Here is a 57,671-nt window from a genome sequence, read left to right as displayed (position 1 = left end):
TTTACTGGAGGGTTTTGCGGTCACCTTAAAGGTCGCTACTCTATCGATAGTATTTAGTTTCATTATTGGTGAACTAATCGGCACGCTTAGGTATGCGCGAATTCCGGTTGTTTCTCCTTTCTTAGCGCTGGTTGTTGAGACAATCCGGAACTTGCCCTTGCTGTTGATTATTTTCTTTACCTATTTTGCCTTGCCCGAAATCGGGATTGAAATGGAAATAACGACGGCGGCGATTGTAGCTTTGACTGTGTTTGAATCGGCAATGATTTCAGAAATTATTCGCGGCGGGTTAAACTCGATTGAAAAAGGACAAATCGAGGCAGGACGGTCGTCTGGATTGACCAACACTCAGACCTTACGCTATATCATCGTCCCACAGGCGCTAAGAAGAATGGTTCCTCCAATCGTCAGTCAATTTATTTCACTGCTCAAGGATACCTCGTTAGCCGTCGTGATTGCCTTGCCGGATTTATTGCACAATGGACAAATTATCTACGCACAAAAAGGATCGTATGTGGTCCCTGTTTTTATCCTGATCGCGTTTCTGTACTTTATCGTTAATTTTACTCTGTCACTTGTTGCCCGAAGGTTAGAAATAAAGCAAACATAAGAAATCCGGCTCAGAGTGGGGCCGGATTTCTTATGTTTGGATTTGTGGAATGAAATTAATAGCAATTTCTCATAAATAAGTAGGTGATATACAGGAAAAATCATATTTTTGTGTAAAATTACACCTCCAAATTTAGATATTTATAGGCCTTAGCATTACAATGGGCGAATTTTTACAGTCTATGAGCGAATTTCGGTATTCAATGGGCGAATTTCGGACCTCAATGAGCGATTTTTGCAATTCAATGAGCGAATGATAAAAAACACATTTATCCAGCGAAAAGAATTAAGTTATCTTATTTCAGACTATTTAGGTTTACCGAACAATTCAATTTGATTAAGAAATGGTAACAATAAATGCCGTTCTTTTTACTTTTGTTAAAGAAGATTAACAATTCCTTTAAAAGTCATTAAATACACGTTCAATCGACAGATTTTTTGAAAATATCTTTTATAATTGCCTTTATGGAAAGGAGTTGGCACCTTCGTATGAAAAAAGACCAACGAAAACCAATCAATAATAAAAGGCAATTTTTAATCAATGAACTAATTAAATTCGGGATCTATAAAAAAAATAATAAGCATCTCTACGAATGGTCGATGAGTGAATTAGAGACGGAGTACATATTTAATGAGACGAATATTTTGAAATCAAGTACCCACACAGGTTCCAAAGTTTGACAATGTAAATACCGTTAAATAAGATTATAGATATGTAATAGTTTTAGGGAGAGAGACATCTGGGATCGGATCATCAATCTACAATAGCTTTTTACATAAAAATGAACCATACTTTGGAGGTCCATCATGAAAATCGTTACCATTGTTGGGAGTATTAGAAAAGAATCGTACAACATGCACTTAGCTAAAACCATGAAAGAACGTTACAAGGATAAAATGGATATCGAAATTGTCGACATCCGTTCGCTCCCATTCTATGACCAAGACGAGGAAAACAATCCAACGCAAGTGGTGAAGGAATTTAAGGAGGCAATTTCTAGTGCTGATGGAGTTCTCATTATTACGCCGGAATACAATTGGTCCATTCCTGGTGTGTTAAAGAATGCGCTTGATTGGGCTTCTCGGGTAGACAAGGTTTTTATTGGCAAACCAGTAATGCCTCTAGGTGTGACGCTTGGCATGCTCGGAACCGTTCGTGCACAAATGCATTTACGTGAAATTCTCGCAGCGCCTGGTATGCAGGCTAAGATTCTTCCGCCAGGTGGAAATGAAGTTTTAATTGGTTTTGCAAATCAGAAATTTGATGAACAAACAGGGAAGTTAGTGGATGAAGGAACACTTAGTTTCTTAGATAGTAAGGTTGATGCGTTTATTGAATTTGTCAAATCAGTTTAAATATTTGAAAAGGTGGTAAGTGAAAATGGAATCAACTAATCAACCCAAAATTACAATACAAGCAACCGTTCATGCACCAGTTGAAAAAGTATGGAAATATTGGACTGAGCCTGCCCATATAAAAAAATGGAACAGTGCTTCTGAGGACTGGCACACGCCCATTGCTGAAAATGATTTAAGAGTGGGCGGAAAATTCCTTTCCCGAATGGAAGCGAAAGATGGCAGTTTTGGTTTTGATTTTGGCGGAATTTATGATGAAGTGGTATTACATGAGCTTATTTCTTATACACTTGGTGATGGTCGAAAAGTTCACATCGCCTTTAAGGGTGATGAAAAGGCAACCGAAATCATTGAAACATTTGATGCGGAGACCACCAATCCAATCGAAATGCAACAACAAGGCTGGCAAGCAATTTTAGATAATTTTAAAAAATATGCAGAGCAAATATAGAATTTGGTTGATTTAAGAGGGCTTCCGATGGGAAGTTCTTTTTTTTACGTAATGCCGAGTGTACTATCCAAGCCCTCAAGGGTAGTTCAGATATGATTAGGAAATGTTCATTTCGCCTTGTTTAATAAGGGTTTACTGATTACTGTCACGATTGACCGTCTAAAATTACCTTTACATCGCCATTAATATCGATATTTAATTTTTCTTCTTTTATGGTCTCACAAATCTGTATAAGCTCTTCAAATTGATTCTTATATATTTCAACCTCCTCGAGAGCCGTTGGGTGTAGGGTTACTTCAATACGCTCTTCACTTAAGGGAATGCGAATGGTTTCCATTTCTGTTTCGATAGCATCCCCGGGATTGAATACCCTTTTCTCAATGATGAGCTCTTCACGTGTGACAGGAACCAAAATTTGCTTTTCCTCCGTATAAGTTTTCTTATATATCGTAACATCTGCCGTCTCAACCCATTTCTTGGTAACCTGCAATTCTTCCTTGTGTAGTTGGAGTGTTACTTCACTTTGATCGTGTTTTGTTAAATTCTGATTTTCAACCAACTTCATCTTCCTCCATAGAAATGGTGAAACACCTTTTCATTACATAGCAATGAAAAGGTGTTTTTGTTATTTTATAGGGAATTATTAAATATAATTGTGGAAACGCTCTAGTCCATACTTTGCTGAACGGTTGCTTGCACCTTTTGTTCTTAGCTGTTATTTATATCATTAAAGCTGGAGCCATCGGAAACAATATTAACACTTCCTGTTGTATCTACATGAGCCTCTTCGTGTCTAAGGGTTTCTTGTACCTGCTGAGTATCCTCAACTTGACGTTTCGAAGTTGAAATCTCCTCGGTCGCAACCGTATATTTGTTTACCTCAACTTGCTCTTGGGAAACGGGAATGGTGATACTTTCCTGAGAGATGGCAGACCCATCACTTCGCTCGTTATTCAAGGGAGTTCTTTTTATCACAACTTCCTCATGCATTACAGGAACATCAACCGTTTTTTGTTCCTCAACCACATCTTTAGAAATCACTACTTGACCAGCGCTGACATTATTTTTCGTAATGTCTAATTCCTCTTTATGAAGTTGCAGTGCTCCGTCATTTTGATTATCTTGTTGGGTATTAGAAGTGGTTTCGGTACCTAGGGTACTTGAACTGTTTTGGCTATCTTTATTTTGTATGTCTTGTGAATTGTCATCACCGAATAATCCTAAAAAGTCTCCCATAATAATCCCCCTTGAAAGTTATTTATTGTGGAACCTTTATATAATGTGCGTGTAATGGATATCTATACTTTCAAACATTGGAAAAAATTTATAAAACCTGGGTTATAAATATCGTGACATAGAAGAGACTTATGTTTTGCATGAATCCTAATATTTTTACAAAAGATACTAAAAAAGGAGGTGAATATTTGTGAGAGTGTTACAAAAGATTGCCTTATTTCTAGTGATTGTAGGAGCTATAAACTGGGGATTAATTGGTTTTTTTAATTTTGATTTGGTAGCAGCCATATTTGGGGGACAGGATTCCTTTTTGTCAAGAGTCATTTATAGTCTGGTTGGGATAAGTGGGTTGATTTGTTTACCCCTTTTGTTTGCGTCAAAGCAAAGCGAAAACTATAACACCCAACGACAAGGAACTGGAAATCTTAACTATGCCACTGAATTTGGTGAGGAAACAGATGCATCAGACATTAGGAAAAGAAATAGTGAGGAATAATCAGGAAGATTCCCTTCTTGATTATTTTCCATAATTAAACCATAACACCATTTGATAAATTTTAGGATTGTGCAAATAGTTATTATTGCTTTATAACAATCACCAATAAGAGTTTTTTTAAATGGTAAATTAAAACACTTGGAGAAGATTCCAAGTGTTTTTCTACATAAATGGAAGCTTCAGGTATGATATATTTGTATATACAGGTTAGTTTTGGAAGGCAGGTTATAAAATGAAAACGGAAAAAGACAAAATGTTGGAGGGAGAAATGTATGATCCCGCTGACCCCGTGTTATCAAGCGAACGTGAGGAAGCAAGGCGCAAGGTTCGGATATATAATCAAACGTTGGAAACGGAAGGAGAAAAACGGAAAAAATTATTAATGGAGCTACTCGGTTCAACCGGAGAAAACGTATATATGGAACCCAATATTCGTGTTGATTATGGTTATAACATCCATGCGGGAGAAAACTTTTATGCAAACTTCGACTGCACCATTTTAGATGTTTGCGAGGTACGCTTTGGAGATAATTGCATGCTTGCACCAGGCGTGCAAATCTATACAGCCACCCACCCAATTAATCCAACGGAGCGTAATTCAGGGAAGGAATATGCCAAACCCATTACGTTTGGAAACAATGTTTGGATTGGAGGAAGAGCCGTCATAAATCCAGGAGTTACGATAGGGGACAATGTGGTAATCGCATCAGGTGCAGTAGTCACTAAAGATGTACCAGATAATGTTGTAGTAGGCGGTAATCCCGCTAAAATAATTAAACAAATTGAAATTTAAAGCATCTTCCGATCGTATTATGGAGGCGTCGGCACTTAAAAAAACGCCCATTTACATTATTCCATGTATGTTTATTATGAACTACCCTCTAAGTGTTTATATTCACTAACAATAAGGGGCAGTTATCCATTTTAAAAAGGCATTGTTAAATAATATTGTTGATATTTAAAAATAAATCAAGGACCACAAATAAGGTCCTTGATTTTATTCTTATTGAAGAGTAGTAACCCGATAAGTACATTTCTTCACTCTACTAATAAAACTATTTTCACAATTAATACTTTTTTAAAGCAATTACTGCATTATGCCCACCAAACCCAAATGAATTGGAGATCCCTATTTTGAGATTTGTTTGTCGGGCTACGTTTGGTACATAATCTAAATCACATAATGGATCGGGGTGTTCTAAGTTGATAGTAGGCGGAATGATGCCCTCTTGGAGACTTTTTGCTAATGCAATAGCCTCAACCCCGCCAGCTGCTCCTAATAAATGTCCTGTCATCGATTTATTAGCCGTAACTGGTATCCTGTATGCTTGTTCACCGAACAATTTTTTAATAGCATTTGTTTCAGATATGTCACCTACCTCTGTACTTGTTGCATGAGCACTAATGACATCTACATCATCAGTAGAAATGGACGCATCTTTTAAAGCCATTTTCATTGCAAGATAGGCTCCTTTACCTTCTGGATGCGGAGAAACCATGTGATATGCATCAGAACTAGCACCATATCCAATTACTTCCGCATAAATTCGTGCATTTCTTTGTAAAGCATGTGTTAAAGATTCAAGTATTAAAATTCCTGCACCTTCAGACATGACAAAACCATCTCTATTCGCATCAAAAGGACGACTAGCAGCACTTGGTTCATCATTTCTCGAAGACAACGCTTTTGCATTTCCGAAACTGGCTAGAGACAATTCTGTTATGGCTGCCTCAACCCCTCCAGCAAATGCTACATCAGCTATACCATACCGAATAATTCTGAAAGCCTCTCCAATAGCTGTATTTCCAATTGCACAAGCGGAAACAGGGGCCATAGAAGGTCCCAATGCCCCCCATTTGATACTTATTTGTGCTGAAGCTGCATTTGCAATCATCGAAGGCACCATTGTTGGACTTACCCTTTGTGGTCCTCTTTCTCGAAGTACATCAAAATTTTGCATCAAAGTCTCAATTCCACCTATACCCGAACCAATGTATACACTAAGACGCTCTAAGTCTATTTCCTTAATGTTCAAATTGGAATCGTTCCATGCTTGTTCAGCCGCACCTAGAGCAAATTGACAAAATCTATCCATACGCCTTGCATCCTTCTGACCAAGTATATCCTCAGCATTGAAATCATTAACTAATCCAGCAATTTTGGTTTTATGTTTACTTACGTCAAACCTATTAATGTTAGAAATTCCAGACCTGCCTTCGGTTAAATTCCTCCAAAATGTTTCAATGTTGTTACCCAAGGGTGACACGACTCCCATCCCTGTAATTACAACTCGTTCCATATTTCTTCCCCCTCGTTATTAGATTATCTATATTTTGGCACCATGTTTATCCTATTACAAGTTGTTGTTTATCATAGTATAATTAGTAATATGATTATCGTTTTAAGACAGGAGTAATTTATCATGAATAGTAAAACAAGATTAGAAGCTTTATCAAAATTTTTAAAGTCAAAACGTGCAAATTTACAACCTCAATTAGTAGGATTACCAACGGGAACTAGGCGGAGAACGCCAGGTCTAAGGAGGGAGGAAGTCGCCCAATTAGCGGGAGTGAGCACTACCTGGTACACATGGCTAGAACAAGGGCGAGATATTAAGGTCTCATCTTCAGTACTAGATTCTATAGCATCTGCTCTACAGTTAAATAATGATGAACGAAAGTATCTATACGATTTAGCATTAGAAGTAAATACCAATGTGTATAAACATGAAGTTTTACAAACAAAACTTTCCCCTTCTTTAGAAAAAATTTTAACAGAATTAAAATACTGTCCCACTCTGATCACAGACCGACATTTCCAAATTGTTGGTTGGAATCCTGCTGCAGCTTATGTCTTTTTGGATTTCGAACAAATTCCTATTGAACAGAGAAACTTGATCCGCTTAGTGTTTACGAGGAAAGAGTTGAGGGCTTTAGCTGTCAATTGGGAGCATTTTGTGAAAGGATTTCTTTCCATCTTTAGGGTTTATTATGGGCAAAATATGGGGGACGAATGGTACACTCAATTTCTTGAAGAAATGTCCAATCTGAATCCAGATTTTCAAACTTTATGGCAAGAAAATCAAGTAAATATGGCTCCCGAAGTGTTGATTGAATTTAGACATTCCAAAGCTGGTAAAATGATTTTTAATTTAACTTCTTTACAAGTTCATGGTAATACAGATTTTTGGTGTAGCATTTATACACCTGTCGAGGGTTCCTCTACTGAAGAAAAATTGAAGAGAAGGATGAATCAAAGTGAAAAAAGTTAATTCTTATGTTTCTGCTCATTTTTCAATTTAACCGGAATTTCTCCGTCTATTTCTCAAGCACTGCGAAATCAACTTATACAAAAGATGCCTGCCCCAAAATAGGGGACAGGCAGCGAAATTTTTTAATACACTTTATCACCGTTAAAAATGGAATTCTTCACGACAACATAATCGACTGTACGGATGTCTTTTAACTTATTACCACCAGCATAGGAAATAGACGACTGTAGGTCTTGTTCCATTTCAATCAAGGTATCGATTAAACGACCCTTGTGTTCAACGTACATTTTTTTACCCTCAACATTTTTTCGTTCGCCTTTTTGGAATTCTGAAGCCGAACCGAAGTATTCCTTCACACACTTTCCGTCCTTCTCAATCGTTTCCCCAGGGGATTCTTCATGTCCAGCAAACAATGAACCGATCATGACCATGGATGCCCCAAACCTTACCGACTTCGCGATATCCCCATGGGTACGAATGCCGCCGTCCGCAATAATTGGTTTACTAGCCGCCTTGGCACACCATCTTAGTGCGGCTAATTGCCAGCCGCCTGTTCCAAATCCAGTCTTAATTTTCGTAATACATACTTTTCCAGGTCCAATCCCAACTTTCGTAGCATCTGCACCGGCATGCTCTAATTCTCTGACAGCTTCCGGAGTTCCGACATTTCCAGCGATGACAAAGCTATTTGGCAGCTGTTTTTTAATATGCTTAATCATTTCAATCACGGAATTGGAATGACCATGGGCGATATCGATGGTAATAAATTCAGGGGTTAGCTTTTCCTCTGCCAGCTGGTTGATGAAATCGTATTCTCCTTCTTTGACACCGACACTAATAGATGCAATCAGTCCACGTGCCTGCATGTCCTTTACGAAATCAAGCCGCTTTTCAGGCTGGAAACGGTGCATGATATAGAAATAACCATTTTCCGCAAAGAAAATTGCCAGCTTTTCGTCAATAATCGTCTGCATATTAGCAGGGACGACTGGCAATTTGAATATATATCCACCAAATGTGACACTCGTATCACACTCAGAACGACTGTTAACGATCGATTTAGCAGGAATCAGTTGAATATCTTCATAATCAAATACAGTATCCATAAAAAACACTCCCAAACACGAATATTCTAGTAGAATTAAATAATATTGTTCGTACATTAGTTAATTTACAGTATATTAGTTATTTTGTCAAAACATTTCATTATTATGTGACGTAAAAAACCATCACTACTAAACCGTTCAGGATGTGCAGGCTTTTATAGGTAGGAATATTTCAAGCCAACGGTAAATATTTATATAAAAAAACATTGTCCCAGCGGTGCTTCTAGAAGGGAGCAAATACTTTGAATCGAAATCGAAATCGAAATGTACAGTTAACCATTGTAGTGCTTGTTTGCTTACTGGTCATTCTTATAGTTCATGCGATTCTCAATATTAGAGTTTACTTTGTATACAGTACAGGTATTGGTCCTATTTTCTTAATTGGATTAATCATCTTCCTCATTGCTTTACTATATTTTAAAGGATGAAAAAATGAGTTATGCAGAAAAGGCATGACTCATTTTTTTGTCGGCACGGATACATTTGACCGTTTGCCTTGATTTTTCGTAAATGTTGCTCTTGCTCAGCAATCAAATTTAAGAAATGTACATTTGAAAACTTGAAAATAACAATATTGACACAATATTCAATCCGCAATAAAAAGTAGGGACGTATAATAAAAGTAGGAAGGAAAGTTCTGACAGGGAGATGAGAATCATGGTAACGAATTATTCACGTGTTGTTGTTGCATATGATCATTCTGAGTTAAGCAAAAAAGCTTTGAAGATGGCAATGGATTTAGCAAAACAAGATCAACAAATAGAATTATTTGTCGTCATGGTTATGCAACCAGATAAGCCAATACCTTATGCCTATGGATTCGGGGTTGTTGAATTACTTGAGGAACAACTAGAGAGAGCAAATACCTTACGTAATGAAATAGAACAAGAGTTAGAATCACTTCCAAATAAAACAAAAGCACTTCTTTTGAAAGGCAACGCAGGAATGATGATCGTTGATTTCGTCAAAAAGAATGATGCAGATTTAGTTGTCATGGGAAGCAGAGGATTAAGCGGACTCAAGGAACTATTCTTAGGAAGCGTCAGTCATTATGTGGTTCAAAAGGCCCCATGCCAAGTTTTAATTGTAAAATAATTAAATATAAATAGGAAGGGAGCAAAAGTTATCTTTTGCTCCCACTTTTATTTCACTAACAATTAGCGTACCGTTTTTCTTAATTACAAAGACGGTTTAACCGTTTGAAGTATTTTTTCTATCAAGCTCTCAGCATCGTCTGCCTCGATGGTGGTTAATTGAATCCGGCAAAACGGCCGGACTCTGCATTCTAAACACCTGTGAAAGCAGTCTACAATACGAACATCTACATCCTTTTGATAATGGAGGCGAAGTTGGTCAATGACTTTGTCAGCATCGGTTACTTTAATATTTCGCTCACAAAACTTAGCCACTCTCATTCTACATTTTCCTCGTTAATAGAATACTATTATTCCTCATCATAATGAAAAAATTGAATATCCAAAGTACGAAGGTAGGTTTGCAGACCTGCATCTTGGATTGGGATAATAAATGCAGGTTCCCCTGATTCATTGTGATGAGAATGCCACAGCCCTGGCGGGGTAACGAAGGCTTTTCCTGTTACCCAGTCAATCCGAATGGGATCAATGATTTGTTTCGTAACAGGGTCCACTTTATCACCGACTAATGTGTAGGTCCCTGGTGTAGCGTAGGCAACAAAGTCAAGGGCAACTGATTTATGACTATGTGGCGCTTGGTTTGAGCCTACAGGAACAATCCCAAACATTGCCCATAAAACATGTGTAATCGTTAAAGTTTGTTCGAAATTTTGATTGTTTAATAGAATGGAGATACGGTTTTTTAAATGTGCATCGGGTGCATTAGCGACCTCATCTAATTTTGCTTTCGCCTGTTCGGCCGTATAAAGTGTCGGCTTAAAACGTGCATCCGTGGCCTTAGCTCCCAAGTAGTTAAGAAGTGGAGTGTCTAAAATGTAGTAGATGGTTGAATCTTCTGTCGCTGAATGACGACTGACTGAGCCGGCTGGAAGCGTTAAAAAGTCACCTTTTTTCCAACGGATGGTTTGACCATTTATTTCGGTAGTGCCATCCCCCGAAATAATATAATACAATTCACTGGTTGCATTTGGTTGCGTATGAATCGAATTTCCTGCCTTAATTCGGATAAAGTTTGCAAGGAGGGAGGGGCTCGTTGCTGGATATTGGGTTTTCAGCTCATTAGATAAATCCAGCGGTATAATACGAGTTTCTCCTGAATTATATAGTTCAGGTGCAAATTCTTTAGGCGGGATTGGACTAATAATCCCACTGCCAATTGGATCAGCAGCCGTGCTATACTCGTAAAAAAGCGCATCCTCGGTCCAGTTTTCGCTTACCGTTCCAACATAAAATTCCCCTGGTTGAACATTTTTTGACATATGTAAACCTCCTCTTAATAAAAAAATTTTTATCATTTATATTGTAATACCTTTTTAGGGGAAATGGTAAATTTTGTTTCCATTTTTTCCGTAATTTTAGATTCCCCGTGTGGTTCACCAATTCACGAGGTCAGTTGCTCTACCATTTTTTTTGTGCTAAAACCTGATGGAGTAGAAGAAGGTATTTATTGACTATAAGTAGAATTAATCTAACAACCTTTTAAAAATGAAAAAGTTTAGGAATCAGTTGCTGCAAATGCATTTAAGAAGGGAGTAAGGAAATGAAAGCGTTAACTTTAAATGACCTTTTGCATATTAGACAAGAAAATGACCTCCTGTTTGCAAACAAGGAAAGGTCTGTTCTCGTTTCTACAAGTGCATTTGGTGCGATGCAGCGTGATTTAATCGAAAATATTGGGATTAATCGGATGAAAACCTTTTTCTTCAAATATGGGTTTCACCTCGGAGAAGAAGATGCTCAAGAGGTTCAAAAAATAGATTCATTAAGTATGCTTGAAAAATTTGGATATGGTCCTATTATTCATGCCTTAAAAGGACATACGAAATCAAGAATTACTGAAAAAGAATTTGAAGTGGAAAATAATCAAATTAAATCATTTCGACTGAAGGGAATTTGGGAAAATTCATTTGAAGCCGAACAACATATTCAAAATTTTGGTATAACAATAGGGACTGTTTGTTATACCTTAACTGGTTATGCAACTGGATATGTGACCGCTCTGCTTGGCGAGGAAGTATTTTTTAAAGAACTGCAATGTGAGGGGGAAGGGGCACCTTGTTGTATTTGGGAGGGGCGCCTTGTCTCTGAATGGAAGGAAGAGGCAGAAGAATTTTTTTCATATAGTAAGGAACTGCCAATTATTAAGGAACTGGAACTGACAAACGAGAATCTTCTGGTTGAAAAAAATAACTTAGCACTCGTGTCGAGAACCTATAATGAGATGACAAATGAGCTTATAAAAGGAAATAACATCGATTCCATTCTAGAAAAATTAAATAAACAAACAAACTTGCCTATTGTAGTTGAGGATATCCGGCAACATGTCTTAGCGTATAAAGGAATTTCAAGGGATGACTATGAGTTGATTAGAAAAAGATTTAACCATTCTGAAGATAAAAGTCGAAATATTTCAAAAGTGACAGTTCTCTCGTTTGAAAATGGGACGAGACTTATTACTCCAATCTACCTTTTAGGCAAAATCGTAGGATATTGTTCGTTTCTATATGAAAGTGGGAGGATCCCTAACAATGAAATTGACTCAATGATTATCGATCGTTTAGCATCTATTTGTGCGCTGCTGTTTTTAAAAGAAAAAGCGGAAATTGATTCATTGGAACAAGTAAAGGGACATTTTTTAGAAGAAATAATTACTGGAAAGTACTCACAACAAGAAATCCTAAGGAAGGCTGATTTTATTCAATTGGATTTATCTGGTCCCTATCATATGATTGTCCTTACCTACAAGTTTATGAAAAAATGTGAAGAGAAGGAATTTACTTTACATAAAAACACCTTTGAAGCGGTTTCTACTTTTTTTAGAAATAAGAGCCTCAATGTCTTAATAGGTCAGCAGGCTGATAGCTTAGTTCTCCTCATAACAGAGAAACAGCTAAACCAGCAAACTATTGAAGATATCCTACTTTCTCTAGTATCCAATTTAAAAAAGGAAATAAAAAATTCCCTGTTTTTAGCGGGGATCAGTTCTCAAAATAGCAAAATCGTGGATGCCGGTGTGGCTATTGACGAAGCCCGTTCAGCAGTACGATTATCCTCAAGGGATAAACCGATCACCTCTTTTAGTGAACTAGGGATTCTTGGTGTTTTAATTAATGACCAAAATGAGAATGCCATCCGGAAAATGATTAGGGAAACTCTTGGGGTTTTGTCTGAGAATTTTGATAGTAATAAAATCGAATTAATTGATACCTTATATCATTTTCTACTCTATGGTGGAAACCTGGAACAAACAGCTGAATATCTAGCATTATCTAAAAGCGGTCTTCGTTATCGACTCGCGAAAATCACTAATTTTCTTGGCTGCGACCTGAGGGATCCACAACGACAGTTTCAATTGCTTTTGGCTCTAAAAGCATTGAAAATTGTCGACCATGACAGACTTAAAAAAAACAAATAAAGTCATTGTCCTTTGTATATAAAAGTGTCAGAAAACGCCTGATGGAAATTGTCTATTGGCGTTTTTTGATATTTTTTTTTAACTTTTAAACTGACATATAGGAGCAGTTTTTTTTAATTTTTCTGACACTCGGTGTCATTGTGTAGAATTTTCAGATAAATTAAGATAAATTTAAGGATCGACACACTCGGTCGTATAAAAAGTTTAAATAATGATAGGAATGGAGTTGAAGGAATGTACACAGGTAAAGAATATTTGGAAAGCTTGAATGACGGAAGGGTCGTTTATTTAAACGGTGAAAGAATTAAAGATGTAACGACGCATCCTGCTTATCGGAATTCTGCACGTTCGTATGCAAGAATGTATGATGCTCTTCATGACCCAGCTACACGTGACATTTTAACGGCTGAAAATGAATACGGTGATCGCACACACAAATTCTTCATCACTCCAAAAAGTTCACAAGATCTGTTAGAGGCAAGAAATGCCATTGCTGAATGGTCCAAGCTTAATTATGGATTTATGGGCCGCACTCCAGATTATAAGGCTTCATTTATTGGTCATTTGGATGCCCTCTCCAACTATTACCAAGGTTTTGAAGATAATGCGAAAGCTTGGTACAAGAAAGCAGCAAAAGAGCTTCCTTTTGTTAACCATACAATTATCAACCCACAAGTAGACCGCTCAAAACCACTTCATGAAAATAAAGATGTTTTTGTACGGGCTGTTGCTGAAAAAGATGACGGAATAATTGTAAGCGGTGCCAAAATGGTAGGAACAGCGGCAGCATTAACTCATTATAACTTTGTTGCGAACTATGGAACATTTGATTTAGGAGATGGTGACCTTAGCCACGCATTGATCTTCTTTGTTCCAATGAATGCACCGGGGGTAAAAATGATCAGCCGAACGTCGTACGAACTGCAGGCTGCGACAACGGGAACACCATTTGATTACCCACTTTCGAGTCGATTTGATGAGAATGATGCTGTGATTGTTTTAGATAACGTATTTATTCCATGGGAAGATGTCCTTTGCTACAAAAATATCAAAATATCTAATAATTTCGTCCCAGAAAGTGGCTTTGTTAACCGTTTCACCTTCCACGGTTGTACTCGTCTTGCTGTTAAATTGGATTTCATGACAGGACTATTATTAAAAGCAACGGAAGCAGCTGGAACAAAGAATTTTAGAGGTGTGCAAGCTCAAATTGGTGAGGTTGTGGCGATTCGTAATATGTTTTGGGGATTGTCTACTGCAATGGCAACGGATCCGGATAAGGGCCCGAATGGTCTTGTTATGCCAAATGGTGCCTCCAGTGCGGCTTATCGAGCATTAGCGCCAATGAGCTGGGTGAGAGTGAAGGGTATTTTTGAACAAGTAGTAGCCGGTGGTTTAATTCAGTTGCCGTCTAGTTCAAGTGATTTTCTGAATCCTGAATTAAGACCTTTTCTTGATCAATATTACCGAGGAACAAGCATCAATGCTGTGGATAAAGTGAAGTTGTTAAAAATGGTTTGGGATTCAATCGGATCGGAATTTGGAGGAAGACATGAACTGTATGAGGTCAATTATGCAGGCAATCATGAAAATATTAGAATGGAAGCCCTATTCCATGCAGAGGCAGTCGGAGCAGCGGATCGTTACAAATCATTTGTTGACACAGCATTAAACGATTATGACTTAAACGGTTGGACCAACAAAACGTGGCTGGATGCAGTAGAAAAAGAACCAATTAAATTATAAACGAGGAGAGGAGTTGGGAGGATGGATGATCGTAAATTTCGAACGGCGATGGGGAAATTTGCTACAGGTGTAACTGTAATTACGACTGAAATCGCTGGAGAGGTGCACGGTATGACGGCAAATGCCTTTATGTCTGTGTCACTTGACCCAAAATTAGTGGTGATTTCCATTGGAGAAAAGGCACAAATGCTGGACAAAATTAAAAAAAGCAAAAAATTCGCTGTAAATATTTTATCGGCGGAACAACAGGAATTATCGATGATATTTGCTGGGCAAATCAAGGAACAAAGAGAAATAAGCTTTGAGCGACTAGATGGTCTCCCTGTGTTATCAGGGGCCATCGCCCAGGTAGCTTGTGAAGTGGTGAATGTCAATATCGAAGGGGACCACACCTTATTCATCGGCAAAGTAATAGAAATCGAGCTTAATGAAAAAGAACCACTTATGTTCTTTAACGGTAGATATCGCTCTTTATCTTCTGAAGAGGTTCTAGCAAGTAAGTAATCTACTTGTAATATGAAAATAAAATTAGGGGGAAATAAAAATGACTTCATACCAAGAACCAATTTTTGATGTGGCACAACTTGCCCACGTGGAGATTCTTTCTCCAAAGCTAGAACAATCAGTAGAATTTTTCACAAGATTTTTAGGGATGGAAGTAACGGCTCGGTCTGGTCGATCCGTTTATCTTCGTGCCTATGAGGATTTCTATCACAATACATTAAAAATAACGGAGTCAAAAGAAGCGGGAGTAGGTCATGTTGCCTGGCGTGCAACTTCCCCGCAAGCACTTCAACGCCGAGTTGAGGAAATCGAAAAAACGGGATTGGGCAAAGGTTGGATTGAGGGGGATATCGGCCATGGAGAAGCCTATCAATTTTTGACACCAGATGGTCATTTAATGGAAATTTTATGGGATGTGGAGTACTACCAAGTTCCTGATGAACAAAGATCAAAACTATTAAATCGTCCATCCAAACGGCCAGATCGCGGAGTACCTGTTCGTCGATTAGATCACCTTAATTTAATGACCTCTAATCCAAAAAATGATACAGACTTTTTAATCGATATACTAGGTTTCCGGTTAAGAGAGCAAATTCAAGATAACGGCCATGTGCTTGGTAGTTGGATCAGTGTTTCCAACCTTGTTCATGAAATTGCCTACATGCAAGAACCTAATGGGGAAAAAGGGAAACTGCATCATCTTTGCTACTGGTATGGAATACCCCAAAATCTTTATGATGTGGCTGATTTGCTTAAAGATCATGGTATTTTCGTTGAAGTCCCGCCAAATAAACATGGAATCAGTCAAGCGTTCTGTATGTATGTGATTGAACCTGGCGGCAACAGGGTGGAATTGTTCGGAGACGCCGGCTATATTATTACCGATCCGGCATGGAAACCAGTCGTGTGGGAAATGAAAGATGTACCTGGCAACGGGGATACTTGGATCGGTACCGATTTCCCTGAATCTTGGTGGACGCAAGGTACACCCCGAACAGCTCCCAAGCCAGTTGAAGTAGTAAAACCTTAATTCTCAAATCAAGGGCTGTGTTAAACATTAATTATGATTTTTCTAATCCTGATGATTGGAGCGGAAATCATCAGGCATTTTAGCACAGCCAAATTAATAGAAAGCGTGGTGGTAGGTCTTGTCTAAAGTTAAAGCGGCGATTTTAGGATCAGGAAATATTGGAACAGACCTAATGTACAAAATTTTAAAAAATGAAGGACACTTGGATTTAGTCTTAGTAGCGGGTATTGACCCTAAATCAGAAGGACTGGCAAGAGCCCAGGCCAAGGGGATCCGTACAAGCTATCACGGACTGGATGCGATCTTAGAAGACCCAGAGATTAAGATCGTCTTCGATGCGACAAGTGCAAAAGCACATCAGTTGAATGCACCAGCACTGCGCGAGAAGGGGAAATTGGCGATCGACATGACTCCTGCGGCAATCGGTCCGTTTGTTGTACCAACTGTTAATTTAAAGGAACACTTTGAATCCATGAACGTCAACTTGATTTCATGTGGAGGCCAGGCGACTACTCCGCTTGTGTACGCAGTCAATCGCGTGGTACCGGTCCACTATGCTGAAGTCATAACAACAGCAGCCAGTGTGTCGATTGGCCCGGGAACAAGGCAAAATGTCGATGAATTTGTCCGAACCACCGCGAATGCGGTGCAACAAATCGGCGGAGCTAAACTAGCAAGGGCGATTCCGGTATTTAATCCGGCAGAACCGCCTATTAATATGACCAATTCGGTTTATGCAGTCATTAAAGAAGAGTTTGATGAGGGTGCTGTTATTTCATCGATTCAATCGATTGCAGCTGAAATTTCAAGTTATGTTCCGGGGTACAGATTAAAAGGCACGCCATTTATCGACTATCGTGAAACACCGTGGGGACGGTTACCAACCGTCGTGATTATGAATGAGGTGGCAGGGGATGGAGACTTCTTCCCAACCTATGCGGGGAACTTGGATATCATGACCGCATCAGCGTATAAAGTGGGAGATGTATTTGCTGCACATTTTCTTGCTAAGAAGGAGCTAAGCCGATGAAGATTCCTAGACTTACAGATACAACTTTAAGAGATGGCGACCACGCAGTCAGCCATAGTTACACACCGGAAATGGTGCGGACAATTTTCCGAAATTTAGATGAAGCCGGTGTACCGGTAATCGAAGTAAGCCACGGTTCTGGCTTGAATGGGTCGACGATTCAGCAAGGGTTTTCCACACATTCTGAATTTGATTTGATTCAAGCAGCTGTAGAAACAGCGAAACAAGCAAAAATTGCTTCCCTATTTGTACCAGGAATCGGAACGAGCCATGAGTTAAGAGTGGCTGCCGAACTTGGCATTTCTGTCATCCGGATCGCAGTTCATTGTACCGAAGCGGATGTAACAGAGCAGTATTTCCGACTAGCGAAAGAATTAGGGCTCGAGGCCGTGGGCTTTTTGATGATGTCTCATACGCAACCCGCAAAAGTGTTGGTTGAGCAGGCTAAATTGATGGAATCCTATGGTGCTGATTGCGTTTATGTAGTTGATTCTGCGGGGGCACTTGTTCAAAGCGGGGTGAGAGAAAGGGTTACTGCCCTAAAGAAAGCCTTGTCCATCGAAGTTGGTTTTCATGCACATAATAATCTTGGCTTAGCCATTGGTAATACGATGACCGCGTTTGAAGCCGGAGCCGACCAGATTGACGGAACACTAAGGGGACTAGGGGCTGGGGCAGGGAATGCGCCGACTGAAGTACTAGTGGCTGTCCTTAATAAAATGAACATGGATACAGGAATCAATCTTTCCATTTTAATGGATGTTGCCGAAGAAGTAGTGGCTCCGTTTATGCAAACTCCAATTGTCATTGACCGTGACAACTTATCGAGTGGCTATGCCGGCGTGTATAACAGCTTTTTATTACATGTAAGGCATGCAGCAGAAAAGTTCGGTGTGAACGCCTCAGAAATTATGGAAGAACTGGGCAAGCGGAAGGCCGTGGCTGGTCAAGAGGACTGGATTTTAGACGTGGCCGTCGAGCTGGCAGAGAAAAAAGGCTTAAAGGTTTAAGGGTAGATAGAGGAGGAATCAATGGTGTCGATTATTCAAGAGGCTGCAACCCGCTTATTGGAAGCCGAGGAAACAAAGCAGGTTATCGAACCGTTAACGGTTTCCTATCCGGGGATAACAGTGGATGAAGCCTACTATACGCAATTAGAGATGATCCGTAGAAAAGTCGATAAGGGCGGAATCATTGTTGGGAAGAAAATTGGGGCTACAAGCAAAGCCATTCAAAACATGTTTGGTGTCAACCAGCCTGATTATGGTCATTTATTGGCTGATATGATGTATGTCGAAGGGGAAACCATTTCTCTTGCTCAATATATCCAACCGAAAGTAGAATTTGAGATTGCCTTTAAATTGAAAAAAGACTTAAAAGGTCCAAATGTATCGATCTTAGATGTCATTGAAGCAACGGAGTATATTGTTCCAGCGATTGAAGTGATTGATAGCCGCATTCGGGATTGGCAGATCAAATTTGAAGATACGGTCGCAGATAATGGATCATCTGCGAGTGCGATTATTGGCGGAAAACCGACAAAACTTGAAGGACTAGATCTTACCCATATTGGGATGGTTGCTTATCGAAACGGAGAAATGATTGACTCAGGCGCGGGTGCAGCCGTCCTTGGAAATCCGCTCCGGTCGATTGCGTGGCTGGCGAATTCATTAGGAAAATACGATGTGAGCTTAAAAGCTGGGGAAATCCTTCTCTCAGGGGCTTTAACCAGTGCAATTGAAGTGAATGAAAATGACACGTTTACGGCTGAGTTTGCTCATATAGGTTCCGTCACGGCTTCCTTTACCCGATAAAAATTAGAAAACTAGGTGATAAACATGATCAAGACAGATGTGATCGATCAAATCGCTTTTGAACTCTATGAAGCTGAAAAACAGAAAAAGTCGGTTAATAAATTTGTTGATGCCTATCCTGAAATGGATGAAGCATTTGCCTATCAAATACAAGAACGCTTAATTGAAATGAAATGCAAGGAAGAAAAAACACAAAGAGTCGGACGAAAGCTTGGATTAACGAGTAAGGCAAAACAAGTAATGATGGGCGTTCATGAACCATCTTATGGGGTTTTGCTCGAAAACATGCAACTGTTTGAGGGGGAACGCATTTCGCTTGCACCATTTATCCATGCAAAAGTGGAACCAGAAATTGCTTTTATATTCAATAGGGAAGTTAAAGGGCCGCATGTGACCGTAGCAGATGTACTGGCAGCAACCGAATATATCGCTCCTGCACTCGAAATCATCGACAGCAGGTTCCAAGGCTTTAAGTTTACACTGTCCGATGCTGTGGCGGATAATTCCTCTTCTTCTCGTTATATCATCGGCGAGAGATTCTACTCACCGGAAAACTTCGATTTGAAATTAATGGGAATGGTCTTCAAGCAGAACGGCGAAGTAGTAGCGACGGGTGCGGGTGCAGCTGTGATGGGACACCCAGCGAGGGCGATTGCCTGGCTTGCCAATCGATTGTATAAGGTCGGACAGAGCATCCAACCTGGTGAAGTCGTGTTAAGCGGTTCCTTATCAGCTGCCATTAAAATTGAAGCCGGTGACCATTTTTCTGCAAGTTTTGATGGGATCGGTTCCGTAGAGGCTATATTTACCGAATAAAAAACATGGCGAAGGGAGAGTGCTAGAATGCCATTTATTCAGATTAATATTGTGAAAGGCAGATCGCCTGAAAAGAAAGAACGATTGATTAGAGAAGTTTCTGACTTAGTTTCTGAGGTGTTAGAAGCTCCCATTCAAAATGTGCGTGTCATGATCAATGAAATGGAACCTGAACATTGGGGAATAGCGGGTGAATCTATTAAAAAAAGAAATGAGGCTCTCAAATGACAAAGGTACATACCGAAGTAAAAGAAGTTGGTTTATATATTAACGGCGAGTATGTACAAGCAGTCAGTGGGGCAACTTTTGATGTAAAAAACCCTGCTACTCAAGAAATCATTGCTAAGGTAAGTGAAGCAACAGTAGATGATGTAGATAAAGCCTGCCGTGCGGCAAGAGAAGCCTTTGAAAATGGTCCATGGCGGACGATGACAGTGGCCGAAAGATGTGCGAAACTTCGCCGGATGGCTGAAATTATTCTTGAGCGAAAAGAAGAAATTGCTCGATTGGACGCTACAGATGTTGGAAAGCCGTATCATTCGGCTCTTCTGCACGAGGTGCCGCGGGCTGCCAACAACATCAAGTTTTTTGCCGATTTCATGGAAAAACAAGGCGGCGAGGTCTATCCAATGGAGGATGAATATCTTAACTATACTCGTTATGAACCAGTAGGAGTCGCTGCACTAATCACGCCTTGGAATGTACCATTCATGCTAACGACTTGGAAACTGGGCCCTTGCCTTGCCGCAGGAAATACAGCTGTCATCAAGCCGGCCGAAATGACTCCGTTATCTGTATCCTTACTCGGTGAAATTGCTAAAGAGGCTGGTATCCCAGATGGTGTAGTCAATGTCGTTCATGGTCTTGGCAGTGTTGTGGGGACGGCCCTTACCACTCACCCGGAAGTAGATTTAGTTTCCTTCACCGGTTCTACCGCAACAGGTAAACGAATTTTAAAAAGCGGAGCCGATTCACTGAAAAAGGTTTCTTTTGAACTTGGCGGGAAAGCGGCCAACATCGTGTTTGAGGATGCCAATCTGGATAAGGCGATTCCTGTTTCCATCCAGGCTGCTTTTATGAATTCAGGTCAAATATGCCTGGCGGGATCACGAATTTTAGTTCAGCGCATGATTTTTGACGAGTTTTTGGAGAGATTTACGAAGGCAGCTAAGGACCTTAAGGTGGGGGATCCACAAAATGAAGATACAAAAATGGGTCCGGTGGTAAGCGCGGAGCATTATAAAAAAGTAACCAGTTATCTTGAGGTTGCAAAGGAAGAGGGGGCTAGCTTAATTTGCGGCGGTAACCGGCCGGAACTACCTGAATATTTACAGAATGGATATTATTTAGAGCCTACTATTTATGTGAGTGAAAATCCAAAGTCACGGATGTGCCAGGAAGAAATCTTTGGACCAATTGTTACAATTATTCCATTTGATACAGAAGAAGAAGCCCTAAGGATTGCAAATGATACGGAATATGGATTAAACGGTGTGGTTTGGACGGAAAACCTGCAGCGTGCTCATCGGATTGCACACTCTGTCCGGGCAGGGACCATTTGGGTAAATTGCTGGTTTGTCCGTGACCTGCGTGCCCCATTTGGCGGATTCAAGAAAAGTGGAGTGGGACGTGAAGGCGGCCATCACAGTATGGAATTCTTTACAGAAGCCAAAAATATTTGCATTGCGTTGAAGTAGTGTTCTTCAAATAACAATAAGATGGAAGGGGTGTATGGCTTAAAATGCCTTTACACCCTTTTTCCGTGAATTCATAACGTTTGGAGCTTTTTACTATTTTATAGATTATTAAGGAATTTCTACTAACTTCTTTTGTATTTGAAAGGAAAGATAACTTATAATAGGCTACGATTATCTAAATTCGTTGGTAATCCTTATTCAACGGACAGAAAAATCAAAATCCGAATGATAAAAGGATGAATAGTTATGACAAATAACGTAAAAAAGAGAAGAATAATTTTAGATTTAGCAGTTACTTTAGATGGTTTTATTGAAGGGGAAAATGGAGAAGTTGATTGGTGCATTATGGAGCCTGATATGGGATTCACTGATTTCTTAAATCAAATTGATACTATTTTTTATGGTAGAAAAAGCTACGATTTATGGGGACAATATATTCCAAAAAATGATGACCCTGATACCGAAAAGGAAATATGGAAATTGGTTCATAGTAAAAAGAAATATGTTTTTTCCAGAACACAAAATGAGATTGATAATCAAGCAATATTTATCAATGATAATATTCTTGAAGAAGTAAATAAATTGAAGAAAAAGTCTGGTAAAGACATCTGGCTATATGGTGGAGCAAGTCTGATTACAACTTTTATAAATTTGGGGCTAGTTGATGAATTTAGATTATCGATTCACCCTGTTGTTTTGGGAGAAGGAAAACCGTTGTTTATTGATTTGGAACAGAGGATAAATTTAAAAATGGTTAAAACAAGTACATTTTCCTCTGGCGTTGTGCAAATAATCTATCATTGGAATGGTAACTAAAAATAGAGTAAAAAATCACCGAAATTGCAAAAAACACCTTCAAATAATCACATTTGGAGGCGTTTTTTGGCGAACAGTGACAGTCACTGTTCGCCATTCTCAATGTTGATTTTCAGTCAAAACTATAACCTCCCCGTAAAGGGATGTTTTTTTAAGCTATCGTTCTCCGTTTTCGGAACACGTTGTACAGCTATTTCTCCAACTCATAGCGGGCCGAGATAATGCCTGACTTGAACGTTCGGCTGGACAGCAGCTTGAGTCTGATTTTCTCACCGCCGCCGTCGAATACCGATTTTCCGCCGCCTAGGACGACCGGACAAATGGTAAGCAGGAATTCGTCGATCAAGCCGAGCTCAAGCAACGTCTTGGCCGCTCCCGGACTGCCGAAAATAACGAGATTTTTGCCAGGCTGCTCCTTTAGTACCTTAATTTCCTCTGCGATATTGTCCTTGATCAGCATCGTATTGTTCCATTCCACTTTGTCCATCGTCCCGGAAATGACGATCTTCTTAACATCCTGCAGCCATTTGGCATGCTCTATTTCGTGCCTCGTCGCATTCGGATCGTTCAGCACCGTGGGCCAGTAGCTCTCCATCATCCGATACGTCGTGCGTCCATAAACGGGAGCTCCGACTTCGGCAACGATCTCCTCGGAGTATTTCTCTAATTCCTCGTTGTACGGAATCCAATTGAGTCCTCCATTAGAATCCGACGCATACCCGTCCAGCGACACATGCATAAACAATACGAGTTTTCTCATTTCTGTTTTTCCTCCAATTTCGAATTTATTTTGTTCGATTTTTTTGGCCGTTGGCCCGCGTTTCACCCTGCTGTTACGTTCATTATAAATCATTACGTTACGTAGGGGTAAAGTGGGAATCTGAATTTTTTGAAAACAACAATGTTGCGCAAAACTGCCCGTTTAATAGTAAGCCATCCGTCGAAGTCTCGTGTTCGTGTCTATCACTTCTATTGTTTTGTGATCAGTATGAAAAATGTAGTATTCACAGAAGGTTCAGCTAAGTGCAGTTTTTTGTATTCTTTCCATGCATATGTTGATCGAAAAAACGCTGAAAAGTGGATGAAATTGCAAAAAACGCCCTCAAAAATCACTTTTGATGGCGTTTTTTTTGATGTTTCACCCAAAATTCTATGACCTTTTTATTCATTTATTTCTATATAACTGATGAAGGTATTTTTAAAGAGAAGGGCAGTGGTTGAGGATGGCAAAGTTTAGAAAAGTGCGTATCGATTTTTGGATGGATCCAATGGTTTCGGAGGAAATGACACCAGAGGACAGATACTTTTATTTATATCTTTTAACGAATCAGCGTAGTACTCAAATTGGAATCTATCAAATTACTTTACGCCGATTGTCTTTTTTATGAAGAATCAACATTGGCTCATCTCATCCACCATTTACTAGTAGAGAAGAAAATTTCATTAGAGGACGAGATGTCCAAACTCGACCTAGAAAAAGCGGACCATCAGAAAGTAGGGGAAATGATTCAAAACAATCTATTAGGTTTTCATAAAATTGGCATCTACTCGCTGAAAATGAACCAAAAGGAATTTGTGTTTATCTTTGCAGCCAGTGAGCGTGCGGCCATCCAATTCTATAAAGATAGGTTTCATCAATCCCCATTAAATTGTCATGAATACACACTAGATTTTGAGCTTACTAGAGGAAAAGAGAGTATTTCGTTTCGGGAGATGAAGAAGGAATTCAAGTGTTTTCCAGCGATAGCGGGGGATTTTGAGAGGGAAAGATGAGGGATTTATTTATCTTAATTTTCGGTGTATAATAATAAAAGTTATTATTCTAAAAAAGAAGAGGTTATCAAAATGAATTCAACATTCACACCAACAAGAACAACCAACACAAGAACCATCGTTATCAATGCGCTTTTCATTGCCTTAACCTTAGTTGTCACAATGTTTATTCAAATAAGGCTCCCATTGATGGGGAACGGAGGCCTCATTCATCTGGGGAACGTGCCTCTCTTTATTGCAGCCTTGGTTTACGGCAAGAAAACAGGAGCGATCGCAGGTGCCTTCGGAATGGGCTTGTTTGATATTATTTCGGGCTGGACACTGTGGGCACCATTTACCTTTGTCATCGTGGGTACAATGGGCTTTGTAGTTGGACTGATTTCCGAAAAAGTACCCGGAAATAGAATCCTTGTTAACACACTGGCAATCGCAACTGCACTTATCATTAAAGTGGTAGGTTACTATTTTACAGAAGTTATTCTATATGGCAACTGGATCCAGCCATTCGGCTCCGTTCCAGGGAATATTATGCAGGTCGCAATCGCAGGTATTATTGTAGTACCTCTTGTATCACGCTTAAAGAAAAGAATTTAAAAACTATTGAGGCAGTGGTGATTACTTAAAAAGAAGTGACCTTCGGATCTATGATTCTAATCACACAATGCTCCTCACTTTTGGCGTATGCTTGAAGAAGAGTGGAAAGGGCCATCATGGATAATAAGAACCACGGATAATTTGTGATGGCAGGATGAGAGGCGATTTACTGATGAAATCTTCGAAGGTTGTTTTTAGTGCTCCACTGCAACATTTAATGGACGAGCATGTGTTGCTCCGTGAAGATATGGATCTAATTTATGAGATCACTGAAGATATGGAGTCCGAATCGGGTGCTGCTGTGATTCAACTGTTTGCGACATTGTCCGAGCAGGTTTCGGCTTTCTATGATAAGCTGAAGGACCATTCCAAGCGCGAGGAAGACGGGTTGTTCCCGATGATTTCCCGTCATCTCGAAGTGAATGATCGAACCATTGAAGAGATGGAATCGGAACATGAAAAGGCCGAGCAGCATCTTGAGGACTTTCTTCGAGAAGCTGACCTGGCGGGAGTCACCATTGATGAAGACGCTGCGGGATGGATTGCCGTGTACGCTGTCCAAGCACTTGCAACGTTAACACAACACTTCGCCAAGGAAGAGAAGATGCTGTTTCCGTTGGCGGAGGCCTTACTGTCGGTTGTTGAGAAGGTGGAGCTCGGACGGCTGTTTCGGGATTGATAAATCATCGCAATAAAACCTTTCAGTAAAAAAGCGAAATCTTTAAGATTTCGCTTTTTTTATTATAGAGGGTATAAAAAGAAATACCCACAATAGAAGTTGAGTTCCATAAATCGACGCCAAAATACTTCTATGCTCGTTAGTGTTTTTCCTAACAAAGTAAACAAGGAATAAAGCTGCAAAAGTACCTGAAATTATATGCATTAGTACAATAAATTTCTTCATGTATTAACCTCCTTCTATTTGGCTGACTGAGAAGTGTAGGATTAGTATTTGCCAATTCGGTTATGATATCCATATAAAAAGCAAACGTTTTTCTTTGTTTGCTGGAGCTTGAACGGATGATTCTGGATTAATAGGTCAGCGTAACAAGACCTTTCTTTTAAACACTCACAAATAGGATTAATTCACCTTTTGTGGGTGTTTTTTTGTAATATACTGTCAAACCATCGACAAATATCTACAAAAATCTGCTATATTAAAAGCAATGAAAAAGGAGGTGAGAATGATGGAAAAAACACTCAAGTTGATCGTGGACAAACTTGATAGCTTGGACCAAAAGGTAACTACAATGGATCAAAGATTATCTGACTTGGATCAAAAGGTAACCACAATGGATCAAAGATTATCTAACATGGACCAAAAGGTAACCACAATGGATCAAAGATTATCTAACATGGACCAAAAGGTAACCAAAATGGATCATAGATTTTCTGCCTTGGACCAAAAGGTAACCACAATGGACCAAAGATTATCTGCCTTGGACCAAAAGGTAAACACAATGGATCAAAGATTAACAACGGAACAAAAAAGACAAGGAGATTTATTACATCAATTAATTAATACAGTAGCAGCCACGAATGTAAAGATTTCCGAAACAAATGAAAGAATGGAGGTTTTAGAAACTAAAGTCGACACTGTTATCGATGATGTGAAAGAAATCAAAAATTCTATGGCTACCAAATATGACCTTCAATATTATGACGTGAAGATTTCCGAACACTCCAGGAAATTCACAAGTTGAAAAATAGCTAATACACTCCAAAAGAATCCTTCATTATAACTTTTTCCAAAAAATAAACCATGGTCCTTCATAGACTGGAATAGTTAAAGACACCTACAAGATAATTTCCTTTTGTGGGTGTTTTTTATTTGCTTTTCCAGTTGACCCAAACAATGGATAAATTCACTAGTAAGAGGAAAAATAAGGATACCTTTTTTAGGGAGGACTTATTTTGACAGAGAACAAAAATGTGAATGATTCAAATGAACAAGACGTAAAACGGGAGACGTTGACCACTCGCCAGGGCCATCCTGTGATGGATAACCAAAACATTCGCACCATTGGCAATCGGGGACCTGCGACACTTGAGAATTACCATTTTATTGAGAAAATTTCCCATTTTGATCGGGAAGAAGTCCCAGAACGTGTGGTCCATGCACGGGGAACGGGAGCATTTGGTTATTTTGAAACCTACGGAAAAGTAGGTGATGAGCCAGTAGAGAAGTATATGCGCGCGAAAGTATTTTCTGGTGCTGGGAAAAAAACACCGTTAATGGTGCGTTTCTCCACCGTGGCAGGTGCGAAAGATTCGCCGGAAACAGCCCGTGATCCAAGTGGTTTTGCGGTAAAAAATGTATACGGAAGATGGGAACTGGGACTTGGTTGGGAACAATCTGAAAATTTTCTTTATCCGTGATGCGATGAAGTTCCCTGATATGATTCACGCGTTTAAAGCGGATCCAGCATCGAATGTGCCCAATCCTGAGCGGATGTTTGATTTCGTTTCCCGCACACCTGAAGCCACGCATATGATTACATTGCTATTTTCCCCCTGGGGGATTCCAGCGACATACCGCCACATGCAGGGCTCTGGTGTAAACACCTATAAATAGGTAAATGAAAAAGGCGAGGCGGAGTTGGTGAAATATCACTGGGAGCCGAAGCAAGGGATTCGGAACCTAACACAAGAAGAGGCAAACGCGATTCAAGCGAAGAATGTCGGTCATGCGACACAGGATTTATACGAAGCGATTGAGCGAGGAGAATATCCTGAATGGGAACTCTATGTGCAGATTATGGAGGATGATTACCATCCAGAACTGGATTTTGATCCACTTGATGATACCAAGCTTTGGCCAGAGGATCAGTTCCCATGGTTACCCGTTGGACGCATGGTCCTTGATCGGAATCCTGTTGATTTTCATGCGGAAATTGAGCAAGCCGCCTTTGGCACAGGGGTTCTGGTGGATGGAATGGATTTCTCAGATGATAAAATGCTTCAGGGGCGTACGTTCTCTTACTCGGTTACGCAGCGTTATCGGGTAGGTGCGAATTATCTGAGCCTGCCGGTGAACGCACCAAAAGCGCCTGTTCGCACAAATCAGCATCGCGGCCAAATGGATATTCGTAACCCGAAAGAATCTGGAGAAAACCCACATATTAACTATGAGCCATCGATGCTCGGCGGCTATACGGAAACAAATAGAGATAACCGTGCACCGCACCAGCCAATATATAGCGCAGCAGCCATGAGCGCGCCAATTGATCGTCCGAACAACTACGGACAAGCGGGCCACACTTACCGCAGCTTGGATAATTGGGAGCGTGATGAATTAATCAAAAACCTGTCTGAAGCGCTGGCGATATGCGACAAACGAATTCAGGATGCCATGATCGATCATTTCACACAAGCTGATGAAGACTATGGCAGCCGTGTGAAGGAAGGAATCGAACAGGTAATGAAAGATATCCAAGAAATGAAGACGGAAAATCAAGTTCCAGGCCGTGAAGCAGGTAAATCGAAATTTGGTCAGGGGACAATAGCTGCCAACGAAGCAACAGAGGAGGCTGTAAAGAAGGGGCATGAAGCGGGCCCTTATTAATAATGATATGTCTGGTACCAATGGTAAAAACCGCCGTCAAAAAAAATCGACGGCGGTTTCTTTTTAAAACTTGGCTCTATTATATCTGAATGTTGATTTCAAAATTTAAACGGAGATATTCCGGCTAAATTAGGAAATACAACTATTTCCTCCAAAATAAGGGGAGTTTTTCCGTTTATACGATTCAAATCGTAGGAGTTTGTCATCTTTAGAGCTGTTAATCGGAATATCTCCGCTTATTTCAGCTTCTGAACGCTCCTCTATATAATTAACCGGAAATTCTCCGCCTAGGGATTTTTATACCTTCGAAAAAATCAACATAATAGTACCAATTTCTTACTTACCAGCAAATTGAGCTTTTTTCTGTTCAACCGCCTTAAGATCAAAGCGGTCAGCATTCATTACCTTAACCCAGGCAGCGATAAAGTCACGGACAAACTTCTCTTTGTTATCATCTTGAGCATACACTTCTGCAATCGCACGTAGGACGGAGTTTGAACCAAACACGAGGTCCACTCGAGTCGCTGTACGTTTCACTTCACCTGTTTTTCGATCGCGTCCTTCATAGACCACTCCATCGACAGGCTTCCATGCCACGCCCATGTCAAGTAAATTAACAAAGAAGTCATTCGTGAGTTGGCCTACAGAATCGGTGAATACGCCGTGTGCCGTGCCGCCATAGTTAGTACCCAGTACACGCAGACCACCAATAAGAACCGTCATTTCCGGTGCTGTAAGGTTTAATAATTGAGCTTTATCGATCAGCAACTCTTCTGGACTTACACTGAACTGCTGCTTTTGATAGTTGCGGAAACCATCTGCAACAGGCTCGAGCACGTCAAAACTTTCTGCATCAGTTTGTTCTTGGGTTGCATCCCCGCGTCCAGGAGCAAACGGTACTCTTAAATCAAAGCCTGCATCTTTAGCTGCTTTCTCGATGGCGGCAGTTCCGCCAAGGACAATCAAATCAGCCAAGCTGACTTCTTTTTCGAATTCCTTTTGAATGCCTTCCAGTACTTGAAGCACTTGTGCCAGTTGTTCCGGCTGATTGACTTCCCAATCCTTCTGTGGAGCAAGACGGATGCGGGCACCATTGGCCCCGCCGCGATGGTCAGAGCCACGATAAGTACTGGCTGAAGCCCAGGCAGTTGTTACTAGCTTGCTAACGGTCAAACCGGAGTCTAATATTTTTGCTTTAAGCTCGGCAATATCCGCATCTGTTAAATCATAATTACCAGCTGGAACCGGATCCTGCCAAACGAAATCTTCTTCTGGAACTTCCGGACCGAGATATCTTGCTTTAGGACCCATGTCACGGTGTAACAGTTTGAACCAGGCACGGGCGAAAGCATCGGCAAATTCATTCGGATTCTCGTAGAAACGACGACCTATCTTCTCATAGATCGGATCATGACGCAACGCCATATCAGCCGTGGTCATCATCGTTGGCACTTTAATTGATGCATCTTCAACGTCTGGGGCAAGATGCTCATCAGCAGGATCGACAATCAACCATTGCCATGCACCTGCAGGACTCTTTGTCAGCCACCATTCATAGCCATATAATAGCTCAAAGTAACCATTATCCCACTGGGTTGGGTTCGCGGTCCAAGCACCTTCAATCCCGCTCGTGATCGTGTCACGCCCTTTACCGGAACCGTAGGAGTTGACCCAGCCTAAACCTTGCTCTTCAATTGGAGCCGCTTCCGGCTCTCGACCCACATGAGAGGCATCCCCTGCACCATGGGCCTTACCGAATGTATGACCGCCGGCAATAAGGGCAACGGTTTCTTCATCGTTCATTCCCATGCGGGCAAAGGTTTCACGAATGTCCTTGGCACTTGCAACAGGATCTGGTTTACCATTTGGACCTTCCGGATTAACATAGATAAGCCCCATTTGAACAGCAGCAAGTGGATTCTCCAGGTCACGATCGCCTGTGTAACGATTATCCCCAAGCCATTCCGTTTCCGTGCCCCAATAAATATCTTCCTCAGGATGCCAGATGTCGGCACGTCCAGCTCCAAAACCGACTGTTGGGCCACCCATGTCTTCAATCGCAACATTTCCGACAAGGACAAGCAAGTCGGCCCATGAAATCTTGTTCCCATACTTTTGCTTAATCGGCCAAAGAAGTCGTCGAGCTTTATCAAGGCTGGCATTGTCAGGCCAACTGTTAAGCGGAGCAAAACGCTGGTTGCCAGTTCCACCGCCACCTCGTCCATCCCCAGAACGATACGTACCGGCCGCGTGCCAGGACATACGGATAAAGAATGGACCATAATGGCCATAATCCGCTGGCCACCACTCTTGGCTGGTTGTCATCAAATCACGAAGATCCTGCTTCAGCGCTGGGTAGTCTAATTTTTTAAATTCCTCAGTATAATCAAAGTCTTCACCCATGGGGTTCGATTTTCTGTCATGCTGACGGAGTATATTCAAGTTTAACGCGTTGGGCCACCACTCCCGATTGGTTGTACCACTTGATTTGACACTAGTCGCGCCGCCGTGAAAAGGGCAGCCCTCGATGTTGCCATTTTGTTTAGCATCCATATTTTTTATCTCTCCTTTTATGTAAATTTATATATATATAATTATGTATCTAGTAAAAAACTTAGACACTATAATTATAATAATTATTAAATAGTATTTATAATAATTATTATCTAGTAGATATAATAAATTAATATAAATAAAAAGTCTAGAAAAATGGGCTAAAAAATATTTACAGTTACAAGAAGAGTGATCATGCTGTTGAAATGGATTATAGAATTTTGAAGTTTCATAGGTGGAAAGTGAGTAAAATGTAAGAAGAATAATTGGAAGATAGAATGGAAATGGATGAAAAGATGTATTCAGAATTTGCCTATATTCCCATTATAATGAAGTATATTGTTAGTGGGCAAGTTATATGAGTACCTAAAGAGAAATCATCCTGGAGATATGTTCACAAGATTTAAATATTTAACACTTGCCAGCAGCCTATGTCCACTGAAAAAAGTCATATAATGGCATTAATAGGTACTCGATAATCTCATAGAAATGGAGTGGGCAAGTATTGAAGCATGTTGTTATTACCGGGAGTACAAGAGGAATTGGTTATGGATTGGCCCGGGAATTTTTACGGGCAGGTTGCAGGGTCATGATTAATGGACAATCACAAGAAAGTGTTGATACGGCATTGCAAAGTTTAAGCGAAATGTATCCTGATATGGTGGAAGGGTATGCGGCAGCCGTACATAAACGGGACGAAGTGAAGCAGTTGTGGAATGACGTTAAAAAGCAGTTTGGCACGATTGACATTTGGATTAATAATGCAGGTATTGACCAAGAGAGGAAATACTTTTGGGAACTGGACGAAGAGACGTACGATAAGGTCATTCACACCAATCTTAAAGGGGTGATGAATGGCTGTCATGTGGCTTTTAATCAGATGTTCAAACAAGGCTACGGCCAAATCTTTAACATGGAGGGATTCGGCAGCAATGGAATGATGCGCGAAAGGATGACTTTGTATGGGACATCTAAAAGTGCGGTAAGTTATTTTACTCGCTCACTGGCCATCGAGGCAAAGCACACAAATATCAAAGTGGGCACGCTAAGTCCCGGTATGGTCGCAACAGATTTCTTACGAAAATCGCTTGATGAACAGAACCGGAAAATTTTCAACACCTTGGGCGATAAGGTTGAACCGGTAACGAAGTTCCTTGCGGAGAAAGTCCTTGAAAATCAAAACAATAATGCAAAAATCCAATGGTTGACCAAACCGAAGGTCATGTGGAGGTTTGCTAGTTCGATATTTATTAAAAGGGATATTTTCAATTAATATCATGATGTGAAACAGAAAATACGCTACCGCGGAACTTGCTCGTTTTTTATTTCCTGCCTTGAGATCACCATTTATTTTTATCGAATAAATGATATTACTAAAAATATAATGAACACACCATAAAAAGTCTTTTTACTAATTTAATATTAAGTAGAAAGCGGTGTCATTTACTAGTAATAACTGAGGAGGAAGTGTGGATGAGCAGAAATATCAAAGAACTAATTAACGAAATGACTTTAGAAGAAAAGGCTAGCCTTTGTTCAGGTTTAGATTTTTGGAATACGAAGGTTATTGAAAGGTTAGGTATTCCTTCCATTATGATGACCGATGGACCTCATGGGCTTAGAAAACAAGTAGGAGATACAGACCACCTTGGAATAAATAAAAGTGTTCCTTCCACCTGTTTTCCTTCCGCAGCAGGTCTCGCCTGTTCGTGGGATAAGGATTTGGTGAATAAAGTGGGTGGTGCCATTGGTGAAGAGTGTCAGGCAGAAAACGTGGCCATTATTCTTGGACCAGGAGCCAATATTAAGAGATCTCCATTATGTGGAAGGAACTTCGAATATTTTTCAGAAGACCCTTTTCTCTCAAGTAAACTAGCTGCCCAATTTATAAAAGGTATTCAAAACCAGGGTGTCGGCACTTCCCTAAAACATTTTGCGGTGAACAATCAAGAGTATAAAAGGATGTCCATTGATGCAGTAGTCGATGAACGGACATTAAGAGAAATCTATTTAGCTAGTTTTGAAGAGGCAGTTAAAGAGGGGCAACCATGGACCGTAATGGCAGCATATAACAAGGTAAATGGAGATTACTGTTCTGAGAACAAGAAGCTACTTACAGAAGTGTTAAAGGAAGAGTGGGGGTTTGATGGTTTAGTTGTTACAGACTGGGGAGGGATCAATGAAAGGGACTTCGGACTTGCAGCGGGTCTTGACCTCGAAATGCCTTCTAGCGGCGGAATTGGAGATAACAAGATTATCGAGGCAGTCAAAGAAGGTAGAATCTCTGAAGATGTACTTGACCAAGCTGTAGAAAGGCTTTTAAAGATAATTTTCAAAGCAGTTGAGAATAAACAGGAAAATGCTATTTATAGCAAGGAGGAACATCATGCTTTGGCAAGGGAAGCAGCTAGGGAAAGCATGGTTTTGCTGAAAAATGAAGACAATATTTTACCGATTTATGAAGTAGAATCCATTGCCGTCATTGGTGCGTTTGCAAAGAATCCAAGATATCAAGGTGGAGGAAGCTCTCATATCAATCCGACAAAGCTTGATAGTATCTACGAAGAACTTGCGAAAGTCGCAGGAGATAAAACAACTCTCTCTTATGCGGATGGATATGCGCTGGAAAGTGATGAAGTAAATGAAATTTTAATAGAGGAAGCAGTTGAAGCTGCACAGCAGGCAAAAGTCGCCGTTATATTTGCTGGGCTTCCGGAACGCTATGAATCGGAAGGATTTGACCGCAAGCATCTTAGTATCCCTGATAACCATAAGATATTAATTGAAGCTGTAGCAGAAGTGCAAAACAATGTAATTGTGGTGTTAAGTAACGGTGCACCGATTGAAATGCCGTGGCTTAATAAGGTGAAGGGTGTATTGGAAGGGTATCTTGGTGGTCAAGCATTGGGTGGAGCCATTGCTGATTTACTGTTCGGACATACCAGCCCAAGCGGGAAGCTTGCAGAGACGTTCCCAAAGAAGCTTATACATAATCCTTCTTATTTGAATTTCCCTGGAGATGGGGAGACAGTAGAGTATCGGGAAGGAATATTTGTAGGCTATAGGCATTATGATACCAGAGATGTGGAACCATTATTTCCTTTTGGTTATGGGTTGAGTTATACAAGCTTTGAATATAGTGATTTACAAGTGGAAAAGAAACAAATCAAAGACGATGAAACCATTACAGTTACCGTCAAGATTAAAAATACTGGTAGTATGACAGGAAAAGAAGTGGTGCAGCTTTACGTAAGAGATGTAGAGAGCACAATGTCACGTCCAGAAAAGGAACTGAAGGGATTTGAAAAAGTTTTCCTTCAGCCTGGTGAAGAAAAGACCGTTACATTTGAATTAGGTAAACGAGCATTTGCCTATTACAATGTGAAGTTGAAGGAATGGCACGTTGAAACAGGGACCTTTGAAATTTTGGTTGGTAAATCATCTAGAAATATTCTTCTTCGTGATACAGTTGATGTAGAATCTACAGTAACCATAAAAAAAATTCTAACCCGAAATTCCACATTTGGTGATTTAATGGAACATCCTGTTGGAGCAGAAATGATGAAAGCGATGAGTCAGGCACAATTCGACGGGGAAAGCAGTTTAGGCGCAGGAATGCAGGAAATGATCATGGGTACAACTCTTCATAACGCAGCTGTGATGAGCAATGGACTCTTTACGGAAGAAATGCTGAAAGGGATCCTACAAGCTGTAAATAATTAAAATGAACAATGTTAGGAATAGCCCGGCAGAAAAATCTGTCGGGTTATTGGTCTATAAGATGATATTTTTCTTTGTATTGTTTTGGCGTGATCCCTGTATGTCTTTTGAAAACCTTCGTAAAGTAGCTCTGGTCAGAGAAGTTTAATAACGAACCTATTTCCGAAAGAGGTGTATTGGTATATTCAATCAAATTTTTAGCCTCATCTATTTTAACTTGTTGAATATAGTCGCTAACAGAAATGCCAACTTCCTTTTTAAACAGTATGGATAAGTAGCTGTGACTTAATTCTGCATGGTTTGCGACATCATCATGGGTGATTTTTTCATACCGGGTGTTGTAAATATAATTTTTACAATTAGTAATCGTAATAGAAAATCGGTCCTCTTTTACCTGACGAACTTTTTCTGTAAAGGTAAAGAAGGCTTCCCCTGCTAAGTGGTCAATTTCCTTAATCGTTTTTAAGTCCTCTAGACGCTGAATGTAAATATCACTTAAAGAAAATGCCATTTCCGGGTGGAGACCTCCTTCAATTGAAGCTCTAGTAGCTAAGGTAACTCCTGCGATGGTCACGTTTTTCTTTGAACGGATATAACTGGACTTTGACAAAACCCCTGTACTTTCTTCTTCCATTTGAGTAAAACTTTTTAACTCTTCTACTCGTCCTTCTTTGATAATCGATAATAGCTTTTTCTCTAGTAAAGGGTCGTGGTGGACCGCTGCGGGCTGTTCCCTTTTAGTTGTGTTCCTGAAGAGTTTATGATTCAAATTTTCCCCTAGTTGTTCACGGTTTAAGTTTTGCTTCGTTACTGTTTCAGAGGTAATCAGAGTTTGGGTGATTAGGTAGAACGCCATCACACTTACTTTTATTAGCTTCTCATTTGGTATAACAGGAGTGGAATGATAGTAATGGACTACCTGTTCCCGCTGAGCAAAAACATGGAAATCATTGATCAACCCATTGATTTTCTGTTCGAATAAAACGTAGGGAAGAGAAGGACCTATAATCACCGTACCTTCAAACAAATCATTGTGTACAACGCTTATTAAAATATAATTCTCATAAAAATAAGTCTTTCTTAAGACCGGGTAACTGTATTGTTTCTCTGGCTCAAAGTTCAATAAGGTAAATAGATTTTTCTTTTCATTTTTATATAACGGATTTAACACGGAATTATCAATGATTTCAAAGCTAATTTCTCCAGTTGGCTTAACAAAAAAAACAGATAAATCAAAGGTTTCAGCAACTAACTTACATAAGTTTTTTAATTTGTCCGTACCATTTGACATAAAGAAGTCCTACCCTTCAGTATATGATGTTCAGTTATTAATTAAATTACCAAATAATAAATGAAATTACCATAATAATTCCTTGGGATACCTTATCATGAATTTTGTAAAAAGGAAACATAGAAAGAAGTGAAGGGTATGACGAATAAAAAGACGGTGTTTTTAACAGGTGCTTCTGGGAACATGGGGTATGAAGGGTTTAAACAATTGCTTAATAGGAGAGAGCATTTTAATATCGTGGCGTTAGTCTTACCGACGGAAAAAGATAAAAATTTGATGTCTCCATATGAAAAAGAGCCCGGCGTAAAAATCATCTGGGGAGATTTAACAAATTATGATGATGTATTTCAAGGTGTCGAGGGGGCTGATTATGTCCTCCATGTTGGCGGATTAGTCTCTCCAGCGGCAGACTATGTTCCTACATTGACGAGTCAGGTAAATGTAGGGGCTGTCCGAAATATTATTAAAGCGATAAAAGCTCAGCCAAATGCAGATGAAATGAAACTGGTTTATATCGGAACCGTAGCGGAAACGGGCGATCGAAATTTGCCTATTCATTGGGGAAGGACAGGTGACCCTATTAAAATCAGTGTATATGACAACTATGCAATCACAAAGACGATTGCCGAGAGGGAAGTAATAGAATCCGGTTTGAAATACTGGGTATCTTTACGGCAAACTGGAGTGCTTTATAGCGGGATGCTAAATAATCTGGACCCCATTATGTTCCACGAACCTATAAACGGTGTCTTTGAATGGGTTACTGCCCGTGATTCGGGCAGACTTTTGGCGAATGTATGTGAAGAAGAGGTACCAGAAGAGTTTTGGAGAAGAATCTATAACATAGGTGGAGGGGAAAAATATAGGACGACCAATTATGAATTTATGGAAAAAAGCTTCAGTGCATTGGGCATGGATGTAAAAAAAGTCACGAATTTAAACTGGTTTGCGACAAGGAATTTTCATGGCCAATGGTATGAAGATTCCGATATCTTGGAGGGATATCTAAACTTTAGGAGAGGGTCAGCAGATGAATTTATCGCAGAGTTGAAAGAAAATGCGCCTTTTAAAATGAGATTGGCTAAATTTGTCCCTTCATATTTGATCAAAAAGTTGATTATGGAGCCTGTGGCCAATAAAGAACTTGGTACGATGTATTGGATTAAAAATGCTGAAAATGACAGGATAACTGCTTTCTTTGGTTCAAAGGAAAAGTGGAAAGAGATTCCGAGCTGGAATGAGTATAAAGGAGTCGAACCTTCTCAAGCGGCTATTAGACTTAACCACGGTTATGATGAAACCACACCAAAATCAGAACTGGATATTGAAGATATGAAGCAAGCAGCCAAGTTTAGGGGTGGAGAGTGTCTAGCCGAAACCATGCAAAAAGGGGAACTATCTACCAAATTACCCTGGTGCTGTACTTTTGGCCATTATTTCGAAGCAAGTCCAACGCTTGTACTTTTAGGAGGACATTGGTGTCCTGAATGCTTGCCAACCCCTTGGAATTATGATGAGGAAGCAAAAAGGAATCCTTTTTTTGCACAAGTTTGGTATCCGCTGCATGAAAAAGACGAAGCTAATTACTATCCAAAAAGTATACTTAAAGATATTAAAATGTAAAGATTAAATGATCCTAAAGGGCTGTTGAGTACATCTTAACAGTCTTTTTTTAATAAAAGGAAAAAGAAATAAATAATTTGAGTTTCTCAAACTAAATTACCAAAAATAAATTGAAATTACCATAATAAACAATTGCTAATGATTAAAATGTATTTAGAAAGCGATACCAAAAAGGATGATCATCAGCCAATGAATATATCAAGAAAGGAATAATGACTATGGAATTAATAGATTTAAAGGTGGAATATCAGAAGAATCCATTAGGACTGGATATAAAGAAGCCAAGGTTTTCATGGAAATTGGTCTCTAAAGAAAGGGATGTACTGCAAACAGCTTATCGAATTCTCGTAAAAAATGATGGAGAAAGTGTCTGGGACTCCGGTGAAAAGGATTGCTCCTCATCTGTTTTAATCGAATATAACGGGCAGGAACTAGAGCCCTGCACGCTGTATCAAGTTCAGGTTGAGGTTTGGGATAACAAAGGACACAAAGCAATCGTAAGCGGAAGTTTTGAAACTGGCCTTTTAAAAGGAACAAACTTTTGCGCAGACTGGATCACACATGATTATCCAGCAGATGAAACGGGTTGTCCTGTTTTTACTAAAGAATTTAAGGTTGAAAAAGAGATTTCGAAGGTCCGAATGTATGCAACTGCATTAGGCGTTTATGAAATAAAACTCAACGGTGAAAAAGTAGGAGATAGCTATTTTGCCCCAGGGTGGACGAACTATCATAAACGGCTTCAATACCAAACGTATCAGGTAGATGGAATACTCCCTGGGGAGAATAAGCTTGAAATTACCGTAGGAAACGGATGGTATAAAGGAATTTTCGGCTTTACCTGCACACCTAATCACTATGGGGACAGAGTGGCAGTTCTTGCAGAAGTCCATATCACGTATTGTGATGGGTCAACAGAAATTATTAAAACAGATGATAGTTGGATGGTGACCACTGGAATAATCCGCAGTAGTGAAATCTACATGGGTGAAACCATTGATACTTGTTATAAGGAAGAAAACTTATCAAGGGTTGTCCTAACGACTTTTGATAAGGAACGAATTGTAGGGCAGGAAAGTGAAGCGGTCCGGATTACAAAACGACTACCAGCAAAAGAATTAATCAATACGCCAAAAGGGGAAAAGGTCATCGACTTTCACCAGAACCTGACAGGGTTTGTTGAGTTAAAAGTTACTGGAAAACCAGGTCAGAAGATAACCATCCGTCACGCAGAGGTTTTAGACAAAGATGGGAACTTTTATCCGGACACACTTCGTCTGGCCATTTCCATTGATCAGTTTATCTGCAATGGCGAGGAGCAGACGTTTCTTCCGCACTTTACATTCCATGGTTTTCGTTATATTGCTATTGAGGGGCTGGAAGAAATCAACTTGGAGAGCTTTACTGCCTGTGTATTGCATACACAAATGGAGGAGACTGGAACCTTTATTTCATCGAATCCGCTGGTAAATCAGCTACAAAGAAATATTTTATGGAGCCAGAGAGGAAATTTCCTCGATATCCCAACTGACTGTCCACAACGAGATGAAAGGCTTGGATGGACTGGTGATGCCCAGGTGTTTGCCGGAACAGCTGCTTATAACATGAATGTGGCATCGTTCTTTAGCAAATGGCTCCACGACCTAGCCTCAGAACAAACCGAAGAATTTGGTGTACCACATGTGGTGCCGAATATATTAGGGAACCAGGATGGAGCAGCTGCCTGGAGTGATGCTGCAGTCATTATCCCTTGGGTCATGTATGAGACATACGGAGATGTACGGATATTGGAAGAACAATTTGAAAGTATGGAGGGCTGGATTAATTACATTACAGCCCGGTGTGGAACGAATGGATTATGGCAGACGGGCTTTCAGTATGGAGATTGGCTGGGGTTGGATAAAGAAGAAGGAAGCACAGAAAGAACAGGCGCGACCGACAAATATCTGGTAGCCAATGCCTATTATGCATACTCCACCAATATTGTAAGGAAAACAGCAGAAGTTCTTAACAAGCTTGAAGATGTACAGAAATACGATCAGTTATATCAAAAAATAAAAAGAGCAATTAATGAGGAGTACATTACAGCTGCCGGCCGGATGGTCAGTGAAACTCAGACAGGTTGTGTATTGGCCCTACATTTCGATTTAGCAGAAGAAAAGTATCGGAAACGTATTCTGAAATCCTTAGAAACAAATATCGCAAACCATAAAAATCATCTTACTACTGGTTTTGTAGGGACACCATACTTATGCCATACTTTATCGGAAAACAATCTCCATGACCTTGCTGGAGCGTTATTTTTAAAAGAGGATTATCCTTCTTGGCTATATGCAGTAAAAAAAGGAGCAACAACCATCTGGGAACGTTGGAATTCCATTTTACCAAATGGGGATTTTGATACTTCCGGCATGAACTCACTCAACCACTATGCATATGGGTCCATCGGCGAGTGGATGTATCGGAAACTTGCAGGTATTAACCAACTGGAGCCGGGATATAAAAAAATCTTAATAAAACCGGAGTTTATCAAAGGTATCCATTCTGTGGAAGCCACTTTCAATTCGATGTATGGAGTCATTAAAAGTGCTTGGAAGTGCAACGATAAAAAGATAAAAGTTGACGTAGAAATCCCTGCAAATACAACCGCTTTACTATACTTACCAGAAAAAGAAAAGCCACTTGAATTGGGTTCTGGTTCCTACCAGTTTGAATATGAAACGGAAACCAATTTGGAAAGGGACAGGTTCACCATGGATTCTACCCTGAAGGAAATTTTCGATGAACCGGTGGCAATTCAAATCTTAAATCAGTATGCACCCGAAATGATGAATCATCCGATGATCGAGTTTGCCTATCAATTATCTATTAGGGAAATATTGGCTACAGCACCTGGAGAAACAGAAACCTTGTTCAAAATGGTAATTGATGCTCTTAATCGAACTGAAGTTTCGATTTAAAAATGGATGGAACGGGAATGGGCGGGCAAATGATTTGCTCGTCCTGACAAAAATAGCTTATTGGGGGTAATAGAATGAAAGTAGAAAATGAAATTATCAATAGCAATCCAAGTAACCCTGTTCCAAAAAAGAAAAAAGAGCTGGGTCTAGATTCCCAAGGTATTCAAAAAACGATGAGACTGCACCATTTTCTGGGGGACGGGGTAGGAACGATTGCCTTAAACTCCATTAGCGGGCTTATCGGGATGCTAACATATTTTTATACTGATAAGGTTGGTATCGCAGCTGCAAGTGTAGGGACGATCATGTTAATAACCAAAGTGATTAATGCATTTACTGATCTTGCTATGGGAAAAGTCGTTGATATGACGAAATCGAAATACGGTAAGGCCCGTCCCTGGTTATTATGGACTTCTATTCCTACTTTATTAGCTATTATTTTACTTTTTACAGTTCCAGCAGGTGCCTCGGCAACAATAAAGAATGTTTATGCTGTGATGACTGTAACTTTTGCAACCGCTATCATTTATACAGCTATTGCCATTCCATATGGAAGTTTGATGGCAATACGTACGAGGAGTTCAGAAGAGCGCGGTAAAATTGGGATTACTCGTTCTATCTTTGGATATATAATTGGAATGATTATAGCGATCATCTTAATTCCTTTAACAAATATGTTAGGCGGAAACCAAGCTGCATGGATAAAAGTTGCGGTTGTACTAGGTTTGTTATCTAGTATTTCATTGTATATTGCGTTCCTTGCTTCAAAGGAGAAAAATAGTGAAGGTATTATACAGGAAGAAGAAAGCGTTCCATTTTTGGAAAGTATTAAATTACTATTTAAGAATAAGTATTGGGTTATTATGTTATTTGCGCAATTATTCATTAATATGATGTATGTACTCTCAGGGTCGACAGGCGTTTATTATACAAAATATATCCTTGGTAATGAAAATCTGGTTGGAATAATGGGTGCTGCTGGTCTGATTCCTGTGTTTCTTGGATTTACTCTAGTAGGACCAATGATGAAAAAATTCGGTCTTACAAAGACAGCAAGAATCGGCTTAGCCTTAGGGATTATAGCAAGCCTTATTCGCTGCTTTATGCCATACAGCTTTATGGCTGCTTTAATTCTGGGAGGCATTGCTACATTTGCTACTATTCCGATGATGGCAGTGGGTGGAGTATTAGTAAACAATACAGTCGAATATGGGGAATGGCAGTCTGGGAAAAGATTAGTAGGGATGGTTAACAGTGCAAACAGCTTTGGTGTGAAAATCGGCAGCGGCTTAGCTGCTGCTATCATTGGATGGATTCTAGCTTTTGGTAAATATGACGGTACATTGGCAACACAACCAGCTTCGGCAATAACTAGTATTCTTGTGCTTACAGTATATTTACCATTAGCATTGTTTGTCATTACCTATTTACTTCTACGTAAATATGATTTAGATGAAAAGTATCCGCAAATTGTCAAAGAGTTAGTAGAAAGAAATAGTAAATAATCCACTTTTTCATGTCAGAACCATGGCAAACAGTGACAGTCACTGTTCGCCAAGATCGATCAGGTTATTGCATTAGGTGGTGCACGTCAGAGAGTTGTATCTACGAAAATTTACGAGATGCATTTAAAGAAATGTCTGATGGAGACTTATCAGATAAAGTGCCATTCGAATCGGTCCTCGTTGGCATGGAATAGAATTTATTATTAGAGAGCGAAAAAATTTGGGGCAGTATGGGAACTTGTATCTTCCACATTCTTCAAAACGGCCTGAGACCTGCGTGACAGGTCTGGTGGGTTCGATTCCCACGCAGTCCTGCAAAAAATGTTAATACTATTACATATATAACCGCACAGTGATTTTTTCACTTGTGCGGTTTTTCGTTTATTTTAGGCAGGGGCCACGGGGGACCGTTACATGGGTCAGTCTTGTGAGTCTTGTAATGCTATAAGAATAATTTTATGAATATTTAATGGACATTATTTTTTCTGAAACACATAAAAGGTCATAAAGAGTACATTTAGATTTAGTAGAGTAAATTCAAATTCGAGGAAAAAGATGATGAAGGCAATAAAATTATCATAAAAAGGCTGGAATAGTATGTTTAAAATTTTGGTAGTCGAGGACAATAAAAATTTACTTGTTCTGATGAGATCTCGATTGGAACAGTCAGGGTACGAAGTTCTACTGGCAGAAAATGGGCAAGAAGCTCTTCGTGTATTGGAGAGTTTTCAGGTCGATTTAATTATCAGTGACATCATGATGCCACATATGGATGGGTTCGAACTAATAGAATCCCTTAGGGAAGCAAATCTCAATATGCCAATCCTTATAGTGACAGCCAAAGAGGGTTTCGAAGACAAAGAAAGAGGCTTTCGTTTGGGAACCGATGATTATATGGTGAAGCCGATTGACATGAATGAAATGATTCTTAGGGTGGCGGCTCTTTTAAGACGTGCCCAAATTAATAACGAACATAAAATTGTGATAGGAGAAGTCGTGCTGGACTACAACACTTTGACAGTTTCCGGCCCAAACTTCTTAGTCGAATTGCCGAAAAAAGAGTTTCTCTTACTTTTTAAATTGCTCAGCTACCCAAAACAAATCTTTACAAGGGAGCAGTTGATGTCTGAGATATGGGGGATGGACTCCGACTCAGATGAACGGACAGTTGATGGCCATATAAAAAAGCTGCGTAAAAAATTTGAAGAAAGACCGGAATTTAAAATTGTCACTATACGGGGACTAGGCTATAAGGCGGTGAAAATGATAGATGGGTAAAATTTCGAAATCCATACGTGCAAAGGGTACATTGATTGCTATTGGAATTCTGTTTTTCTCATGCTTTGTTTCTACTGCTATCACAACCATATTGTTCTTAGTTTCCTACGATAAAAATATAAACATCCGGGAAGCGCACGGGATTTTTAGCAGTCTAATGTTTCTGTCTTTTTTCCTTTGTGTGGCACTGGGCAGTATACTCTTGTATACTGCCATGCGAAAAATTACCGAACCGATTATCCGGATTAGCGATGCAGCAAAAGCCGTTTCAAAAGGTGATTTCTCAATTAAAGTAATACAACAAAGTGACGATGAAATTGGCACATTGGCGAAAAATTTTAACTTGATGACAGAAGAGTTAAACAATATGGAATATCTACGAAAAGACTTTATCAGCAGTGTGTCGCATGAATTCAAAACACCAATTGCTTCCATTAAAGGATTTGCAGAGTTGCTTCAAAATAAAAACTTATCGGATGAGGACTTCCGAACTTATACAAATATTATTATTGAAGAAACAAAGCGATTAAGTCATTTAAGCTCGAATATGATGCGGCTATCTAAGCTGGATAACCAAAGGATACCTGAAAGTGTAAAAACATTTTCCCTAGATGAACAAATTCGAAAAACATTAGTTCTTTTAGAAGAGAATTGGACTAGTAAAAACTTAACGCTGGAAATTGATTTGGATCAGATATCTTATACAGGTGACGAAGCTCTTATCCAGCACATCTGGCTGAATTTGATTGAGAATGCAATCAAATTTTCCAAGGAAGAGGGACAAATTTTTATCAACGCAAAGAAATTTACGAATCACATATATGTTGAAATAAAAGACGAAGGAATCGGGATTAGCAATCAAAATCAGGCACGTATTTTTGAAAAATTCTTTCAGGCTGATCATTCACATTCGAAAGAGGGAAGTGGCCTGGGACTTGCGATTGTGAAAAAAATCGTGGAAATTTGCGGGGGAGAAATTCAATTTGCCAGTGGACTTGGCAGAGGGACAACCTTTAAAGTGCATTTACCGGTGGAGAATGAATAAAGCCGGCTAGTAAAACTTTGTTCTCTTCAAGTCACATTGGGGTCATAATCTTACTGTATAAATAGTGTGTGAATAAAATAGTAGAAGGGAGAATTAAAGATGAAAAGAAATATTCTTTTTATGGCTGCGTTTACCGCTGCATTTGCCTCAGTTGCATTCGTAAAGCCAGTACAATCATTCGCTTTGGATGCTTTGTCTATTTTCCGCGTAAGCAATGTCAAAACAATTGAAATAAGTATGGCTGATATTCAAGAAGGCATGAAATCAATCTATAAACTGAAAGAGGATTTGAAAGGTAAAACTTATAGTCATGAGCCGGTTATCAATGTAATATCTGAATCGAAACCTGTTATGAAGCCTTTGAAAGCAGCAAATGAATTTGAAGGATTCAAATTACGTTTACCAAAAGCATTAGAATCGGAAAATCGTAAAATTTCAGCGATAAATTCTAGTGAAATGAAATTCACTGTAAACGTAGATTCTGCAAATGAAATGTTAACTGACTTAAAAAGCCCCAAGAAACTCTCAAACAAATTGAACAATGTTGAATTAAAGATGAAGTCGGCAGCCGCTGCCTTTGTTCAGTACGATGACATGCTATTTTTCGCGACACAGAAATCTTATTTAGATGGTCCACAGTCAGTCAAAGGCGAACTGCGTGATGTTATATTAAATCTGCCTCTCATACCTTCACATTTACGTGGTGAGCTATCTGACATTGACGATAACAGTTCGGACATCTACCTTCCTTTCCTGCAAGGGTTCGGAAGAGAAGTGGATTTAGGCGGAAAAAGTGGGTATATCTACACACTATCTGATTTAAAATCATTAACTGGTACTTTGCCAGAAGGTATGAACATGAATGGGTCATACATACACCAGGAAGTAAAAAGTGGGACACCATTACCAGAAGATCATCAAGCGAAAGTAAATGAATTGAACAAGAAATTTATTGCCAAATATGGTGAGTCAAAATTTGCGGCGCTGAAGGAAGCGCATATGAAAGCGATGAAAGAAATGCCAAATATGGATCATGCATCAATCTTGCTATGGACAAAAGACGGAAACTTATATTGCTTAATAGGTAATAAATCGGATGCAAAGCTTTCTGAAATTGCGAGGAGTGTGCGGTAATGATCATTGAAACAGTCGATCTTACAAAAAAATATGGAAATAAGATTGCCTGTGATCGGATTAATCTTGATGTTGAAGAGGGACAAGTGTATGGGTTTCTTGGCAGAAACGGGGCAGGTAAAAGCACTTGTATCAAAATGTTAACAGGGCTTGTGTTCCCGACGTCTGGAAGTGGAACGATACTTGGAAAACCACTCGGAGATGTTTCAGCTAGAGAAAGAATGGGCTATCTACCTGAACTTTTTCGATATCAAGAATGGATGACTGGCTTGGATTTGCTCAATTTCCATGCGCAGCTTATTAAGCTGAAGAATAAAAACGATCAAATTAAACGAGTATTGAAGCTAGTTGGATTAGAGGGACAAGAGAAGTTCAAAGTGGGATCCTATAGTAAAGGAATGCAGCAACGTATTGGCCTTGCCTGTTCGTTGCTGCCAAACCCTCAACTGCTCTTTCTCGATGAGCCTACTTCAGCACTTGATCCAATTGGCCGGAAGGATGTAAGGGATATTATTGTTGCCTTGAGAAATGAAGGCACTACCGTTTTTCTGAATAGTCATCTACTAAGTGAAGTAGAGGCAGTCTGTGATAACGTGACTTTTATCCATAAAGGTAAAGTAGTGAAATCTGCTCCTATGAAAGATTTATTAATGGATAAAATTACATTAACCATTTTTGCTAAAGAGATTTCAAATGAATTGTTTGCAAAACTTAAAAACCAATATCCATCATTTCAAGAACTTTCAGATGGCAGCTGGTCCTTAACCATAAAAAGTTACGATGAGATTCCGATGATTTCACAGAATCTCATTTCTGGAGGAGCAGCATTATACGAACTAACACCACATCGTGAAACGTTAGAATCGGTCTTTTTGAATATAGTTGGAGATTCAAAGAATGAAGAATCTGGTTTTGTACACCAAAGGGAGGGATTCCCATCGTAGCAATTTTTACCTCTACATTACAAGAGGCCATTCGTAAAAAAACGTTCATTGTTATGGGAGTTGTCACTGGGTTATATTTAATATTTTGGACACTCATGGTCAATTATTTTCCCAATTCAAGCATTACTCATGGGATGACAGAAGACCAGTTCAGGTTGTTTGCTATTCAAATGGTGTCAAAAATGGGATTCCAATTTTCTGCTATGCTCATTGCATTATTAACGATTATGCTAGGTTCAGGAACCATTTCTACAGAAATGGAAACCGGCCTCATTCAGGGAGTTCTTTCACGTCCGATACGGCGATATGAGTATGTGCTTGGTAAGTTCTTTGGACTTGTACTAATTGCCTGTGCATATGCAACCATTCTTTTCGTGCTAATTCTTGTAATCGGTGCTGTATTTGGATTAAGCACATTTACTAGCTTGAATTTTTCACAGATCTTCATGGGATGGATACTCTATTTATTGCTTCCAATTGCTATTCTGTGCCTCACAGTTTTTGGCTCTGTTTCTATGAAAGCTGTGCCAAACGGAATCTTGATGATTTTTATTTACATTCTTGGCAATGTAGGCGGTATGGTTGAGATGATTGGGCAGTTCTTAAATAGAAATTCAATCATTGGAACTGGGATATTCATTAGTCTAATCTCACCCTTCCAAACGATTTACAACACGATGGAACGTGTGATAGTTCCTAATTCACAAATTGCCGGGAATGTTATGTCTGGTGCAAGCATGTCAGGGAGCGGTGAACCAGCAAGCGTTTGGATGTTTGTCTACATTGGGTTATACATGGTAGGATTCTTATTTCTCGCCATTCATAGGTTTTCTAAGAAAGATATTAGTTAATGGCAATATGATTTCAGCAAAAAGCTAAAGATTTTGAATCAGTGTTAACATACTTGGTGCCAAATTTTTAAAATAAATTTTGGTGCCTGGCCCCCCAATTCAGTAACGCATTACCGTATTGGGGGTCAGGCACCTATTTTTTTTATTTAAACTTTTTAGGGATCCCTGGTGAACTAAAGCTTTAACGTATCGGGACTCTTTTTTCTATATTTGCAAGGTCGATGTTTAGTGAGAGGGATATTTTTAATAAATAATAAAACTGATTCTATTATCCTGGTAAATTTTATTACTTTAAAACTGAAGGTCATTCCAAGAGAGATAAATAAGTCTTGTTCCAGTTGATTACCTGCAATCCCCAAGTGAATGATCGAAACATCGCAGAGATGGTATGGGGGGAAATGGTAGACTCAAAATCATATTATTTTGTAGGGTCTGTTCGACCCCGGCTACCGGAATCTAAAGGTAAAAGGGTGTTTAGTTTGAAACGATAGAACACTCACAAATGTTGATTTAACAATGTTTAAGGGTGTTTTTTTGTTTTGTGGAAAAAAGGATAAAAAGGTAGGATTTGAATTGGTTTTACACAAGGAATTTTTTGTTCCTAGTGGACTTATGGAGGGTGCCCACTTTGACTTGAAGATTTTTACGGTTACGTATTTGTATTGATTACAATTGATATTTTAAAAAGCAAATGGAATGGGGCTGATTGTGTTGTAACTCTTTATTACGTAGTAGACTCATACTGTGCAACAATCGGGCCAGATTGTTGAATAAAGAACAATTCGTCTGATCATAAGTAAATCTTTTTTTGAAGGCTAAATTATCAGAAAAGTTATTGGATAATTTGTATCTGTAAAAAGGTAATAGTGAAGATACTTTAAAAGTTTTTACTTGAACAAGGATCAAGTCAGATTGGTATTAGTAAAAAAAATAGCTCAGCCCTGCCTATACGGTAGCGGGGAAAAGCTATTTTAACCTGTTGTTAGCAGCTCTACCTTATGGTAGTGGAGAAACTAACATACTCATTATTATGAATACTTGCTTTAGATAAACTAGTCAACATTAATACTACTTGAGGAGATTATTAATTAATTGATATAGTTTTCGAAAGGACTATTGATTATTCAACTAAAGGATGCGAGAGTTAAACAAAGGGGCTGCTGCGTGCAGCTTTTTCTTGTTGTGCTAACGAAGCAGGTTAGCTTAAGAAGACTTTAATATTTTTACACTTGTTGTGTTTCGGTGCTAAAATAAACAAGGACAACATTGACTACAGCATCAAAATAGAGGTGTAAGAATGAAATTAGATGAGTTTACAATTGGACAAGTGTTTCAAACTAAATCATTAAAATTAACAAAAGAAGATATTATGAGGTTTGCAGGTGAATTTGACCCTCAATATATGCATTTGGATGAGGAAAAAGCAAATCAAGGAAGGTTTGATGGAATTATTGCTTCTGGTATACATACGTTAGCCATTTCTTTCAAACTTTGGGTTGAAGAAGGTTTCTACGGTGAGGATGTCATTGCTGGAACACGGATTAATAATATTAAATTTATTAAGCCTGTGTTTCCTGAAGATGAATTACATTTAAACGTTGAAGTAATTGATAAGAAAGCAACAAAAGATGAAACAGGTATCCTCACAGTATCGTTATCTACCTTTAACGATAGAGATGAAAAAGTTTTTGAGGGTGACCTGTCCGTATTGATAAAGCGATAAAGAATAATCGAATGTCTCTCTAATTTAAGCAAGGATCATACTACGTTACTTAAGGAGTGGTAAAAAATAAAAACGAGAGAGGAAGCTATTAATTACTGTTTGAATTTGGAAAACACATATGAAGACTATCCATTTAAAGATAAGAATTGGACATTAATGCGACATAAAGAAAGTAAGAAAGTCTTTGCCTGGATTTTCAATAGAGAAGAACATATTTGGATTAATCTGAAGTGTGAGGCAGGTTGGTTGGACTTCTATCGTCAGAATTACCCTTCAATAGTTCCAGCTTTCCATCTTAATAAAGAACATTGGAATTCTCTTATTCTAGACGGTACCATTCCAGAGGAAGTTATAACTGACCTGATTAGACGAAGCTATAATTTAACGAATCAAAAAAAGTAATTATCCATTACTAATTGATAAACTTAAAAAATAATTATTTGATTTTAAATGGTTTGCTCTTTTGCAACCCTTTTATATTCAGTAAGTTTGTGAAAAATTTCACTTAAGCTAACGGGTGCAAGAGTTAAAAAAATGATCGCTGAGGCGGTCTTTTTTCTCGTTTTGCTAACAGGGAGGTTACTTGAAGAACAATTTATCGATATACTTGAAGAAATATCTGTAAATATTAATACTTCTGAGGTGAATCCGAGTGAAATACGAAGAAATCGAGAATAACAATAATGATTATTACATTGAACAAATAAACTCCAAAAATAAAGAAAATGTAGTTAAAGGATTGTTGGGGTTAGCGTTATATGGTTCTGACTTTGAATTTATTCAAGATACATTAGTGAATTTTAGCAAAAGTGAAGATGAGAATGTCCGAGGTGTAGCTATACTTGGTTTTGGTCACATAGCGAGATTATATGGAAAAATTGACAAAGATGTTGTGATACCGATTGTTCTAAATGGGCTAAAAGACAAAAGCGAATTTGTTAAAGGACAATCAACCGCCGCCTTAGATGATATTAACTTTTTTACTGAAAGATGAGATTTTCTTGTTAAGCTAACGGGGCAGGATAGCTGAAGAAGGGATAAGAGGAGAAAGAGGAGTATATGCTATGTAGGAATAGTTATTAAGGAGCTGTTTGTATGCTTCATATGAATGTAATCAAAAAATTTAAAACCTCTTATCAAATTAAATTTTCGAATGACTATCGTTTTTTATGCCATACAATGGGCACTAAAACTATTATTTATGATACAAGTTCTAGGGAAAAAATAAAGGAGCTTAGTAAACCTAATAATCCTGGATATATTCATTTCTCAGATAATGATGATTATTTATATATAAAAAACACAATCGGGACTATATGTGTGTATGAAACGGTTGGATTTCAGTTAATCAAAACCATAAAATCGAATAAAAAATATCAACTTGTTGAAGCTGACTTTGCTTTAACCAATACTTCATTCATTATCCTTGATACACTGAAAACGAAAGACGGACATCAACTGGCATTAATCAACATTGAGAAGGGTGAGTTTAGGGTACTAACTCAATTTAAAGATTCAATTACTCTTATTTATTTTAATCACTTTATCCAGGCTGAAAGTACCTATTTATTTACTCTGAGTTATGAAAATAACGGTGATTATAGAGTTCATAAAATTGTAAAAGTGAAAGAACCAATAAAAAATGAGTCAATAGAGGTGATGGAGAACTCAGAAATTTGGTATTGGGATTCCATCATTTTTAACTCTATTCTTAACGTATATATTGTGGTTAAAAGTTATGACATAGTTATACTTGATGGACAGTTTAAGGAAATTATAAAGAAAGTTAACTTGTCAGATAAAGATTCTCCTGACTTTGGTTATTTTCAACACATTCACCTGTCAAATAATGGGGAGTATATTATCATTACTTATAGGGATACCGTTTTAATCTTACGATACTCTGACTTACAAATCATTTTAGTTGAAAAAATCAAATATGCTTGTTTCGCAGAATTTAGCACCGATAACCGATTTATTCTTATAGGAACTTGGGAGAATGGTTACATCCTTGAAAACACCTTACGTTAGTGTCTTCGGAGAGATGAAGGTCAACGTTCTTCTCTTTCTAATAAGTATTGTGAAATTATTCACTTAAAGTAACGGGTGCTTATGTTAAAGATGGGATGGCTGCGGCTATTCCTTTTTCTTATTGTGCTAACGTAAGCAGGATAGTTGAAGAAGGAATCGGAAAATATAGTAAAGGAAACTCGCCAATATACCTGTGGCGAGTTTTGATTTTTTGTATGTCAATATCGAAGTTAAAGCAACTGTCATTTTGGTTTATAACTTTGGGAAAGCACCTCAAAACGGGCAGAAGAATTAATAATTCTGGACTTAGAGTAAACTCTAAGTATTACACTTCCTTTGTGTCAAAAATTAAAAATGAAAGAAGATATAGACATATCAGATTTAATGGAGGCGATTATATTGACATATTCTATTGGAGAATTTTCTAAAATTGTTAGGTTAAGTGAACATACATTGAGGTTTTATGAAAAGGAAGGCTTAATAAAAGTAAACAGAGACGATAACAATGTCAGAATCTACACTGATGAAAATAAATTATGGATTGAATCATTGCTCCACCTAAAAAATACGGGGATGTCTCTAAAAGACATGAAGCAATTTGCCATGTGGGGGCATGTTGGGGATGACACAATGGAAGAACGGTTAGCTTTACTTAAAAATCATCGAAAAAAAGTAGTGGAAGAATTTGAGAAGCTTCGTCAAAGTTTAGAACATCTGGATAATAAAATTAATTTTTATGAAAATGAATTAGGAGACTGTTTCTCTAAAAATTAAACAGCCAGTTGTTTTTCCGTTGGTGTCTTTTTGAAAAAACTCGTAATCGAAAAAGTAAAAATAAAAAAACACTTGCCTTAGAGTGCTCTCTAAGGATTAACCTATTCTTGCACCATTTGATACACCTTTACAAAATAGTGCAAAACTAACTAGAACGAAAAGGAGGTTAAAAATGAACACAAAATATAGCAACTTATTTGAATCATTTACATTTAAAAATGGTATCACCATAAAAAATAGAGTCGTTATGGCACCAATGACAACTTGGAGCAGTAATGATGATTACACCGTTTCAGATGAAGAAGTAAAATATTATAAAAAAAGAGTCAATGGAGTAGGACTTGTTATCACAGGATGTACTCATGTTCAACCAAACGGTATAGGTTTTACGCATGAATTCGCAGCTTATGATGATAAATTTATTCCAAGTCTACGGAAATTGGCAGATGCGGCGAAAAGTGGAGGAGCTCCTGCGTTGCTTCAAATATTTCATGCAGGCAACAAAGCACTGCCATCTTTAACTCCAAATGGTAAGGTGGTTAGTTCCAGTGCTGTAGAAACTGAAGCTACTGCATTTGCTCCTTCAGTATTACCTAGAGAACTTTCACATGATGAAATAATAGAAGTGATTCATGCTTTTGGAGAAACAACCAGACGAGCTATTGAAGCTGGTTTTGATGGTGTTGAAATTCATGGTGCACACGGATTTTTACTTCAAAACTTCTTCTCTCCTTTCTTCAATAGACGTGAGGATAAATGGGGTGGCTCTCTAGAAAATCGCTTGCGTTTCCCATTGGCAGTCGTTCAGGAAATGAAAAATGTGATTAAGAATCACGCAACAAAGCCGTTTATTTTAGGGTATAGAATATCACCCGAAGAAAATGGCGGTTATGGGATGGAAGATGCCTATGAATTAATTGACCATCTGGTTGAACAGGGTTTGGATTACATCCATGTTTCGCTTGATGATGTATCTTCAAAACCACGAGGCATTGCAGATGGAAAAACACGGCTTGAATTAATTGTTGAACATGTAAACGACAGAGTCCCTGTAATGGCTGCGGGTTCTATGGTAACGGCTGATGATGTTGCATCTGCATTAGATAAGGGTCTATCCCTAGCAGCAGTTGGTCATACATTAATCATGAATCCAGACTGGGTAGAAAAGATTCAGAATGGAAAAGAAGCTGAAATTGAGACAGCGATTAAAACTTCAAAAGTAAGCGACCTTGAACTTCCAGAAAAACTTTGGGGCGTAATTCAAGCTTCAGGTCCATGGTTTAATATCGAAGATTAAAATCGAAAAGAAAAGATACTGTCTTTATTACCGTATAGAAAGGAATTAATTATATGTCAAATATTCAAAATAAGGTTGTCATTATTACAGGTGCCTCTAGTGGGATTGGAGAAGCTACTGCAAAAGAACTTGCATCTAAAGGTGCGAAGTTGGTTTTGGCGGCTCGTCGAGAAGAACGATTAAAGAAATTACAAGAAGTGATTCAAAATAGTGGCGGTCAAGCTATCTTTAAAGTGACAGATGTTGCCTCTCATGGACAAATGGAAGAGTTAGCTGAATATGCTCTTAAAGAGTTTGGAAAGATTGATGTAATGGTCAATAATGCAGGAGTAATGCCATTATCACCTGTTCATCAGAAAAAAATTAATGAATGGGATACGATGATTGATGTGAACATCAAGGGTGTTCTTTATGGTATTGCTGCTGTTATTCCGTCCATGAGAGAGAGAAAAGAAGGGCATATCATTAATGTTTCCTCAATCGCTGGTCATTTAGTATTCCCTGCTAGTGCAGTTTATAGTGGTACAAAGTTTGCTGTACGTTCCATTACAGAAGGTCTCCGTATAGAAGAGGCTAGCAACAATATTCGTACAACGATAATCTCGCCTGGAACTATTACTACAGAATTACTAGAAGCCATTTCAGATCCAGAATTAAAATCTGCCATCGTTGAAGATTGCAAATCCAATGGAATCGAACCTGCAAGCATTGCTCGTGCCATTGGATTTGCAATTGAACAACCATCAGATGTAGCGATTAATGAGATGATCGTTCGTCCAACCATTCAAGAACTATAAAAAGATAATTTTGTAATGAGGCAGCCCTTCTTTAAAGGGCTGCTTTCTCATTTCCTTAGATTTAAGACAAAATTCAACTTTGTGAAGAAATGTACTTAGACTAAAGGGTGCGATGCTTTGACAAGGCATCGCCTATTTTGGTTTGCTTAACGAAGCAGATTGTGAAGTGTTGTACTTAAAGTAACGGGTGCGATACTTCAAGAAAGAGGTCGCCTTTTTTCTTTTTCTCAAGAAGGTTTGTGAAATATTGTACTTAAACTATCGGGGCAGTTTAGTATAATAATAATGGTAAATAAATTAAACTCATTTAGGAAGTGAAATAATGTTAAATATTTACGATAATGAAATTATTTCTTACAATGTTAACCTCAAAAATAATACTATTAACATTAACACCCTTTCTGAGAAGGGGCAAAATATAACTATAATTTTTTCTGGAGTTCTATCACATATGTTTGAAAATCATTTAAGTGGCAGCATTATTTTCGAAATAGGGAAATATGAACTTAGTCAGTTCTTTGATGATAATAGGGATTTATTAGAACAACAAAAAGATTATTGTTGGCCCATTGAATACATAGAGATAAAAGAATTAGAAGAAAAGTTAATAAAACAACAGTATATCTATTATGTAATATCAGCTTCATATGGTTTAAATGGATGGGTTTTAGCTAAGAAATATGAACTTTTAAGTTCTAATTAACAGGTGTTTTAATTTAACAACAAAAACGGGCCGTTGTCGGCAGTCCCTTTACTCTTTGTCGTTATTGAACTAAAGAGGCAGTTTAGTTCAACAAGAAAAGTCAGGTAAATGACAAAAGTACCTAATGGAAATACTTGAAATATAATGAACGATGTTTAATTGGGAGGGGAAATTAATTGAGACAATATGTTGAATTTACTGTTGACATAAAGCCTTTTCAAGCAGTTCAACTAATTCTTGAGGACAAGGAGATAAAGTCTGCGTTAATATTTGATGATTACAAAGTTACGGGCATAGACGAAAAAGAGATTTCATTTTTAGTATTTGAGAAATTTTTCTTACGTACAGGAAATACGGCTTCGTTAACTGTAACTGTTGATAATTTTGGAGGAGTGACAATTGTAAAGTGTATAGCAGCAGGGAATGGAGACGGGATATTAGATATTGATTGGGGTGCGGGAAAAAGTTTTATTAAACCAATAAGAAAAAAACTGGATTCTCATATTATTGAAATAATGAAAGAGACATAATCTAACAATAACGAAAATCACTTTGTGAAGAAATACACTTAAAGTAACGGGTGCAAGAGTTAAAGACGGGGATCGCTGCGGCGATCTTTTTGCTTGTTGAGCTATCGGGGCAGGGTAGTAAAAGAAGGATTTATTAATGGGACTAATGAATTAGTTAAGATAGATTATAAAAGGGGGTTTCTTTTATGAAAAAAGACCGATTTGAATACATAAAGGTTGCAAGTATTGTTGTAATAGCAATTAGTTTATCTATTATTGCTTGGAATTCTTCGAAGGAAGTTTCTTATCTCCAAGGAATTGAAGAGAAATTGCTTAGTATTATTAATGCATTGCAAAATCCTGGAAAATGATGAAATTGGGGTTATTCTTATAAAACTAATGGGGGCATTGTTTAGAAAAGAGGAGGATGATAAAGCTGAAAATAAAATTAATATTTATATTAATCGGTTTGTTGGGAATTTCATTAACTTCTTGTTCGAATAGTCCGAGTAGTTATTCAGTCGTAATTAACGGTAAGAACAAAAATGTTAGTGAAAATTTCATTAAAGTTGTTACAAAAAGAAATCAAAATACTGTAAAAATGCCTTATCCAAACGTCACCCCCGATTATGAAATTGTTTACCGAAAAGAAAATATCAAAGTTTATGATTATGAAGGCAATGAACTTGTTAGAAATAAAACAGATTGGTACACCATTTCAGATGATGAATTTAAAATAATAAAAAATGAAGCGAAATAAATTTATTCTGTTTATTCATCGATGGATCATTGTGAAATAATGTACTTAAGCTAACGGGTAGCTTGAGTTCAACAATATTTGGCTGCTAAGTCAGCCTTTTTTTGTTGTTCCACTAACGAAGCAGGATAGTTGAAGAAGAAAACCGTATTTACCATAGAATATGATATAAATAAATATGCTAGGGAGAAGGAATATGGAGCTTGAAAAAGAGATTCTCAATCGAAAAAGCTGAATGGTCAAATGAAAGAGAAAGGCAATATAAACAAGACTGTATGGATATGGTTTTTAGTTTTGGTGATACGTTAAGTATCAGGAAGGATACAGTGATTATAATTAAAAGTGGAAATGAAATAGAGATTGAAAAATCTATTCGGCAGAAAACATTTTGGTACGAAACTTGGTTGAAATTAAGAACTTTATATAAAATAGAATGAATATCTAACGAGTGCTTTGTTAAGGATGATGGTCGCTGGGGGTGGTCATTTTTTCTTGCTGAGTTAACGAAGCAGGTTAGTGAAAAAAGGAAAAAGAAAGAAAACGGCGAATAAGTTATCGGTCAGGTTGATAACAGATGATTGGAGATAAATGAAGTGTTTTATAATTTAGGTTCACCTGGTTATTCAAGTGTCGTAGCAATGTCTAGATCTAATCCTGTTGAGTATATAAATCCTGTATTTTTACCTGGAATATACTGCCCAAAATGTAATGATTTATGGGCAAGTAGTTCAAGAGTTAGAATAGACGAAACTGTGTCCAAACAAGTATCAGATATTCTTCAAAGTCATAATCTCCCAGACTTTGGAGTTCAATTGGACCAATTCCAAAGTCTTTGTAAAGAGATAGCGATAGCAACGAACATTCCATTAAATATGCTTGAGCCTGGAGTTGATTTATGTCCACCAGAAGGACTAATTCGGAATACAAAAGTCAAAGATTTTACACATCCTTTTCCAGGATTGATATGGGTTAAGGAGTCAGTAAAAGCTAGCTTAGAAGAGGCTAAACTACAAGGAATAACCTTTGTCAATGTAAATCTAAAATGGACTGGCAAAATGAAGAATTCCACAGAAGCTGTGCCTGACCTGTGGGAAATCGTTTTAAATGGAAGTGCGTGGCGTGAAGGTAGCAACCTTGAAACGATAACTGCTTGTTCAATGTGTGGAAGGACAGAATTTCTTAGGGGAAAGAATCCGATAGTGGATAAAACCCGTTGGGATGGCAGTGATGTCTTTTATGTAGACAATAATGTAGATATAATCTGCTAATTCACGTTCAAAATGCTCAATACTGTCAATTTCCTGTAGATATAAGAGTTCCGATTTTAATAAGCCAAAGAAATTTTCCATGACTGCATTATCCAAACAGTTACCCTTTCGGGACATACTCTGTGTAATTTGGTGCTGCTCCAGTGTTTTTTGATACTGTTTCATTTGATAATGCCAACCTTGATCTGAATGAAGTGTTACTTGGTCTCCTGACTGAAGACGTTCAATCGCTTGGTCTAACATATCGCCCACCAACTTGTAAACAGGCCGTTTCATGACGGTATAGGCTATTATTTCGCTATTACACAAATCAAGTACTGGAGAAAGGTAACGTTTCTCACCGAACAGGTGGAATTCTGTGACGTCGGTTACCCATTTTTGATTCATTTTTTCGGCAGAGAAATCGCGATTTAAAACGTTCGGAGCGA

55 protein-coding genes and 4 pseudogenes (1 of these 59 running past the window's edge) are annotated in these 57,671 nt (G+C 38.7%); 49 read left to right on the top strand and 10 right to left on the bottom strand.

Going from position 1 to position 57,671, the window contains the following annotated elements; translation table 11 throughout:
- The 4 genes from V7121_RS21150 to V7121_RS21135 form a co-directional block, all read left to right on the top strand.
- Positions 1-610, top strand: partial view of an amino acid ABC transporter permease gene (locus V7121_RS21150; RefSeq protein WP_335495547.1) — the 3' portion only. 53 nt of this gene lie to the left of the window's left edge; 610 of the gene's 663 nt are visible here — the last part of the coding sequence; its start codon lies off the left edge, out of view; it ends in the stop codon at positions 608-610.
- A gap of 488 nt (positions 611-1,098) precedes the next feature.
- Positions 1,099-1,290, top strand: a complete 192-nt coding sequence (locus tag V7121_RS21145; protein ID WP_335495548.1) for a Fur-regulated basic protein FbpA — start codon at positions 1,099-1,101, stop codon at positions 1,288-1,290.
- 126 nt (positions 1,291-1,416) lie between these two features.
- Positions 1,417-1,965: an NADPH-dependent FMN reductase gene (locus tag V7121_RS21140; RefSeq protein ID WP_335495549.1), complete on the top strand. Its 549-nt coding sequence runs from the start codon at positions 1,417-1,419 to the stop codon at positions 1,963-1,965.
- A 25-nt stretch (positions 1,966-1,990) separates the two neighbouring features.
- The gene (locus tag V7121_RS21135) at positions 1,991-2,416 is read left to right on the top strand and encodes an SRPBCC family protein (protein WP_335495551.1); all 426 of its coding nucleotides are present in this window, start codon (positions 1,991-1,993) and stop codon (positions 2,414-2,416) included.
- Between the two features lie 145 nt (positions 2,417-2,561).
- On the opposite strand, the gene V7121_RS21130 is transcribed toward V7121_RS21135, so the two are convergent.
- Together V7121_RS21130 and V7121_RS21125 are read right to left on the bottom strand one after the other, a co-directional pair.
- On the bottom strand, positions 2,562-2,975 hold the full coding sequence (locus V7121_RS21130) for a YsnF/AvaK domain-containing protein (protein ID WP_335547703.1): 414 nt from the start codon (positions 2,973-2,975) through the stop codon (positions 2,562-2,564).
- A gap of 149 nt (positions 2,976-3,124) precedes the next feature.
- Entirely contained in the window at positions 3,125-3,652 is a 528-nt protein-coding gene (locus V7121_RS21125; protein ID WP_335495554.1) for a YsnF/AvaK domain-containing protein, read from the bottom strand.
- Between the two features lie 190 nt (positions 3,653-3,842).
- Here V7121_RS21125 and V7121_RS21120 point away from each other — a divergent pair, with 190 nt between their 5' ends.
- Positions 3,843-4,148, top strand: coding sequence for a DUF378 domain-containing protein (locus tag V7121_RS21120; RefSeq protein ID WP_335495556.1), 306 nt, complete (start codon positions 3,843-3,845; stop codon positions 4,146-4,148).
- A 232-nt stretch (positions 4,149-4,380) separates the two neighbouring features.
- The gene (locus V7121_RS21115) at positions 4,381-4,941 is read left to right on the top strand and encodes a sugar O-acetyltransferase (protein ID WP_335547701.1); all 561 of its coding nucleotides are present in this window, start codon (positions 4,381-4,383) and stop codon (positions 4,939-4,941) included.
- Between the two features lie 274 nt (positions 4,942-5,215).
- Here V7121_RS21115 and fabF read toward each other — a convergent pair whose 3' ends face one another.
- Positions 5,216-6,448: a beta-ketoacyl-ACP synthase II gene (gene fabF / locus V7121_RS21110; protein WP_335495560.1), complete on the bottom strand. Its 1,233-nt coding sequence runs from the start codon at positions 6,446-6,448 to the stop codon at positions 5,216-5,218.
- Positions 6,449-6,571: 123 nt separating this feature from the next.
- Between fabF and V7121_RS21105 the strand changes: the two genes are divergently transcribed.
- The gene (locus V7121_RS21105; RefSeq protein WP_335495561.1) at positions 6,572-7,420 is read left to right on the top strand and encodes a helix-turn-helix transcriptional regulator; all 849 of its coding nucleotides are present in this window, start codon (positions 6,572-6,574) and stop codon (positions 7,418-7,420) included.
- A gap of 122 nt (positions 7,421-7,542) precedes the next feature.
- On the opposite strand, the gene guaC is transcribed toward V7121_RS21105, so the two are convergent.
- A complete protein-coding gene (gene guaC / locus V7121_RS21100) occupies positions 7,543-8,526 on the bottom strand; it encodes a GMP reductase (protein WP_335547699.1) in 984 nt (327 codons plus the stop codon).
- Between the two features lie 242 nt (positions 8,527-8,768).
- Here guaC and V7121_RS21095 point away from each other — a divergent pair, with 242 nt between their 5' ends.
- Together V7121_RS21095 and V7121_RS21090 are read left to right on the top strand one after the other, a co-directional pair.
- Positions 8,769-8,954 (top strand): hypothetical protein, encoded by a 186-nt coding sequence (locus V7121_RS21095; protein ID WP_335495564.1) that lies wholly within the window; start codon positions 8,769-8,771, stop codon positions 8,952-8,954.
- Positions 8,955-9,183: 229 nt separating this feature from the next.
- Positions 9,184-9,621 carry a universal stress protein gene (locus V7121_RS21090; RefSeq protein ID WP_335495565.1) on the top strand — a complete coding sequence of 146 codons (438 nt, stop codon included), beginning with the start codon at positions 9,184-9,186 and terminating at the stop codon, positions 9,619-9,621.
- Positions 9,622-9,704: 83 nt separating this feature from the next.
- On the opposite strand, the gene V7121_RS21085 is transcribed toward V7121_RS21090, so the two are convergent.
- Together V7121_RS21085 and V7121_RS21080 are read right to left on the bottom strand one after the other, a co-directional pair.
- Positions 9,705-9,941, bottom strand: coding sequence for a DUF1450 domain-containing protein (locus V7121_RS21085; RefSeq protein ID WP_335495566.1), 237 nt, complete (start codon positions 9,939-9,941; stop codon positions 9,705-9,707).
- A gap of 29 nt (positions 9,942-9,970) precedes the next feature.
- A complete protein-coding gene (locus tag V7121_RS21080; protein WP_335547698.1) occupies positions 9,971-10,939 on the bottom strand; it encodes a cupin domain-containing protein in 969 nt (322 codons plus the stop codon).
- 281 nt (positions 10,940-11,220) lie between these two features.
- On the opposite strand from V7121_RS21080, the gene V7121_RS21075 reads away from it, so the two are divergent.
- The 11 genes from V7121_RS21075 (at position 11,221) to V7121_RS21025 (ending at position 22,548) form a co-directional block, all read left to right on the top strand.
- Positions 11,221-13,095, top strand: a complete 1,875-nt coding sequence (locus tag V7121_RS21075; RefSeq protein ID WP_335547696.1) for a XylR N-terminal domain-containing protein — start codon at positions 11,221-11,223, stop codon at positions 13,093-13,095.
- Positions 13,096-13,329: 234 nt separating this feature from the next.
- Positions 13,330-14,841: a 4-hydroxyphenylacetate 3-hydroxylase family protein gene (locus V7121_RS21070; protein WP_335495570.1), complete on the top strand. Its 1,512-nt coding sequence runs from the start codon at positions 13,330-13,332 to the stop codon at positions 14,839-14,841.
- A gap of 21 nt (positions 14,842-14,862) precedes the next feature.
- The gene (locus tag V7121_RS21065) at positions 14,863-15,345 is read left to right on the top strand and encodes a flavin reductase family protein (RefSeq protein WP_335547694.1); all 483 of its coding nucleotides are present in this window, start codon (positions 14,863-14,865) and stop codon (positions 15,343-15,345) included.
- 40 nt (positions 15,346-15,385) lie between these two features.
- Positions 15,386-16,375 carry a catechol 2,3-dioxygenase gene (locus V7121_RS21060; RefSeq protein ID WP_335495573.1) on the top strand — a complete coding sequence of 330 codons (990 nt, stop codon included), beginning with the start codon at positions 15,386-15,388 and terminating at the stop codon, positions 16,373-16,375.
- 118 nt (positions 16,376-16,493) lie between these two features.
- Positions 16,494-17,405, top strand: coding sequence for an acetaldehyde dehydrogenase (acetylating) (locus V7121_RS21055; protein WP_335495574.1), 912 nt, complete (start codon positions 16,494-16,496; stop codon positions 17,403-17,405).
- Positions 17,402-18,415, top strand: a complete 1,014-nt coding sequence (gene dmpG, locus V7121_RS21050) for a 4-hydroxy-2-oxovalerate aldolase (protein ID WP_335547692.1) — start codon at positions 17,402-17,404, stop codon at positions 18,413-18,415. The genes V7121_RS21055 and dmpG overlap by 4 nt, the downstream gene beginning before the upstream one ends.
- A gap of 21 nt (positions 18,416-18,436) precedes the next feature.
- A complete protein-coding gene (locus tag V7121_RS21045) occupies positions 18,437-19,219 on the top strand; it encodes a 2-keto-4-pentenoate hydratase (RefSeq protein WP_335495577.1) in 783 nt (260 codons plus the stop codon).
- Between the two features lie 24 nt (positions 19,220-19,243).
- Positions 19,244-20,035, top strand: a complete 792-nt coding sequence (locus V7121_RS21040) for a 2-keto-4-pentenoate hydratase (RefSeq protein WP_335495579.1) — start codon at positions 19,244-19,246, stop codon at positions 20,033-20,035.
- A 27-nt stretch (positions 20,036-20,062) separates the two neighbouring features.
- Positions 20,063-20,263 (top strand): 2-hydroxymuconate tautomerase, encoded by a 201-nt coding sequence (locus V7121_RS21035; RefSeq protein WP_335495580.1) that lies wholly within the window; start codon positions 20,063-20,065, stop codon positions 20,261-20,263.
- The gene (locus V7121_RS21030; RefSeq protein WP_335547690.1) at positions 20,260-21,732 is read left to right on the top strand and encodes an aldehyde dehydrogenase; all 1,473 of its coding nucleotides are present in this window, start codon (positions 20,260-20,262) and stop codon (positions 21,730-21,732) included. Before V7121_RS21035 ends, V7121_RS21030 begins: the two co-directional genes overlap by 4 nt.
- Positions 21,733-21,978: 246 nt before the next feature.
- Entirely contained in the window at positions 21,979-22,548 is a 570-nt protein-coding gene (locus tag V7121_RS21025; protein WP_335495584.1) for a dihydrofolate reductase family protein, read from the top strand.
- A 190-nt stretch (positions 22,549-22,738) separates the two neighbouring features.
- Here V7121_RS21025 and V7121_RS21020 read toward each other — a convergent pair whose 3' ends face one another.
- Positions 22,739-23,308 carry a dihydrofolate reductase family protein gene (locus V7121_RS21020; protein WP_335495585.1) on the bottom strand — a complete coding sequence of 190 codons (570 nt, stop codon included), beginning with the start codon at positions 23,306-23,308 and terminating at the stop codon, positions 22,739-22,741.
- Between the two features lie 463 nt (positions 23,309-23,771).
- Here V7121_RS21020 and V7121_RS21015 point away from each other — a divergent pair.
- From V7121_RS21015 to V7121_RS20990, 6 genes and pseudogenes are all read left to right on the top strand, one after another.
- Positions 23,772-23,930: pseudogene (locus V7121_RS21015) on the top strand (DNA replication protein DnaD); the annotation flags it as partial.
- The gene (locus tag V7121_RS21010) at positions 23,893-24,321 is read left to right on the top strand and encodes a hypothetical protein (RefSeq protein WP_335495586.1); all 429 of its coding nucleotides are present in this window, start codon (positions 23,893-23,895) and stop codon (positions 24,319-24,321) included. The pseudogene V7121_RS21015 and the gene V7121_RS21010, both read left to right, overlap by 38 nt.
- Before the next feature lie 72 nt (positions 24,322-24,393).
- The gene (locus tag V7121_RS21005) at positions 24,394-24,915 is read left to right on the top strand and encodes an ECF transporter S component (RefSeq protein WP_335495588.1); all 522 of its coding nucleotides are present in this window, start codon (positions 24,394-24,396) and stop codon (positions 24,913-24,915) included.
- Positions 24,916-25,087: 172 nt separating this feature from the next.
- Positions 25,088-25,594 (top strand): hemerythrin domain-containing protein, encoded by a 507-nt coding sequence (locus V7121_RS21000; RefSeq protein WP_335495590.1) that lies wholly within the window; start codon positions 25,088-25,090, stop codon positions 25,592-25,594.
- A gap of 505 nt (positions 25,595-26,099) precedes the next feature.
- Positions 26,100-26,618 (top strand): hypothetical protein, encoded by a 519-nt coding sequence (locus V7121_RS20995; protein WP_335547689.1) that lies wholly within the window; start codon positions 26,100-26,102, stop codon positions 26,616-26,618.
- 211 nt (positions 26,619-26,829) lie between these two features.
- A pseudogene (locus V7121_RS20990) lies at positions 26,830-28,480 on the top strand (catalase).
- Positions 28,481-28,816: 336 nt separating this feature from the next.
- Here V7121_RS20990 and katG read toward each other — a convergent pair.
- Positions 28,817-31,033 carry a catalase/peroxidase HPI gene (katG, locus tag V7121_RS20985; RefSeq protein ID WP_335495594.1) on the bottom strand — a complete coding sequence of 739 codons (2,217 nt, stop codon included), beginning with the start codon at positions 31,031-31,033 and terminating at the stop codon, positions 28,817-28,819.
- 505 nt (positions 31,034-31,538) lie between these two features.
- Between katG and V7121_RS20980 the strand changes: the two genes are divergently transcribed.
- Both V7121_RS20980 and V7121_RS20975 read left to right on the top strand, forming a co-directional pair.
- Positions 31,539-32,306 carry an SDR family oxidoreductase gene (locus tag V7121_RS20980; protein WP_335547687.1) on the top strand — a complete coding sequence of 256 codons (768 nt, stop codon included), beginning with the start codon at positions 31,539-31,541 and terminating at the stop codon, positions 32,304-32,306.
- Between the two features lie 200 nt (positions 32,307-32,506).
- Positions 32,507-34,756, top strand: coding sequence for a glycoside hydrolase family 3 C-terminal domain-containing protein (locus V7121_RS20975; RefSeq protein WP_335547685.1), 2,250 nt, complete (start codon positions 32,507-32,509; stop codon positions 34,754-34,756).
- A 43-nt stretch (positions 34,757-34,799) separates the two neighbouring features.
- Here the strand turns inward: V7121_RS20975 and V7121_RS20970 are convergent, their stop codons facing one another.
- Positions 34,800-36,044, bottom strand: coding sequence for a helix-turn-helix domain-containing protein (locus V7121_RS20970; protein ID WP_335547683.1), 1,245 nt, complete (start codon positions 36,042-36,044; stop codon positions 34,800-34,802).
- Positions 36,045-36,182: 138 nt separating this feature from the next.
- Between V7121_RS20970 and V7121_RS20965 the strand changes: the two genes are divergently transcribed.
- From V7121_RS20965 to V7121_RS20865, 21 genes and pseudogenes are all read left to right on the top strand, one after another.
- Positions 36,183-37,667, top strand: coding sequence for an NAD-dependent epimerase/dehydratase family protein (locus tag V7121_RS20965; protein ID WP_335501920.1), 1,485 nt, complete (start codon positions 36,183-36,185; stop codon positions 37,665-37,667).
- Positions 37,668-37,885: 218 nt separating this feature from the next.
- Positions 37,886-40,627, top strand: a complete 2,742-nt coding sequence (locus tag V7121_RS20960; RefSeq protein WP_335547681.1) for a family 78 glycoside hydrolase catalytic domain — start codon at positions 37,886-37,888, stop codon at positions 40,625-40,627.
- Positions 40,628-40,701: 74 nt separating this feature from the next.
- Complete coding sequence (locus V7121_RS20955) at positions 40,702-42,132, top strand: MFS transporter (protein ID WP_335547679.1); 1,431 nt, start codon at positions 40,702-40,704, stop codon at positions 42,130-42,132.
- A 597-nt stretch (positions 42,133-42,729) separates the two neighbouring features.
- Entirely contained in the window at positions 42,730-43,410 is a 681-nt protein-coding gene (locus V7121_RS20950; protein WP_335501927.1) for a response regulator transcription factor, read from the top strand.
- On the top strand, positions 43,403-44,455 hold the full coding sequence (locus V7121_RS20945; protein WP_335501929.1) for a HAMP domain-containing sensor histidine kinase: 1,053 nt from the start codon (positions 43,403-43,405) through the stop codon (positions 44,453-44,455). Before V7121_RS20950 ends, V7121_RS20945 begins: the two co-directional genes overlap by 8 nt.
- Positions 44,456-44,554: 99 nt before the next feature.
- Positions 44,555-45,589, top strand: a complete 1,035-nt coding sequence (locus tag V7121_RS20940) for a hypothetical protein (protein ID WP_335547677.1) — start codon at positions 44,555-44,557, stop codon at positions 45,587-45,589.
- Positions 45,589-46,533, top strand: a complete 945-nt coding sequence (locus V7121_RS20935; protein ID WP_335501933.1) for an ABC transporter ATP-binding protein — start codon at positions 45,589-45,591, stop codon at positions 46,531-46,533. The genes V7121_RS20940 and V7121_RS20935 overlap by 1 nt, the downstream gene beginning before the upstream one ends.
- Positions 46,494-47,384, top strand: a complete 891-nt coding sequence (locus V7121_RS20930; protein ID WP_335547710.1) for an ABC transporter permease — start codon at positions 46,494-46,496, stop codon at positions 47,382-47,384. Before V7121_RS20935 ends, V7121_RS20930 begins: the two co-directional genes overlap by 40 nt.
- A 1,297-nt stretch (positions 47,385-48,681) precedes the next feature.
- A complete protein-coding gene (locus V7121_RS20925; RefSeq protein WP_335547676.1) occupies positions 48,682-49,107 on the top strand; it encodes a MaoC family dehydratase in 426 nt (141 codons plus the stop codon).
- Between the two features lie 66 nt (positions 49,108-49,173).
- The gene (locus V7121_RS20920) at positions 49,174-49,509 is read left to right on the top strand and encodes an MmcQ/YjbR family DNA-binding protein (RefSeq protein ID WP_066250745.1); all 336 of its coding nucleotides are present in this window, start codon (positions 49,174-49,176) and stop codon (positions 49,507-49,509) included.
- A 250-nt stretch (positions 49,510-49,759) separates the two neighbouring features.
- A complete protein-coding gene (locus tag V7121_RS20915; protein ID WP_335547675.1) occupies positions 49,760-50,101 on the top strand; it encodes a hypothetical protein in 342 nt (113 codons plus the stop codon).
- A gap of 101 nt (positions 50,102-50,202) precedes the next feature.
- The gene (locus tag V7121_RS20910; RefSeq protein ID WP_335547674.1) at positions 50,203-51,138 is read left to right on the top strand and encodes a hypothetical protein; all 936 of its coding nucleotides are present in this window, start codon (positions 50,203-50,205) and stop codon (positions 51,136-51,138) included.
- A gap of 399 nt (positions 51,139-51,537) precedes the next feature.
- Entirely contained in the window at positions 51,538-51,912 is a 375-nt protein-coding gene (locus V7121_RS20905) for a MerR family transcriptional regulator (RefSeq protein ID WP_335547672.1), read from the top strand.
- A gap of 172 nt (positions 51,913-52,084) precedes the next feature.
- Entirely contained in the window at positions 52,085-53,209 is a 1,125-nt protein-coding gene (locus tag V7121_RS20900; RefSeq protein ID WP_335547671.1) for an NADH-dependent flavin oxidoreductase, read from the top strand.
- Positions 53,210-53,262: 53 nt separating this feature from the next.
- Positions 53,263-54,006 carry an SDR family oxidoreductase gene (locus V7121_RS20895; RefSeq protein ID WP_335547669.1) on the top strand — a complete coding sequence of 248 codons (744 nt, stop codon included), beginning with the start codon at positions 53,263-53,265 and terminating at the stop codon, positions 54,004-54,006.
- A gap of 322 nt (positions 54,007-54,328) precedes the next feature.
- Positions 54,329-54,709, top strand: a complete 381-nt coding sequence (locus V7121_RS20890) for a hypothetical protein (RefSeq protein WP_335547668.1) — start codon at positions 54,329-54,331, stop codon at positions 54,707-54,709.
- A gap of 176 nt (positions 54,710-54,885) precedes the next feature.
- Complete coding sequence (locus V7121_RS20885) at positions 54,886-55,239, top strand: DUF6054 family protein (RefSeq protein WP_335547666.1); 354 nt, start codon at positions 54,886-54,888, stop codon at positions 55,237-55,239.
- Positions 55,240-55,424: 185 nt separating this feature from the next.
- A complete protein-coding gene (locus V7121_RS20880; protein ID WP_335547664.1) occupies positions 55,425-55,589 on the top strand; it encodes a hypothetical protein in 165 nt (54 codons plus the stop codon).
- A gap of 56 nt (positions 55,590-55,645) precedes the next feature.
- Positions 55,646-55,978, top strand: a complete 333-nt coding sequence (locus V7121_RS20875) for a hypothetical protein (protein ID WP_335547662.1) — start codon at positions 55,646-55,648, stop codon at positions 55,976-55,978.
- Between the two features lie 200 nt (positions 55,979-56,178).
- Positions 56,179-56,412: a hypothetical protein gene (locus V7121_RS20870; RefSeq protein WP_335547660.1), complete on the top strand. Its 234-nt coding sequence runs from the start codon at positions 56,179-56,181 to the stop codon at positions 56,410-56,412.
- A gap of 201 nt (positions 56,413-56,613) precedes the next feature.
- A pseudogene (locus V7121_RS20865) lies at positions 56,614-57,174 on the top strand (hypothetical protein); the annotation flags it as partial.
- Here V7121_RS20865 and V7121_RS20860 read toward each other — a convergent pair.
- Positions 57,155-57,671 (bottom strand): annotated as a pseudogene (locus V7121_RS20860) (IS3 family transposase); the annotation flags it as partial. The pseudogenes V7121_RS20865 and V7121_RS20860 sit on opposite strands and share 20 nt — an antisense overlap.

Origin of the sequence: Neobacillus drentensis, from assembly GCF_036962125.1 — a bacterium.
Taxonomy (GTDB): Bacteria; Bacillota; Bacilli; order Bacillales; family Cytobacillaceae; genus Neobacillus; species Neobacillus drentensis_B.
The sequence above is the reverse complement of the archived record's forward strand: the minus strand, read 5'-3'. Positions and strand labels throughout refer to the sequence as shown.

What these genes read in the sequence shown, in the direction of transcription:
- V7121_RS20995 (WP_335547689.1), top strand. Translation starts at nt 26,100, where the DNA reads ATGATGGAAAAAACACTCAAGTTGATCGTGGACAAACTTGATAGCTTG.
- guaC (WP_335547699.1), bottom strand. Translation starts at nt 8,526, where the DNA reads ATGGATACTGTATTTGATTATGAAGATATTCAACTGATTCCTGCTAAA.
- V7121_RS20925 (WP_335547676.1), top strand. Translation starts at nt 48,682, where the DNA reads ATGAAATTAGATGAGTTTACAATTGGACAAGTGTTTCAAACTAAATCA.
- V7121_RS20875 (WP_335547662.1), top strand. Translation starts at nt 55,646, where the DNA reads ATGATAAAGCTGAAAATAAAATTAATATTTATATTAATCGGTTTGTTG.
- V7121_RS20890 (WP_335547668.1), top strand. Translation starts at nt 54,329, where the DNA reads ATGTTAAATATTTACGATAATGAAATTATTTCTTACAATGTTAACCTC.
- V7121_RS21000 (WP_335495590.1), top strand. Translation starts at nt 25,088, where the DNA reads ATGAAATCTTCGAAGGTTGTTTTTAGTGCTCCACTGCAACATTTAATG.
- fabF (WP_335495560.1), bottom strand. Translation starts at nt 6,448, where the DNA reads ATGGAACGAGTTGTAATTACAGGGATGGGAGTCGTGTCACCCTTGGGT.
- V7121_RS20935 (WP_335501933.1), top strand. Translation starts at nt 45,589, where the DNA reads ATGATCATTGAAACAGTCGATCTTACAAAAAAATATGGAAATAAGATT.
- V7121_RS20940 (WP_335547677.1), top strand. Translation starts at nt 44,555, where the DNA reads ATGAAAAGAAATATTCTTTTTATGGCTGCGTTTACCGCTGCATTTGCC.
- V7121_RS21020 (WP_335495585.1), bottom strand. Translation starts at nt 23,308, where the DNA reads ATGAGAAAACTCGTATTGTTTATGCATGTGTCGCTGGACGGGTATGCG.
- dmpG (WP_335547692.1), top strand. Translation starts at nt 17,402, where the DNA reads ATGAAGATTCCTAGACTTACAGATACAACTTTAAGAGATGGCGACCAC.
- V7121_RS21075 (WP_335547696.1), top strand. Translation starts at nt 11,221, where the DNA reads ATGAAAGCGTTAACTTTAAATGACCTTTTGCATATTAGACAAGAAAAT.
- V7121_RS21125 (WP_335495554.1), bottom strand. Translation starts at nt 3,652, where the DNA reads ATGGGAGACTTTTTAGGATTATTCGGTGATGACAATTCACAAGACATA.
- V7121_RS20950 (WP_335501927.1), top strand. Translation starts at nt 42,730, where the DNA reads ATGTTTAAAATTTTGGTAGTCGAGGACAATAAAAATTTACTTGTTCTG.
- V7121_RS20880 (WP_335547664.1), top strand. Translation starts at nt 55,425, where the DNA reads ATGAAAAAAGACCGATTTGAATACATAAAGGTTGCAAGTATTGTTGTA.
- V7121_RS20965 (WP_335501920.1), top strand. Translation starts at nt 36,183, where the DNA reads ATGACGAATAAAAAGACGGTGTTTTTAACAGGTGCTTCTGGGAACATG.
- V7121_RS21045 (WP_335495577.1), top strand. Translation starts at nt 18,437, where the DNA reads ATGGTGTCGATTATTCAAGAGGCTGCAACCCGCTTATTGGAAGCCGAG.
- katG (WP_335495594.1), bottom strand. Translation starts at nt 31,033, where the DNA reads ATGGATGCTAAACAAAATGGCAACATCGAGGGCTGCCCTTTTCACGGC.
- V7121_RS20975 (WP_335547685.1), top strand. Translation starts at nt 32,507, where the DNA reads ATGAGCAGAAATATCAAAGAACTAATTAACGAAATGACTTTAGAAGAA.
- V7121_RS21145 (WP_335495548.1), top strand. Translation starts at nt 1,099, where the DNA reads ATGAAAAAAGACCAACGAAAACCAATCAATAATAAAAGGCAATTTTTA.
- V7121_RS21105 (WP_335495561.1), top strand. Translation starts at nt 6,572, where the DNA reads ATGAATAGTAAAACAAGATTAGAAGCTTTATCAAAATTTTTAAAGTCA.
- V7121_RS20900 (WP_335547671.1), top strand. Translation starts at nt 52,085, where the DNA reads ATGAACACAAAATATAGCAACTTATTTGAATCATTTACATTTAAAAAT.
- V7121_RS20910 (WP_335547674.1), top strand. Translation starts at nt 50,203, where the DNA reads ATGCTTCATATGAATGTAATCAAAAAATTTAAAACCTCTTATCAAATT.
- V7121_RS21140 (WP_335495549.1), top strand. Translation starts at nt 1,417, where the DNA reads ATGAAAATCGTTACCATTGTTGGGAGTATTAGAAAAGAATCGTACAAC.
- V7121_RS20970 (WP_335547683.1), bottom strand. Translation starts at nt 36,044, where the DNA reads ATGTCAAATGGTACGGACAAATTAAAAAACTTATGTAAGTTAGTTGCT.
- V7121_RS21030 (WP_335547690.1), top strand. Translation starts at nt 20,260, where the DNA reads ATGACAAAGGTACATACCGAAGTAAAAGAAGTTGGTTTATATATTAAC.
- V7121_RS21085 (WP_335495566.1), bottom strand. Translation starts at nt 9,941, where the DNA reads ATGAGAGTGGCTAAGTTTTGTGAGCGAAATATTAAAGTAACCGATGCT.
- V7121_RS21040 (WP_335495579.1), top strand. Translation starts at nt 19,244, where the DNA reads ATGATCAAGACAGATGTGATCGATCAAATCGCTTTTGAACTCTATGAA.
- V7121_RS21060 (WP_335495573.1), top strand. Translation starts at nt 15,386, where the DNA reads ATGACTTCATACCAAGAACCAATTTTTGATGTGGCACAACTTGCCCAC.
- V7121_RS21035 (WP_335495580.1), top strand. Translation starts at nt 20,063, where the DNA reads ATGCCATTTATTCAGATTAATATTGTGAAAGGCAGATCGCCTGAAAAG.
- V7121_RS20895 (WP_335547669.1), top strand. Translation starts at nt 53,263, where the DNA reads ATGTCAAATATTCAAAATAAGGTTGTCATTATTACAGGTGCCTCTAGT.
- V7121_RS21005 (WP_335495588.1), top strand. Translation starts at nt 24,394, where the DNA reads ATGAATTCAACATTCACACCAACAAGAACAACCAACACAAGAACCATC.
- V7121_RS21135 (WP_335495551.1), top strand. Translation starts at nt 1,991, where the DNA reads ATGGAATCAACTAATCAACCCAAAATTACAATACAAGCAACCGTTCAT.
- V7121_RS20955 (WP_335547679.1), top strand. Translation starts at nt 40,702, where the DNA reads ATGAAAGTAGAAAATGAAATTATCAATAGCAATCCAAGTAACCCTGTT.
- V7121_RS20945 (WP_335501929.1), top strand. Translation starts at nt 43,403, where the DNA reads ATGGGTAAAATTTCGAAATCCATACGTGCAAAGGGTACATTGATTGCT.
- V7121_RS21070 (WP_335495570.1), top strand. Translation starts at nt 13,330, where the DNA reads ATGTACACAGGTAAAGAATATTTGGAAAGCTTGAATGACGGAAGGGTC.
- V7121_RS21065 (WP_335547694.1), top strand. Translation starts at nt 14,863, where the DNA reads ATGGATGATCGTAAATTTCGAACGGCGATGGGGAAATTTGCTACAGGT.
- V7121_RS21090 (WP_335495565.1), top strand. Translation starts at nt 9,184, where the DNA reads ATGGTAACGAATTATTCACGTGTTGTTGTTGCATATGATCATTCTGAG.
- V7121_RS21115 (WP_335547701.1), top strand. Translation starts at nt 4,381, where the DNA reads ATGAAAACGGAAAAAGACAAAATGTTGGAGGGAGAAATGTATGATCCC.
- V7121_RS21080 (WP_335547698.1), bottom strand. Translation starts at nt 10,939, where the DNA reads ATGTCAAAAAATGTTCAACCAGGGGAATTTTATGTTGGAACGGTAAGC.
- V7121_RS20960 (WP_335547681.1), top strand. Translation starts at nt 37,886, where the DNA reads ATGGAATTAATAGATTTAAAGGTGGAATATCAGAAGAATCCATTAGGA.
- V7121_RS21025 (WP_335495584.1), top strand. Translation starts at nt 21,979, where the DNA reads ATGACAAATAACGTAAAAAAGAGAAGAATAATTTTAGATTTAGCAGTT.